Annotated in this window: 41 protein-coding genes and 1 riboswitch (1 of these 42 running past the window's edge); of the genes, 34 read left to right on the top strand and 7 right to left on the bottom strand. The window is 42.5% G+C overall.

Annotated elements, in window-relative coordinates; genetic code table 11:
- On the top strand, window positions 1–1,612 hold the 3' portion of the coding sequence (locus CA600_RS14525; protein WP_094870865.1) for an efflux RND transporter permease subunit. Its footprint begins 1,403 nt before the window's first position; only the last 1,612 of its 3,015 coding nucleotides appear in the window; its start codon lies beyond the left edge, outside the window; it ends in the stop codon at window positions 1,610–1,612.
- Window positions 1,613–2,114: 502 nt separating this feature from the next.
- Here the strand turns inward: CA600_RS14525 and gcvPB are convergent.
- The 3 genes from gcvPB to gcvT form a co-directional block, all read right to left on the bottom strand.
- The gene (gcvPB, locus tag CA600_RS14520) at window positions 2,115–3,575 is read right to left on the bottom strand and encodes an aminomethyl-transferring glycine dehydrogenase subunit GcvPB (protein ID WP_094870863.1); all 1,461 of its coding nucleotides are present in this window, start codon (window positions 3,573–3,575) and stop codon (window positions 2,115–2,117) included.
- The gene (gene gcvPA / locus CA600_RS14515; RefSeq protein WP_094870861.1) at window positions 3,572–4,924 is read right to left on the bottom strand and encodes an aminomethyl-transferring glycine dehydrogenase subunit GcvPA; all 1,353 of its coding nucleotides are present in this window, start codon (window positions 4,922–4,924) and stop codon (window positions 3,572–3,574) included. Before gcvPA ends, gcvPB begins: the two co-directional genes overlap by 4 nt.
- Before the next feature lie 106 nt (window positions 4,925–5,030).
- Window positions 5,031–6,143, bottom strand: a complete 1,113-nt coding sequence (gcvT, locus tag CA600_RS14510) for a glycine cleavage system aminomethyltransferase GcvT (protein ID WP_094870859.1) — start codon at window positions 6,141–6,143, stop codon at window positions 5,031–5,033.
- A 186-nt stretch (window positions 6,144–6,329) separates the two neighbouring features.
- Window positions 6,330–6,428, bottom strand: a riboswitch (glycine riboswitch).
- Between the two features lie 237 nt (window positions 6,429–6,665).
- Between gcvT and gcvH the strand changes: the two genes are divergently transcribed.
- On the top strand, window positions 6,666–7,058 hold the full coding sequence (gcvH, locus tag CA600_RS14505) for a glycine cleavage system protein GcvH (RefSeq protein ID WP_094870857.1): 393 nt from the start codon (window positions 6,666–6,668) through the stop codon (window positions 7,056–7,058).
- Window positions 7,059–7,458: 400 nt separating this feature from the next.
- On the opposite strand, the gene CA600_RS14500 is transcribed toward gcvH, so the two are convergent.
- Both CA600_RS14500 and CA600_RS14495 read right to left on the bottom strand, forming a co-directional pair.
- On the bottom strand, window positions 7,459–8,295 hold the full coding sequence (locus CA600_RS14500; protein ID WP_094870856.1) for a flagellar motor protein MotB: 837 nt from the start codon (window positions 8,293–8,295) through the stop codon (window positions 7,459–7,461).
- Window positions 8,292–9,074, bottom strand: a complete 783-nt coding sequence (locus tag CA600_RS14495; protein ID WP_094870854.1) for a flagellar motor protein — start codon at window positions 9,072–9,074, stop codon at window positions 8,292–8,294. Before CA600_RS14495 ends, CA600_RS14500 begins: the two co-directional genes overlap by 4 nt.
- Window positions 9,075–9,348: 274 nt before the next feature.
- Between CA600_RS14495 and uvrB the strand changes: the two genes are divergently transcribed.
- The 7 genes from uvrB (at window position 9,349) to galU (ending at window position 22,983) form a co-directional block, all read left to right on the top strand.
- Complete coding sequence (gene uvrB, locus CA600_RS14490; RefSeq protein WP_076286987.1) at window positions 9,349–11,340, top strand: excinuclease ABC subunit UvrB; 1,992 nt, start codon at window positions 9,349–9,351, stop codon at window positions 11,338–11,340.
- 460 nt (window positions 11,341–11,800) lie between these two features.
- Window positions 11,801–14,674 (top strand): excinuclease ABC subunit UvrA, encoded by a 2,874-nt coding sequence (gene uvrA / locus CA600_RS14485; protein WP_094870852.1) that lies wholly within the window; start codon window positions 11,801–11,803, stop codon window positions 14,672–14,674.
- Window positions 14,675–15,642: 968 nt separating this feature from the next.
- On the top strand, window positions 15,643–15,852 hold the full coding sequence (locus CA600_RS14480) for a hypothetical protein (RefSeq protein ID WP_042192275.1): 210 nt from the start codon (window positions 15,643–15,645) through the stop codon (window positions 15,850–15,852).
- 152 nt (window positions 15,853–16,004) lie between these two features.
- A complete protein-coding gene (locus CA600_RS14475) occupies window positions 16,005–17,114 on the top strand; it encodes a S1C family serine protease (RefSeq protein ID WP_256989854.1) in 1,110 nt (369 codons plus the stop codon).
- Between the two features lie 27 nt (window positions 17,115–17,141).
- Window positions 17,142–19,055 carry a stalk domain-containing protein gene (locus CA600_RS14470; protein WP_094870848.1) on the top strand — a complete coding sequence of 638 codons (1,914 nt, stop codon included), beginning with the start codon at window positions 17,142–17,144 and terminating at the stop codon, window positions 19,053–19,055.
- 206 nt (window positions 19,056–19,261) lie between these two features.
- Window positions 19,262–21,784: a DUF3656 domain-containing U32 family peptidase gene (locus CA600_RS14465; protein WP_094870846.1), complete on the top strand. Its 2,523-nt coding sequence runs from the start codon at window positions 19,262–19,264 to the stop codon at window positions 21,782–21,784.
- Window positions 21,785–22,095: 311 nt separating this feature from the next.
- Window positions 22,096–22,983: a UTP--glucose-1-phosphate uridylyltransferase GalU gene (gene galU, locus CA600_RS14460; RefSeq protein WP_042131276.1), complete on the top strand. Its 888-nt coding sequence runs from the start codon at window positions 22,096–22,098 to the stop codon at window positions 22,981–22,983.
- Window positions 22,984–23,055: 72 nt separating this feature from the next.
- Here the strand turns inward: galU and CA600_RS14455 are convergent, their stop codons facing one another.
- On the bottom strand, window positions 23,056–25,809 hold the full coding sequence (locus CA600_RS14455; RefSeq protein ID WP_094870844.1) for an O-antigen ligase family protein: 2,754 nt from the start codon (window positions 25,807–25,809) through the stop codon (window positions 23,056–23,058).
- 234 nt (window positions 25,810–26,043) lie between these two features.
- Here CA600_RS14455 and CA600_RS14450 point away from each other — a divergent pair, with 234 nt between their 5' ends.
- From CA600_RS14450 to CA600_RS14330, 25 genes are all read left to right on the top strand, one after another.
- Window positions 26,044–27,432, top strand: a complete 1,389-nt coding sequence (locus CA600_RS14450; protein ID WP_094870842.1) for an ABC transporter permease — start codon at window positions 26,044–26,046, stop codon at window positions 27,430–27,432.
- A 23-nt stretch (window positions 27,433–27,455) separates the two neighbouring features.
- Window positions 27,456–28,679 (top strand): ABC transporter ATP-binding protein, encoded by a 1,224-nt coding sequence (locus CA600_RS14445; protein WP_094870840.1) that lies wholly within the window; start codon window positions 27,456–27,458, stop codon window positions 28,677–28,679.
- The gene (locus CA600_RS14440; protein ID WP_179281622.1) at window positions 28,676–30,232 is read left to right on the top strand and encodes a methyltransferase domain-containing protein; all 1,557 of its coding nucleotides are present in this window, start codon (window positions 28,676–28,678) and stop codon (window positions 30,230–30,232) included. The genes CA600_RS14445 and CA600_RS14440 overlap by 4 nt, the downstream gene beginning before the upstream one ends.
- Window positions 30,233–30,263: 31 nt before the next feature.
- On the top strand, window positions 30,264–32,534 hold the full coding sequence (locus CA600_RS14435) for a glycosyltransferase family 2 protein (RefSeq protein WP_256989853.1): 2,271 nt from the start codon (window positions 30,264–30,266) through the stop codon (window positions 32,532–32,534).
- 48 nt (window positions 32,535–32,582) lie between these two features.
- Window positions 32,583–34,595, top strand: a complete 2,013-nt coding sequence (locus tag CA600_RS14430) for a glucosyltransferase domain-containing protein (protein ID WP_179281621.1) — start codon at window positions 32,583–32,585, stop codon at window positions 34,593–34,595.
- A gap of 65 nt (window positions 34,596–34,660) precedes the next feature.
- A complete protein-coding gene (locus tag CA600_RS14425; RefSeq protein ID WP_094870834.1) occupies window positions 34,661–35,074 on the top strand; it encodes a sugar 3,4-ketoisomerase in 414 nt (137 codons plus the stop codon).
- On the top strand, window positions 35,071–35,628 hold the full coding sequence (locus CA600_RS14420; protein WP_094870832.1) for an acyltransferase: 558 nt from the start codon (window positions 35,071–35,073) through the stop codon (window positions 35,626–35,628). Before CA600_RS14425 ends, CA600_RS14420 begins: the two co-directional genes overlap by 4 nt.
- A gap of 24 nt (window positions 35,629–35,652) precedes the next feature.
- Window positions 35,653–36,750: a DegT/DnrJ/EryC1/StrS family aminotransferase gene (locus CA600_RS14415; RefSeq protein ID WP_094870831.1), complete on the top strand. Its 1,098-nt coding sequence runs from the start codon at window positions 35,653–35,655 to the stop codon at window positions 36,748–36,750.
- Entirely contained in the window at window positions 36,731–37,666 is a 936-nt protein-coding gene (locus tag CA600_RS14410) for a glycosyltransferase family 2 protein (protein ID WP_094870829.1), read from the top strand. The genes CA600_RS14415 and CA600_RS14410 overlap by 20 nt, the downstream gene beginning before the upstream one ends.
- Window positions 37,617–38,021 carry a GtrA family protein gene (locus CA600_RS14405; protein WP_094870827.1) on the top strand — a complete coding sequence of 135 codons (405 nt, stop codon included), beginning with the start codon at window positions 37,617–37,619 and terminating at the stop codon, window positions 38,019–38,021. Before CA600_RS14410 ends, CA600_RS14405 begins: the two co-directional genes overlap by 50 nt.
- Window positions 38,022–38,035: 14 nt before the next feature.
- Window positions 38,036–38,779, top strand: a complete 744-nt coding sequence (locus CA600_RS14400; RefSeq protein WP_094870825.1) for a sugar phosphate nucleotidyltransferase — start codon at window positions 38,036–38,038, stop codon at window positions 38,777–38,779.
- 20 nt (window positions 38,780–38,799) lie between these two features.
- Window positions 38,800–39,351 (top strand): dTDP-4-dehydrorhamnose 3,5-epimerase, encoded by a 552-nt coding sequence (gene rfbC, locus CA600_RS14395; protein ID WP_094870823.1) that lies wholly within the window; start codon window positions 38,800–38,802, stop codon window positions 39,349–39,351.
- 38 nt (window positions 39,352–39,389) lie between these two features.
- Window positions 39,390–40,412: a dTDP-glucose 4,6-dehydratase gene (gene rfbB, locus CA600_RS14390; protein ID WP_094870821.1), complete on the top strand. Its 1,023-nt coding sequence runs from the start codon at window positions 39,390–39,392 to the stop codon at window positions 40,410–40,412.
- 8 nt (window positions 40,413–40,420) lie between these two features.
- On the top strand, window positions 40,421–41,284 hold the full coding sequence (gene rfbD / locus CA600_RS14385; protein ID WP_094870898.1) for a dTDP-4-dehydrorhamnose reductase: 864 nt from the start codon (window positions 40,421–40,423) through the stop codon (window positions 41,282–41,284).
- Between the two features lie 118 nt (window positions 41,285–41,402).
- Window positions 41,403–42,425, top strand: a complete 1,023-nt coding sequence (locus CA600_RS14380; RefSeq protein ID WP_094870818.1) for a glycosyltransferase family 2 protein — start codon at window positions 41,403–41,405, stop codon at window positions 42,423–42,425.
- 157 nt (window positions 42,426–42,582) lie between these two features.
- Window positions 42,583–43,482 (top strand): glycosyltransferase family 2 protein, encoded by a 900-nt coding sequence (locus tag CA600_RS14375; protein ID WP_373455885.1) that lies wholly within the window; start codon window positions 42,583–42,585, stop codon window positions 43,480–43,482.
- Window positions 43,479–44,885, top strand: a complete 1,407-nt coding sequence (locus CA600_RS14370) for an undecaprenyl-phosphate glucose phosphotransferase (protein WP_042192233.1) — start codon at window positions 43,479–43,481, stop codon at window positions 44,883–44,885. The genes CA600_RS14375 and CA600_RS14370 overlap by 4 nt, the downstream gene beginning before the upstream one ends.
- 122 nt (window positions 44,886–45,007) lie before the next feature.
- Window positions 45,008–45,874, top strand: coding sequence for a phosphatidylinositol-specific phospholipase C/glycerophosphodiester phosphodiesterase family protein (locus tag CA600_RS14365; protein WP_094870814.1), 867 nt, complete (start codon window positions 45,008–45,010; stop codon window positions 45,872–45,874).
- Window positions 45,875–46,102: 228 nt separating this feature from the next.
- Window positions 46,103–46,822 (top strand): heptaprenylglyceryl phosphate synthase, encoded by a 720-nt coding sequence (locus CA600_RS14360; RefSeq protein ID WP_179281620.1) that lies wholly within the window; start codon window positions 46,103–46,105, stop codon window positions 46,820–46,822.
- A 74-nt stretch (window positions 46,823–46,896) separates the two neighbouring features.
- Entirely contained in the window at window positions 46,897–49,233 is a 2,337-nt protein-coding gene (gene pcrA / locus CA600_RS14355; protein ID WP_094870812.1) for a DNA helicase PcrA, read from the top strand.
- A 78-nt stretch (window positions 49,234–49,311) separates the two neighbouring features.
- Window positions 49,312–51,324: an NAD-dependent DNA ligase LigA gene (gene ligA, locus CA600_RS14350; RefSeq protein ID WP_094870811.1), complete on the top strand. Its 2,013-nt coding sequence runs from the start codon at window positions 49,312–49,314 to the stop codon at window positions 51,322–51,324.
- A 161-nt stretch (window positions 51,325–51,485) separates the two neighbouring features.
- Window positions 51,486–52,193 (top strand): response regulator transcription factor, encoded by a 708-nt coding sequence (locus CA600_RS14345; RefSeq protein WP_094870809.1) that lies wholly within the window; start codon window positions 51,486–51,488, stop codon window positions 52,191–52,193.
- Window positions 52,194–52,212: 19 nt separating this feature from the next.
- Window positions 52,213–53,325, top strand: coding sequence for a sensor histidine kinase (locus CA600_RS14340; protein ID WP_256989852.1), 1,113 nt, complete (start codon window positions 52,213–52,215; stop codon window positions 53,323–53,325).
- A 163-nt stretch (window positions 53,326–53,488) separates the two neighbouring features.
- Window positions 53,489–54,088, top strand: a complete 600-nt coding sequence (locus CA600_RS14335; protein WP_094870807.1) for a hypothetical protein — start codon at window positions 53,489–53,491, stop codon at window positions 54,086–54,088.
- Window positions 54,089–54,147: 59 nt separating this feature from the next.
- Window positions 54,148–55,992, top strand: a complete 1,845-nt coding sequence (locus CA600_RS14330; protein ID WP_094870893.1) for a transglycosylase domain-containing protein — start codon at window positions 54,148–54,150, stop codon at window positions 55,990–55,992.
- A 12-nt stretch (window positions 55,993–56,004) separates the two neighbouring features.
- Here the strand turns inward: CA600_RS14330 and CA600_RS14325 are convergent, their stop codons facing one another.
- The gene (locus tag CA600_RS14325; RefSeq protein WP_094870805.1) at window positions 56,005–57,261 is read right to left on the bottom strand and encodes an MFS transporter; all 1,257 of its coding nucleotides are present in this window, start codon (window positions 57,259–57,261) and stop codon (window positions 56,005–56,007) included.
- Window positions 57,262–57,671: the final 410 nt, after the last annotated feature.

The following is a 57,671-nucleotide window of genomic DNA, read 5'->3' as shown; positions in this document are numbered from 1 at the left end:
TGTAGCCTTGACGGTGGTTCCATTGTTAAGCTCATGGCTGCTCAGAAGAACTTCTATGAAAGAACATGAGCCATCTAAATGGTTTACCCGATTCCTTGATTGGAATCTTCGCCGGAAATGGATCACTTTATCCCTAGGTCTTCTGCTTCTGATTGGCTCCATCGCAGCCTATATGACGATGCCAAAAGGTGCGCTTGATGCTTCAGATGCCAGCTATGTCTCTGTTCAGTTGAACTATCCGAAGGATGTTCCTGTTAAAGAGATTTTGGAAAAAGGAAAGCAGCTAGAGCAAGATCTGATGAAACGTCCAGAAGCAGAAACAGTGATCATGCAGTCTGGGAATAGTGCGGACGCAGCACAATGGGGGAGTGTCAGCTCAGAGACCTTAGTGGACTATACCGTTGTTATGAAAAAAGGTGCAGATGCGCAAGGCTTCATCGATTATGTTCGTGATGTAAAGGATTCCTATGCAGGAGCAACCCTGGTGGCCAATCAAATGAGTATGATGGGTTCAAGCTCCACTAGCGAGTATATTGATATCGTGGGTGATAATCTTACTGATATTACTGCTGTTGCAGCAGAAGTTACGGATAAGCTGAAGACTGTGGAGGGTATTCAGAAGGTCAGTAGCAATATGGAGGATACCAAACCTGTCTTTACATTTAAGGTAGATCCAGTACAGACGAATGCACAAGAAATTACCATGCAATTGTCGGCTATGCTGAATCCGATCCCTATGGGGCAAATCGAACTGGACGGTACGTTTGCAGGAGTAGTGTTAGATCCTATAGCTGAGCCAAAGACAGAGCAAGATTTAAAAGCAATGACGCTCATGACTGCTGAAGGTCCAAAGCCGTTGTCACAACTAGCAACCTATGAGGTTCGGAATGAACCAGCACTGTTGTTCCATAAAGATGGGAAGCCATATGCGAGAATCACAGCGGAAGTGGATCCGAAGAAGGTGTCTGAAATCGGAGCGGATATTAAAAAACAAACCGATAGTCTTACCCTTCCAAAGGGTGTGACTCTATTTGCAGGCGGAGCCTCGGTGGATCAGTCAGAGGATTTCGCTGACCTTGGTATGACAGCGCTGATCTCCATCGGGTTGGTGTATCTGATCATGGTCCTCACCTTCAAAACCCTTCGTGCTCCGCTGGCAATCATGTTCTCCTTGCCATTGGCTGCGATTGGGGCGATTGTTGGGCTGATCGTATCCGGCGTAACACCTGATTTCACTTCCCTGTTCGGGGCTCTGATGCTAATTGGTATCGTCGTCACGAATGCGATTGTGCTTATCGACCGTATTAAGCAGAATGAAATGCATATGGGTGTTCGCGAAGCCATTCTGGAAGCGGCAGGAACACGGATGCGTCCGATTCTGATGACGGCAATTGCTACCATTTGCGCCATGACTCCACTGCTGTTCGGCCATGCCGAGATGGGCAGCATCGTCTCGCAAAGCTTGGCGATTGTGGTCATCGGTGGCTTGACCGCGGCAACGCTGCTTACGCTGGTTGTGGTTCCAGCGATTTACGAGCTGTTCTACTTCCGTAAATCGGCTAAGGAGCGCAAGGGCGCGGTGAAAGTAGAAATTCCGACGCATGGTGCTTAATTTCAAAAAGTTATAGTGATAAACAACTGAAACAGGCCCTTCTCAGTCATTTTAAATGATGCAGGGAAGGGTCTTATTATTTAGAAAATGAGAATTTACTTGCGTATTTGAACAGTGCGAGAGATCTAAGTTTTGATTTTATAAATTATGATTTTTACAACGATATACAACGCATTTAGCATAATTAATATGAAAGGGATGATAGAGAATATTCTATGGGACGAAGACAAGGCGGATAACATAAATAATGCGAGGAGCAAATAGGGAAGGGACAATAAATATTTTCTGTGGAATACATTATGGACAAATTCAAATTTCACAAGGAATACATTCCTTTCTAAGGGGAAAACGCTACCCTCCAAATTAGAATATCATAGCTCCAGATTTTTGCGAAGGTGCAGGCCGAGTAGATCATAGTGTTGATTTTTATTCGCATACTAAAAAGCAGGCCGACGATAAACCGATTATCGTGGCCTGCTTTTTTAATATTGCTCACTATCTATTAACCGCAAGAACAATTCAATACCGGCTTACGCGCGGCTTGTGTCTCATCCAAACGGCTAATCTCTGTGGTATGCGGTGCGTTGATTACGATCTCCGGTGTCTCCTGCGCTTCTTTCACGATCTGGATCATTGTATCGATGAAGCCGTCGAGCGTTTCTTTACTTTCGGTTTCCGTAGGCTCGATCATCATACATTCCTCAACAGTCAGAGGGAAGTACACGGTTGGCGGATGGTAGCCGAAGTCGAGTAATCGTTTAGCAACGTCTAAGGTGCGCACACCATACTGCTTGAGGTTTTTGCCGGACATTACGAATTCATGCTTACATACGCCCGGATACGGAATTTCAAAATACGGCGCCAGACGGTGCATCATATAGTTCGCATTCAGCACGGCATTTTCGGATACCTCACGCAGTCCATCTGGGCCATAGGTACGGATATAGGCGTAGGCACGAACCAGAATACCAAAGTTGCCGTAAAAAGCTTTCACGCGTCCAATGGATTCAGGTCCGCCGAAGTCGAGTGAGAAGCTGTTATCTTCGTTTTTCACCACAGTTGGTTGTGGTAGGAACGGAATCAGGATGGATTTTACGCCAACAGGTCCGGCTCCAGGGCCACCGCCGCCGTGCGGGGTACTCATTGTCTTATGCAAGTTCAAATGCACAACGTCAAAGCCCATATCACCGGGGCGGGTAATGCCCATAATAGCATTGGAGTTCGCTCCATCGTAATAGAGCAAGCCGCCTGCTTCATGCACGATCTCAGCAATCTCGACGATTTGGGTCTCGAACAAGCCGAGTGTGCTTGGGTTAGTCAGCATCAGCGCGGCAGTATCGCTGCCGACTGCTGTCCGCAGCGCTTCAAGATCAACCATCCCTTTATCTGTGGATGGGATCGTGATCGTTTCAAGTCCTGCGGCTGAAGCACTAGCAGGATTGGTGCCGTGTGAGGAATCCGGCACGATAACCTTCGTGCGGGTCTCGCCGCGGCTTTCATGGTAGGCGCGGATCATCATGAGACCGGTCCATTCCCCATGAGCACCTGCGGCAGGTTGTAAAGATACAGCATCCATGCCGGTTAGTGCAGACAAGTCATTTTGCAGGGTATACATTAATTCCAGTGCGCCTTGAATGCTTTCTTCTGGCTGGTAAGGGTGGATCTTAGCTAGGCCTACGATGCGGGCAACATCTTCGTTAATCTTCGGATTGTATTTCATCGTACATGAACCGAGTGGATAGAAGCCGTTATCTACCCCAAAGTTGCGGCGTGACAAGGAAGTGTAGTGGCGAATGACATCCACTTCCGATACTTCTGGAAGCACGACGGGTTCGCTACGGAGTAAACCTGATGGAATCAGAGATTCTAAGCTTTCTTCCTGCGGCACATCGCACAGTGGCAAAGAATAGGCCGAACGGCCGGGACGGCTTAATTCAAAAATTAGACTTTGCTCCGGTTTCATAAACAGCCCTCCAGTGCGCTAGCGAATTGGTCGATTTCGTTTTTGCTTCTTTTTTCCGTAACGGCTACCAGCATATGTCCAGCAAGTTCAGGATAATCACGGCCCAGATCATAACCGCCTAAATAACCTTCCTTCAGCAGCTTCGAATTAATTGCGCTAACGCTGCTTCCCTCAGGAAGCTTCAAGACAAACTCGTTAAAGAAGGGGGAGGAGAAGGCATATTCAGCACCTGTTAGTTGGCTAAGTTTATCAGCGGCATAATGGCTTTTACGAATGTTTAGCTCGCCTACTTCACGCATACCTTCTTTGCCCATAACGGACAAGTAAACCGATGCGCAGAGAGCCAGCAGCGCCTGATTGGAGCAGATGTTCGAGGTAGCTTTTTCTCGGCGGATATGCTGCTCCCGTGCTTGCAGCGTCAGAACGAAGCCGCGTTTCCCGTTACGGTCAACCGTTTGGCCTACGATACGGCCCGGCATCTTACGCATCAAGTGCTCAGCTACCGCGAAGAATCCACAGGTTGGACCGCCGAGGGAAGCTGGAATACCAAGTGGCTGAGCGTCACCGACTACGATGTCGGCTCCGAGCTTGCCTGGTGTTTCTAGTACGCCAAGAGCGATCGGATTTGCACTGACGACGAACAACCCTTTAACAGCATGGATCAGCGGCTCAACAGAGCTAAGATCTTCGATGCTGCCAAAAAAGTTAGGCGATTGCATCAGTACTGCGGCTGTATCACCATCAATGGCTTCAGCAAGCTTCACCTGATCGGTAACGCCGTTTTTATAGTCAATCTCCACGACCTCAAGCCCCCAAGCATTAGCCGATGTGCGTAACACTTGGCGCGCTTCAGGATGAACGGTGCGGGAAACAATTAATTTTTTGCGTTTGGTAGCACCAGCTGCGAGGACTGCTGCTTCGGATAATGCGGTTGCGCCATCATACATGCTGGCATTGGCTACTTTCATACCGGTTAGTTCGCAAATGTAGGATTGGAATTCGAAGATCGCCTGCAGTTCGCCTTGGCTGATCTCCGGTTGATAAGGGGTGTAAGCAGTGTAGAATTCAGAACGGGAAATGACATGGTTGATCACCACAGGGATGTGATGGTCATATAATCCGGCGCCGAGGAAGCTGGCGTGCGAATCGAAATCAGCATTTCGGTCAGCGAGACCTTTCATGTGACGTAGCAGGGCGTACTCATCGAGTGGTTCAGACATCGGCATAGTGCCTTGATAACGGACGGCTTCAGGAATATCGGAGAACAGCTCATCTATGGACTGAATCCCGACGGTTTCCATCATCTCTACGCGGTCCTGTGCTGTCATGGGCAGATAACGGTGCTTCATTAAGGTTTCACTCCTTGGCTTTTTTAAAATATAAGAAAGTACAATTTTCACGCTATACTTTATCCTTCTATTTCTCGCTTAAAAGCTAACCGTCCCAATATGGACGCTAAAGGCGTTTATACTTGTAAAAAGGGGCTTTAATCACGACAGCCTTAAGCTGCTTGCCGCGTATCTCTACGAATACCTCTGTGCCTATTTCACTGTAAGCTGTATCAAGCAAAGCTAATCCCAGATTGCGTTTCAGCGTTGGTGATTGGGTTCCGGTTGTGACCTCTCCGATTTTAACGCCGTTCGCATAGACTGGGTAATGGGAGCGCGGAATGCCCCGGTCAATCATTTCTAAGCCGACCAGACGTCGGGGTAGACCGGCTTCTTTTTGCTGCACTAGCGCATCGCGACCGATAAAGTCCGCTTTGTCCAGCTTCACAAAGAACTGTACTCCAGCTTCAAGAGGGGTGATGTCAGCTGACAGCTCCTGACCGTACAGCGGCAATTTTGCTTCAAAACGCAGCGTATCACGGGCGCCCAGTCCAGCAGGTGTTAATCCGTGAGGAGTGCCAGCTGCGAGTAGGCCGTTCCATAACGTTGCTGCCCCATCCAGCGGAGCGTAGATCTCGAAGCCATCTTCGCCGGTGTAACCCGTACGGGAGATCAGTACTTCTACACCGCAGACGGTTGCGCGTTCGATGAAGTGGAAGGGCTTGAGTTCTGAGATCGGAGCATCAGTAACTTTCGCGAGTATGGTCTCTGCCAATGGGCCTTGCAAGGCAAGCAAAAGCGTCTCGTCAGAGACATTAGTGAGTGTGACTTCACCGAATTCAGAGGTCAGATGCTCTTGCAGCCACTGGAAGTCCTTATCGATGTTGGAGGCATTTACGACAAGCATATAACGGCCTTCACTTATTCGGTACACGAGCAAATCGTCGACCACACCGCCGTTTGGATAACAGAGCAGCGTATATTGTGCCGCACCATCGGTCAGGCGGCTGACATCGTTGGTCGTCATTTTTTGTAAAAAGGCTTCAGCACCGCTCCCGATCACCATGAATTCACCCATATGCGATACATCGAACAGTCCAGCCTGCTGGCGAACAGCTTCATGCTCCTTCACGATACCTGTAAACTGTACTGGCAGCTCCCAGCCGCCAAAATCAATGCACCTGGACTCCGTGTAAGCGGAATAGAGATCGTAAAAAGGTGTTCTTTTCAAAGCATCCATATCGTCACTCCCCTAGTCTGATTAGATACGAAAAAAAGGACAGGCAGAAGCAATCATGCATAAATGCACTAATCGCTTTCTGCTCTGTCCTTTGTACCTGAGAGTTACCCTGCCGTAACGAACCTGCAAGTTTCCCCGTTGGTGACCTGACGCACTCAGCCCCGCGTCTGATGCTCTCCAGAGGTACGTCCGACAAAGGTCCTTTTGCCTGAGAGATTCACCCCTGTTAGGGCTTACTCCTTCGGCGCCGTCTTCAAGTGAGACAGTCTCTCCCTATGCCATCATCCGCAACTGTATTTGTTTTATATTTCTCCGAGAAACGGTTATCGTCTATAAAAAAGACGACAACGTCGTTTCTTCTTGTATGTCTCCATTAAACGGGTATAGGAGGGCGCTGTCAACAAGAAAAAGTCAAAAAAACGACAAATTTATTTTACTGTTAGTAATATTGACATTCTGCTCTGGGATCACTTAGGCTATAACTAAATTTAGAATTCCAATTTGGAAATGAGGCGGCTTGAAATGAGTGAAGTTTTAGATCACCTTCTTTACAGCGAAGAGCATGAGTGGGCACAGCAAGTGGAAGGACGCGTAGTACGTATTGGGATTACGGATCATGCTCAGCATTTGTTAGGCGATATCGTATTTGTGGAATTTCCAGAAGTGGGCTCGGCCATTTCAGCCGGTGACAGCGTAGGCAGTATCGAATCCGTTAAGACTGTATCGGAATTATATTCACCCGTCTCGGGGACGGTTACCAAGATTAATGACGGTTTAGAGGCTAGTCCGGAGCTGATCAACGATAAGCCGTATGGCGAGGGTTGGATTTTTGAAATTGAAGTGGACGGAGAGTATGCTGATGCTGTAAAAGGTCTGCTGGATGCAGCCGGATATCGTGCATTGGTAGGAGAGTAATTGGGATTTTTCACAGTATATTAATTTTATCGCGAGTGATATTTGTAGCAGCAAGTTTCTGTTTTTGGGGACTTGCTGTTTGGTATTTTTATTTAGAGGTGGGTGGGGATTTTTGCGTCATACCCTGGGACGTCTCGGAATTATTTGATTTTATTTAAAAGCGAATCTGCTGTTGTGGAATTAGGGAAAACCTCCCTCATTTTAGACGAATATAGCGTGACACAAAGAGTTTTAGGGAATTTCTCCCTGAAAATTCCGGTGAAACCGCTATTTTTGACTAAATAGGGGATTAATCAGGGAGTATTTCCGTAATTAATAGTGGCAAGTCCATTTTAGTATGTTGATAGCAGATTCGCACCCGCACTAACTACTATATCTAGCTCTGAGTACAATCAATATTTTATTCACCCTCTTGAAGCTGCCGCAGCACAATGATCTCTACACGGCGGTTCTTCTGCTTACCTGCTATCGTGGTATTATCTGCGGTGGGCTGGGTGTCAGCATAACCTGCGTATTGAAAAGTATCCGGCTTCAGTCCTTCATGGTCTAGAAAAAAGCGAAGTACAGATAGCGCACGAGCACCAGACAGCTCCCAGTTGTCGTTAAATTGAGAAGCCGAGGATACGGGCGTATTATCGGTATGTCCTTCAATGCTAATCTTTGCGCCGATGTCTTTGAATAAACCAGATAACTGCTGAAGAGCAGGGAAGGCTGGTGATTTCAGGTCTGCCTTACCTATATCGAATAGAAAACGATCACTGAGTGTGATTTCTATACCCTGCGGTTTGTCAGCAACAAAAATTTGTTCTCCGAGATTATTTTCCTCCACATAGTGGGTGATCACACCCATTAATTCAGCAAGTTTAGTCTCTTGTTCTCGAAAAGCGAGCTCACGTGCCGAAGGTGTTTCATTCTCCGCTTGTTCACCAGATCCGTCATTCGGTCTTGCAGTTGCAGCTGCATCCTCATTTCCGTCTGTACTTTCCGGTTTGTTCTCAGTTGATTTTCCAGCATCTAAAATACCGTTCCCACCCTCAAGGACAGTGGTTCCAGACTTGAAGGTCTCGGATAACGAGCCTGTCACGATGTTATATTTGTCAGTATCCAGGCTGCTCATCGCATACAATATAACGAAAAAAATAAGTAAAAGTGTAATTAGATCTGCATAAGTAATCATCCAACGGTCACGGCTTTCCCGAGTCTCTACACGCCGCTTGCGCCGGTCTCTTTGTCTCATAAAAGGCCTCTAGTTTCCGCACGGTCATTCGTGTCCGAGTCTGAGATGAATGAGTTCATTTTTTTACGTACCAGCAGTGGATGATCCCCATTCTGTAGAGAAAGAATACCTACTAGCAGCATTTCCATGCTATGTAGCTCACTTTGACTGCGGGATTTGATTTTGGAGGCAATGGGTAAAAATATTAAATTAGCGATGGCTACACCGTACAACGTTGCAGTGAACGCTACTGCGATAGATGTGCCCAGATTTGACGGATCTGTAAGGTTGCCAAGTACACGGATGAGACCCATCACCGTCCCGATAATTCCCATCGTTGGTGCATATCCACCAGCAGCTTCAAAAATCTTAGCATAGTTCTCATGCTTCAATTCTTTAGCGTCCATTTCCAGTTCCAAAATCTGTCTTACCTGCTCAGGATCAGTGCCGTCGACAATAAGAAGCAGACCTTCACGTGTAAAAGAATCCGGATGTTCTTCAGCTTGTTTTTCTAACATTAAAACGCCGCCGCGACGGGCCACGGTTGCCATTGCAATGAGTTCTTCAGCTTTTTCCATATCACGATCAGGGTTGCTGCCGAAAGCCATGCGTAGTGCTGTTGGAATGGAGCGCAGCTTAGATGCCGGGAAGCTGATCATAACGGCGGCAAATGTACCCCCGAACACAATCAAAGCCGCATTAAGCTGCAGCAGTCCTGAGAGGCTTCCGCCTTCCCAGAGATAGCCGCCGATTAACGCAGCCAGTCCAGCCAATAGGCCAATTATTGAGGTAATATCCATGCTTCAAGCTCCTAACATTTCTATGTATTATGGTTTGCATCGATCTAGTCAACACTGTATAATGAACGGGAACACATATTCTTATCTTCCATATTTTTAATTATAAGAAAGTATAAGTTTCACGTTATACTTAAACCTTATAATTCTCGCACAAACGCTTAACGTCTTTTAGAGACGCCAAAGGCGTTTAGCTTGCTATCGTATGGAGAGAGAACATTCAGACAACAATTATAATATATTAATCTAGTTTAGACGATAGAGGGGAGACGGGCAAATGAGTGATATTGTCGTCAGTACGAAGACTTTTGAATTGGAGTCCGAGTATACACCCCAGGGCGATCAGCCTCATGCCATAGAGGAATTACTACAAGGCATCCGGCAGGGCAAGAAGCACCAGACGCTGCTGGGCGCGACGGGTACGGGGAAGACGTTTACCGTTGCACAAGTTATTTCCAAATTAAACCGCCCGACATTAGTTATTGCGCACAACAAGACTTTGGCTGCCCAACTGGCGAGTGAGTTTAAGGAGTTTTTTCCGCATAATTCGGTAGACTATTTCGTCAGCTACTACGACTATTACCAACCAGAGGCGTATATTCCCTCCTCCGATACTTATATCGAGAAAGACTCCAGTATTAATGAAGAGATTGATAAATTGCGCCACTCCGCAACGAGCTCCTTGTTCGAACGGCGTGACGTTATTATTGTGGCGAGTGTGTCTTGTATTTACGGCCTCGGTTCGCCGATGGAATATGGAAGCTTGCTTTTGTCATTGCGGGTTGGGATGGAGAAGCCTCGAAATGAGATTTTGAGCAGGCTAGTGGATATCCAGTACCAGCGTAATGATATCAATTTTGTACGCGGAACCTTCCGTGTACGTGGTGATGTGGTTGAGATTTTCCCGGCATCTCAGGGTGAGCATGCCATTCGGGTCGAATTGTTCGGTGATGAAATTGAGCGAATCACTGAGATTGATGTGCTGACGGGTGAACTGATCGGGGAACGCGATCATGTCGCTATTTTTCCGGCGTCTCACTTTGTTACCAAAGAAGAAACAATGCGTGTAGCACTGGTCAACATTGAAAAAGAGCTGGAAGACCGCTTAACGGTTCTTCGTGACGCAGGAAAGCTTCTTGAAGCTCAACGTCTGGAACAGCGGACACGTTATGATATTGAAATGATGAAGGAAGTGGGCTTCTGCTCAGGGATTGAGAACTATTCCGGACCACTCACCTTCCGTGAACCAGGGGCAACCCCATATACATTAATGGATTATTTTCCGGATGATATGCTGATCATTATTGATGAGTCCCATGTTACACTTCCGCAGATTCGGGCGATGTATAACGGTGACCGGGCGCGTAAGACGGTACTGGTAGAGCATGGTTTCCGTTTGCCGTCTGCGCTCGATAACCGTCCACTTCAGTTTGAGGAATTCGAAGAAAAGGTGAAGCAGATCGTATATGTTTCTGCGACACCGGGACCTTATGAAATGGAGCACTGTGACACCATGGTGCAGCAGATTATTCGGCCTACAGGTCTTTTAGATCCGATCATTGAGGTTCGTCCTACAGAGGGACAAATCGATGACTTGATTAGTGAGATTCGTGATCGGGTAGAACGAGACGAACGCGTCCTCGTCACAACGTTGACGAAGAAGATGTCGGAGGATCTGACAGATTACTTTAAGGAAATTGGGATTAAGGTTCGGTATATGCACTCTGATATCAAAACACTGGAACGGATGGCGATCTTGCGGGATCTTCGTCTGGGTACATTCCATGTTTTAGTAGGGATTAACCTGCTAAGAGAAGGTCTCGATCTACCGGAAGTATCGCTGGTCGCTATACTTGATGCCGATAAAGAGGGCTTCCTTCGTTCCGAGCGTTCGCTAATTCAGACGATTGGTCGTGCGGCCCGTAACTCCGAGGGCCGAGTCATTATGTACGGTGATCGGATCACGGATTCGATGGAGAAAGCGATGAGCGAAACATCGCGTCGCCGCGCCATCCAGATCGCCCATAATGAGAAACACGGCATTACCCCAACCACCATTAATAAAAAGGTGCGTGACATCATCGAGGCAACGAAGGTTGCTGAGACTAAAGCGGATTACCTCACGGGTGTTGGTGGCAAGATGAATAAGAAAGAGAAACAAAGCCTGATCCAGCGTCTGGAAGCCGAGATGAAGGACGCAGCGAAGAACTTGCAATTTGAGCGCGCGGCAGAGCTGCGTGATGCTTTGCTGGAGCTTCGGGCCGAGTAATAAACCTTAAATGCATCACCGATATTTAAAATATGTAAATGAACGGTGCTGTCCAGGCCGTTCTTTTTGAATAAATAGATGGACACGCATCCCGCAGGGACAGCTTAGCACTTACGTGTATTACGTAGGGAGAGTGCTCCGCAATGCTCTTAGCACTTACGCGTATCCCGCAGGGACAGCGCCCTGCAACGTTATAGCAGTTGCGGTAATCTTGCACTTCCCGCACTTAGCTAGTGTGCGCCTAACGTCCAAGCGGTCCCGTAGGGATAAGCGCTCCAAGCAGCACTGTCACTAAGTCCCGTCCTACCAACCTCCTTCGCCAATAAATGCGGGTGTCCAGAGGGTGCAACCCTTGGGGCCCTCCCTTGGAAGGGAGGGTTTGGGAGGGATCGAAAACGCTTTTGATAAAGCTTTGATATTTGATATTTGTTGATATTTGATTCATTAAGGAGAGGTTCCGTTGGCGAACGAAAATATTGTAATTAAAGGCGCGAGGGCGCACAATCTCAAAAACATCGATGTGACGATTCCACGTGACCGTTTCGTCGTGCTGACGGGACTGAGCGGCTCAGGTAAATCGTCGCTTGCATTTGATACGATTTATGCTGAAGGACAGCGGCGTTATGTTGAATCTTTGTCCGCTTATGCTCGTCAGTTCTTGGGGCAAATGGAGAAGCCGGATGTGGATTCGATAGACGGATTATCCCCGGCAATCTCTATTGATCAGAAGACAACAAGTCGCAACCCTCGTTCCACAGTAGGTACGGTAACTGAGATCTATGACTATTTACGGCTGCTTTTCGCACGGATCGGTCACCCTCATTGTCCAGAGCATGGAATTGAGATTACTTCCCAGACCGTTGAACAAATGGTAGACCGGATTATGCAGTATCCAGAGAAGACTCGTTTGCAAATCCTAGCGCCTATTATTTCAGGACGTAAAGGGGAACACAAAGGACTCTTCACAGACATTTCTAAGCAAGGGTTCGTACGTGTGCGTGTGGACGGTGAGCTAAGAGATCTGTCTGAGGATATTGAACTTGAGAAGAATAAAAAACACACTATAGAAGTTGTTGTAGACCGGATCGTCGTTAAAGACGATGTGGAGACCCGGCTGACGGATTCACTGGAGACGGCACTTAAACTTTCGGGCGGTAAAATCCTTGTGGATATCATCGGTCAGGAAGAGCTGCTGTTCAGCTCTAACTTCGCTTGTCCGATTTGTGGTTTTAGTATTGAAGAGTTGGCACCACGGATGTTCTCTTTCAACAGTCCATTCGGAGCCTGCACAGAGTGCGATGGACTTGGCATGAAGATGGTGGTCGATCCAGACCTGCTTATTCCTGATGCTGAGAAATCCATTGAAGAGGGCGCTTTTTTAGCTTGGACAGGAAGTACCTCCAATTACTATCCGCAATTTTTGAAATCCGTGTGTGAACACTTTAATATTCCACAGAACGTTCCAGTGAGCAGTTTAACACCTGATCATATGAACAAACTACTAAATGGTACAGGCAGTGAGAAGGTTCGCTTCAAATATGAGAATGATTTTGGACAAAAGAAAGATGCGATGGTTGCTTTTGAAGGGATTATTCCTAACCTTGAGCGGCGTTATCGTGAAACTGCTTCGGATGGCATTCGTGAATTTATCGAAGGATTCATGAGTGCAAAGCCTTGTCATGTATGTAAAGGCAAACGTCTGAAGAAAGAAATTTTGGCGGTGACGATCAACGAACAAAATATTTCGGACATTACCGATCTCTCGATTGGTGACTGTCAGCATTGGTTTGAAGAGATAAAATTGAGCGAAAAAGAAACAGCCATCGCCAATCTCATTTTAAAAGAGATTTGTAATCGGCTTGGATTCCTTGTAAATGTAGGCTTGGACTATTTGACGCTTAGCCGTGCAGCAGGCTCACTGTCTGGTGGGGAAGCACAGCGTATCCGGTTGGCCACTCAGATTGGTTCGAGCTTGATGGGTGTGTTGTACATTCTGGATGAGCCAAGTATTGGCCTGCATCAGCGGGATAATGATCGCCTCATCTCGACCCTTGCGCATATGCGTGACTTAGGGAATACGCTGATTGTTGTTGAGCATGATGAAGACACGATGATGGCAGCGGATTATATTATTGATATCGGACCGGGTGCGGGTATCCACGGTGGACAAGTTATGGCGCAAGGAACACCGGAAGAAATTATGAAGGATCCGAATTCCTTAACGGGTGATTATTTAAGTGGTCGTAAATTTATTCCGGTAACCGCTAAGCGTCGTGCTACTGATGATCGATGGATAGAAATCCGTGGGGCTAAGGAGAATAACCTGAAAAATGTGAATGTGAAGATTCCATTAGGTGTGTTTACAGCGGTGACAGGTGTTTCTGGTTCCGGTAAATCGTCGCTTATTAACGAGATTCTTTATAAGAGCTTGGCACGGCAACTGAATAAGGCTGTGAAGGTACGTCCGGGTCAGCACAAAGAAATTCGCGGCTTGGAAAATCTCGATAAAGTAATTGAAATCGACCAATCACCAATCGGGCGTACACCACGTTCTAACCCAGCAACCTATACGGGTGTATTTGACGACATTCGTGATCTGTTCTCGAAGACGAATGAGGCAAAGGTACGCGGTTTCCAAAAGGGACGCTTTAGCTTTAACGTAAAAGGCGGACGCTGTGAAGCTTGCCGCGGGGACGGAATTATCAAGATTGAGATGCACTTCTTGCCGGATGTCTATGTTCCTTGCGAAGTATGTAAGGGCAAGCGTTATAACCGGGAAACTCTGGAAGTGAAGTATAAAGGGAAAAACATCTCTGATGTGCTGGAGATGACGGTAGAGGATGCTACAGAATTCTTCGTGAATATCCCTCGTATCCATCGTAAAATGCAAACACTGATGGATGTTGGTCTTGGTTACATCAAGATTGGTCAGCCAGGTACCACATTATCCGGTGGTGAAGCGCAGCGCGTGAAATTGGCTTCCGAGCTATACCGCCGTAGTACCGGTAAGACCCTTTATATTTTGGATGAGCCGACAACAGGTCTGCATGTGGATGACATTGGTCGTTTACTAGAAGTGTTGCATCGCTTGGTGGATTCCGGAGAATCAGTTCTCGTCATTGAGCATAATTTGGACGTTATTAAAACCGCGGACTATCTCATCGATATGGGACCAGAGGGCGGCAGTGGCGGCGGAACTGTGCTGGCAACAGGAACACCAGAGAAGCTCATTACCGTTACGGAGTCTTACACAGGTAAGTATCTGAAGCCGGTTCTGATTCGTGATACAGAGCGTACCAAAGCCCTTATGCTTGAGACGGCAGAAACCGTCTAAGCTATAAATAGCTGGATAGTATAACTACTAAATGAAAAAGGTCACGGCAATTTGCCATGACCTTTTTGTTTGTTGTCCTTCCGAAATCATTATTTTGTGAAAAACAATTGATAGGTAAAATGCTAGTAGTCACCTGTAAATTAGAGCCATTATCCGTTCTGATGTGAGTGTTCTAGTAAACGTTATATGACTCCTATAAAAAGAAAACAAAATCATAGATGAGATAGGCATAAGTAGGGCATGTCCGTCGTAAGATTTAATGAGTAGTATGCTGTTGCTATTGGTATGCTTAATGGGTAATAGGATGCAATAGGCGAGTAATAGGAGAGCAATAGACGCAATGGTTCCTTGAAAAATTAATAACTAATTGTTATAGACTTAACTCTATCAAACGAATGTTTTATTAGATTAGGGAAAACCTCCCTAAAAATCTGAGTTTCTAGATCATAAAAGATGAAACCCGGTAAAAACTCCCTAATTATCAGGGAGTTACATTCTTTTAGCAGGATTTCTAATGATTTTTAAGGAGAAATTCCCTAAAAACCTCAAATTGATCTGATAATCGTACGATTTTAGGGAGGGTTTCCCTAATTCTTGAAAAACGTAGGATTTGAACGCAAGTGTGAAGTTCTATCTCTGAATTTTAAACTGAACTCCAAATTGATTCCTCAGTACTTTAAAAAGTACCTTCAAAAAAGTACCTTTAAAGCACTAACTGGTTTCCTCTTTGAACCTTCACGACGCATGCTATCTCTGGTTAGATTCACGTAATTTTTTGATCGAAAGCTAAACGTCAGTGACTAATATCATCATTTTTGCGGATTTTGCAGGGTTAAAATATATTTTTTGCGACAAATACATAATTTTTCTACAAAACCTATTGCATCGCCCAAATGGTAGCGATAACATAGAAGAGGATATGGGGAATACTGGATCTTGCTTGACAACATTTTTGAGGAGGTAAGGTAATGCTACTTGCAGAAGTTGCCGCGCAAGGACCGTCTAAATTTCATACCTTTGATGTTTTTATGATTTTATTCACGATCCTAATTTTGGTTGGAGTCGTTCGGTTACTGAGAGCTCCCCAGAAGAACAAGTTCGCCATTGCTTTCGGAGCGGTTAGTTTGTTGGTTTTTATAATCTCTGACTATGCCATGGTGATGCATTGGTTAAGTTAACGAAAGAATTTAATTGAACAGCTTTGCACCAAAAGACTCCTTTAACGCCGTGGGCGCATTGAAGGTGTCTTTTTTCAAATTATATAATGTAAAATTTATCCATGTGCAGAGAGAGGGTCTGGTGAAGGTTGATGAGGATTGGGGAGAAGCTGGTGAAGAAAGGATTGGGCCTGCTGTTATGTGGTGTGTTGCTGTCAGGAGTATGGAGTGAGTCGGTTTATGCGTTTGGTAGTACGACTAAGAAGGTTAGCACGGCGACGACAACCCAGAAAAACAAAATCAAAAATTCTACAGCAGCTGAAGACCCTGTCCCAGGGATTATTAGAAGTATCACCCCCTCCGTAGTGGGCATTATCGGCAAAGACGATAGTGGCGGGAATAGCGGACCGGATGATCGGTACAATCTGACGCATGGCTCTGGCATTATTGTGAAGTCGAACGGATGGATCGTAACCAATGCACATGTCATCAAGGATCTGCAGAATGCCTTGGTAGTGACGTCAGACTCCAAAACCTACAGCATTAAAGAAACATATCTCGATGAAGTTAGTGATTTGGCCCTGATCAAAATCAATGCAACCTCCCTTAAACCTGCAAAGTTTATTCCATCGACCAGCAAAACCGTTGTTGGTGAGAAGGTAGTGGCCATCGGAACACCGATTAACTTTTCTCTAAGGAATTCAGCGACGGTAGGGGTTATAAGTGGCCTTAACCGTGAAGTAGCTGCGGCTTATCGCCTGATCCAAAGTGATACAGCAATTAATCCCGGAAATAGCGGAGGCCCGCTAGTGAATATGAAGGGCGAAGTGCTGGGAATAAACAGCCTGAAATACTCAGCGGTGGGTGTGGAGAATATGGGCTTCTCTATACCGGCGGATACCGTGCAGTATATTATGAACCAGCTTTTTAAGTACGGTGAAGTAAAACACCCGAGTCTTGGACTGGAGTTAGAGCCGAGTTGGTCCTCGATTGTGGGCTTGCCAACGCTTGATCCACTTACCGTAACAAAAGTGATATCTGCTGAAGCACGCAAGGCGGGTGTTGCCGAAGACGATGTCTTGTACAGCATTGACGGCCACCGTGTGGTCTCACTAGTTGATATTAATGAATTGTTCAAAAGCTATTCTCCGGGTAAGACGGTACGATTGGTTATGCAAAGTGATGGGGATATTGTCGTCCGTAAGGTCGTGCTCACTCAGGGTGATCCCCTGTTAAGTGAAGACAGTTCTGGAACAGATGGGGACGAGCATACGGAAGAGTGATCAGGAAACTTGAGAGGGGGACGGTAAATGGGCTTTAAAGTTTTAACACAAGGATTGTGTGCGATGCTGGCTTTATTATTGCTATTTTTTATATTACCGATACAAACCGCACGGGCAGCAGAAACAGAGAAGCTACAGCTGAGTCTTAAAGTTGGCAGTACTTCAGCTACGGTGAATGGTAAGAAGGTGACTATCGAGCGGCCTTATATGGAGAACGGAACGGTTATGGTACCGCTCGGGGTTTTTAAAAAGACATTTGGCAGCAAGGTTTCCTTAGAAGGAAATGATATAGTGAAAGTAACGTACGGCTCTCATACAGGGTTAATGATGATTGGTAGTATTAGTGCCTGGAAGGATGAGACTAAAGTTAAACTCACCTCCGCTCCTCAGATGGTTTCAGGTGTGTTGATGGTGCCGCTGCGTTTTGTGGCCAGCATCCTGGGTGCAACTCTTTCCCAAGGTAACGGTGGAGAACTCGTCATTACCTTAGTTCCTGCAGATAATGAAGGCGATGTGCCAGTGGATACTGGTATTGATAGCGATGTGGGGAAGACGCAAATTGGGAACAGCTATTTTCGATGGACACTAAATTATCCGTCTGGATTGATTGCTGGAAATAGCGGTGGTGATGAGAGTGTGGCTACTTTCTCCAGTACGGACAATCTTTATTATTTGGAGATTCATGCAAGTGATCAGGCAGTTGCTGTTGATGCAGACGGGTTATTAGAACAACTAGTCCGGGAAGTCGAGTTAGGCGGTGAGCTGATATTAGATCAGGAGTCGTTTCCGAAAGCCTCTGTACCCTATGCACGATTGGTCAGTAAAGATTCCAGCGGAGCACTCTGGGAAAGCAGGCTGATCTATGTTGAAGGTAGACTTTACGAGATGTATTTGACCGATGAAAAAGCCACTCATTATAAAGACTTAGCCAAATATGCAGGATTGCTGGGCTCTTTTCGACCCTCTTTTGACACTAAGGATAACAAAATCCGTGATCTCTCTACCGTAAAGAATGGCTTAAGTGAAGCCTATAATGAGGACTATGGCATCTCACTACAGGTTCCTGCTGCTTGGACTAAGGATGACCAGCATTTCTATTATGAAAGCAAACAAGGAAGTCATTTGAGTGTGGCGATTACATCGGCGCCTGCTGGTTCTACACTAGAGAGCTGGGCTGAAGAGTTGAAGACAAAAAAGCAAGAGAACTTTGTATCGGACGCTTATGTTTTTAAGGACAGCATGAAGTCTGAAATCTCCGGCGTACCTGCGCAAATAAGTGAGACACAGCTGAGTTTTGGCAACGGTTGGACGACAGAATATCAGGCACTCGTGCTCAAGAACGGGTATCGGTATTATTTTGAATATGTGACACCTGCTGGACAAGAAGAAGATAAGGCCAAGTTTAAAGCCATTATATCCTCGATTGATATTGATTTTGATCACATGAAGGAGAACTTCGGCCGAATCGCTAGTGATGATTATAAGATAATCAAGAATAAAACGATAACCAAAGTATCCAAAAGATACGGCTATGCCATCGACATTCCACGTTTATGGACACCCAATCAAGATGTATTCGAGACACAACTGGTAGAGTATCGGTTCATCGGAGGACGTTTCCAGATCAACTCGAAACCTGAGGACTCATTCGATTATGCTGTAAATATGCTCAAAGATTCTTATCAGAATAAAAATAATGATCCTAAAGGTCCTCACATTGAAAGTATAGTGGAGTCTACCTTTGCTGGTGTTCCTGCTACGACCCTTACTGTGCATCAAATCAAAAATGGTGTTCCTCTCCGCAGTAAGCAAGTTGTTTTTGGCAAAAATGAGGTGGTCTACACGATTACTGTTACGCTGAATGATGCCAATGCTACTGCAGAACAGCAAGCTTTGTTGGATAAAACGCTCCAGTCGTTTCGGTTTACGGGGAATGAGTAGTTTAGGGATGTTTGGAGTTCTTTACTAACTAATAGTAGAGTGTAATTCAATTAGACGAGAACGTCCCTGTAGCCAAAATGGCGTGGGGCGTTCTTTTCTTTATATAAATGTTGGTAAACACATGGCGCTGAGATGTGATATTTGATACAATTATCAAGTTAATCAACTAGAAATGACCCGCCACATGGCGGTTTGGGAGGATATAAATGAAAGAGCAACAAATACGCAGAGAAGACGTGGAGCTATTGGCACCTGCAGGTGACTGGGACTGCATGCGTGCGGCGGTAGCGAACGGAGCGGATGCTATCTTTTTTGGCGTAGAGAAGTTTAATGCACGGGCGAGAGCGAACAACTTTCGCATGGACGAGCTGACGGAAATTATGGCGTTTTTGCATAGTTATGGTGTGAAGGGTTTCCTGACCTTTAATATACTGGTTTTTGAAAATGAATTGACGGATGCTAAAGAACTGATTGACGCTTGTGTAGATGCTGGTGTGGACGCAGTGATTGTCCAGGATTTAGGTTTGGTCAAAATGATTCGTGAAATCTCACCAGACTTCCCGATTCATGGATCGACACAGATGACGATTACTTCCCCGGAGGCGGTCGAGTTCACTAAGCCTTTCAGCTTGGAACGTGTGGTACTCGGTCGTGAGAACAATCTGAAACAAATTAAGACGATTGGGGAGCAAGCCCGTCTGCCGATGGAAGTATTTGTGCACGGTGCCTTGTGTGTGTCTTATTCAGGTCAATGTTTGACTTCCGAAATGTGGGGCGGACGTTCCGCGAACCGGGGAGAATGTGCTCAGGCTTGCCGTCTGCCTTATGATCTGATGGTGGATGGCGAAGTTAAACCAATGGGTGATGTGACTTATTTGCTCTCCCCTAAGGATTTGGCAGCTATTGATCTTATGCCTGAGCTGATCGAGGCGGGCGTAACTTCTTTTAAAATCGAAGGGCGTCTCAAGACCCCAGAATATGTTGCGAATGTAGTTAGTAAGTACCGTAAGGCAATTGATCGGTATTTTGATGGCGATATGTCCAAACCATCGAAGGAAGAAGTTCGTGAACTGCAACAAAGCTTCTCCCGCGGTTTCACGCATGGTTTCCTAGATGGAACGAACAATAAAAAGCTCGTAGACGGCACTTTCCCGAAAAGCCGGGGTGTATATCTCGGAACAGTTGAACAAATTCTTCGTGACGGCGTAGTCTGCCGTATTCATGCACCGCTTAAGCGCGGAGACGGAATCGTGTTTGATGCAGGGGATCCGACGAAAAAAGAAGAAGGTGGACGTGTTTACGATCTTCGTCGTAAAGGTGTGAAGCTCGAAGGTGAAGCAGGAGAAGGCTGGATCATCGACATCGTAGCGGGTCGTAATGATGTAGACCTGCGCCGTCTAAATGTTGGTGACCGCATTTGGAAGACGAATGACCCTGCGCTAGACAAGGCGCTACGTCAGACGTATGAGACTGAGAAGCCGTACCGGGTATTCCCGGTACATGTGCGAGTGCAAGGCTGCGTCGGCGAGAAGCTGACCACTTGGTGGACGGACGTTCAGAAGAACGTTACCGTCCGTGTGGACTCGGAGCTCGCGCTGGAAACCGCGCAAAAGCGTCCGATGGATACCGCGCTGCTGGAAGAACAATTCGGCCGCCTGGGCGGGACCGTGTTCCAGCTTGATGCGCTAGAGTCGCATCTGCAAGGCGACGTGATCGTCCCTATGCGCGAGCTGAACAGCATCCGCCGCCAAGCGGTGGAGCTGCTTGCGGGCGAGCGCCCGAAACCGCCCGTGTACGTGAAACGGGCGATCGAGGTCTACGGCGACGCTACCCGCAGGGGCGTCGCTCCGCAGCGCGCTGGTGAAGCGGAGCTCACCGCGCTGTGCCGCAGCCTGCCGCAGGTGCAGGCTGCGCTCGAGGCCGGCGTGAGAAATATCTACGCCGACTTCGAGTTTATCAAGCAGTTCCCGGCAGCGGTAGATGCGGTACGGGCTGCAGGGGCCAGCATCGCGCTGGCCACGCCGCGCATTCATATGCCGGGCGAGAACGGCTACCACGCCAATATCCTGCGCTTGCAGCCTGATGCCGTGTTAGTACGCAACACAGGCGCGCTGTATTATTACCTGCGCCGCCGCCAAGAGCAGCCTGATGCCGTGCATCCACGCCTGATCGGCGATTTCTCACTGAATATCGCCAATCATAAGGCAGTAGACCTGTTCCTGGAGGCAGGCTGTGACATGGTAACACCATCCTATGACTTGAACATTCAACAGATGGTTGACCTGCTTGAGCACAGCGATACTTCTCGTATGGAGATCGTAATCCATCAGCATTTGCCGATGTTCCATACAGAGCACTGTGTATACTGTACCTTCATGAGTGAAGGCACAGACTTTACGAACTGTGGCCGTCCGTGTGAAGAGCATCGCGCTTCCCTGCAAGACCGTATTGGAATGTCACATCCAGTTCGTGTGGATGAAGGCTGCCGTAATACCGTTTATAACGCAGTTGAGCAATCTGGTGCGGAGTATTTGAACAATTTCCGTGATCTAGGCGTATCCTCGTACCGCGTGGAGTTCCTGGAAGAGACACCAGAGCAAGTTGCTGAAGTAATTAGTCTCTATAGCCGCGCCCTACGTGGTGAGATCTCTGGTACGCAGGTATGGAAGAGCTTGAAGGCTACCAACCAGCTGGGGGTTACACGGGGGCAATTGGTTAACGCGAAGTAATAAGGGTTAAAGGAATAGGGCTAGGTGACTACCAGAGGATGCTGGAGTTGCTTGGCCCTTTTTTATTGATACGATCTCGTCCTCCTAATGATTTGCATATACTAGATAATATAGTGAGTGTTAGAAAAGTGTTTGAACTTACGATGAACGCTTTATAATTCCTTCTCCCCGGGTCTGATTGGAATTGATATACAAAAATAACAAACTCTCTGACATTAGTCCGCTATAACTGCTATAATTGAAGGAAGTATGTAATTTTACTATACAGAGTATTTTAGATGGAAGAGTAACCGACAGAAGGAGTTAATGTGATGAAGATCCGTAAAGCCATTATCCCCGCTGCAGGTCTTGGTACCCGTTTTTTGCCTGCAACCAAAGCAATGCCTAAAGAAATGTTACCAATAGTAGATAAACCGACGATCCAATATATTGTCGAAGAAGCAGTTGCTTCCGGAATCGAGGATATTATTATCGTGACGGGTAAAGGTAAACGTGCGATTGAAGACCACTTTGATAATTCTTTTGAACTGGAATTTAACTTAGCTGAGAAGCAGAAGTGGGAACTTCTTGAATCCGTTCGTAAATCCTCTGAGATGGCTGATATCCATTACATTCGCCAAAAAGAACCAAGAGGTCTCGGTCACGCGATTTGGTGTGCACGTAAATTCATTGGAAATGAGCCATTTGCTGTTCTGCTAGGTGATGATATTGTTGAGTCGGAGAAACCCTGTCTCAAACAGATGATGGAAGTATATGAGCAGTACAAATCCTCTATTGTAGGTGTCCAACCTGTGCCTTGGGAAGAAGTTTCCCGCTATGGATTGGTGGATGGAACTGAGTTGGCTGAGCGGGTCTATAAGGCCAATCGCCTTGTAGAGAAGCCGAAGAGAGAAGATGCTCCTTCTAATCTAGCGATTCTAGGAAGATATATCCTGACTCCACGCATCTTTGATATGCTTGGTGAGCAGCAGGTAGGTGTAGGTGGAGAAATCCAGCTGACGGATGCCATTTCCCGCTTAAGTGAAGTGGAGCGGATTATAGCTTATGACTTTGAAGGCAAACGCCATGATGTTGGTGAGAAGATGGGCTTCATTCAGACCACTATTCATTATGCACTTCAGCATGAAGAGCTTAAAGATGACTTACTTCGCTATATGAAAGAGCTTGTAGATAGCGAAGTTGCTAAGGCTGGATTATAGGTAGGACTTATATTATCGAAAAAAGTGCGCCACTGTTGTTACAGTGGCGCACTTTTATGATTTCTTTCTTTTTTAAAATTGTGAATTTGCGATGGCTTCGATCTGTGCTGCTTCCGCAGGATCAGCTGCGATCAGCTTATCATAAATTGTTTGATCTTCATTGTTTGATTTCTTCAATGTAGCAAGATACCAGCGAGCAATTTCACGATTGGTTGCATCTGTAAAATCTTGGCTTAAGGCCGGTTTCAAGATGGAGACTGCATTTTGTAGCTGTCCAGACATATAATGCATTTTTCCTACCTTCAGTTTCACATCTGGAGCAAGAGTCTTGGAAAGTTCATTATCCGCAAGTACCTGATTGTAGGCCAATAGCCCAACGGCAAAGCCAGCTTTCATATTTTCTAATCTATCTTCATTATCTTGTTGTGCGTAAGCCGCTTGTCCTAAATCAAAAGAACGGCTGATGAGTGAACTGTACCAATCAATATTCCATGGAGTTTCACTATTCATAATATCCGTGTAATTAGGATCCGAATTAAGCTTCAGAGTTGTCTTGGCTGCATCCTCTTGTCCGGATAAAAGTTGCATTTTGCCAACGTTTAAAGCGATAGTTGGCGTTACTGAGAAAGGACGCCCTTGCAGTTGTTCTGGTGGAAGGGTCTTCAGATGTTCTATTCCAGCAAGAACATGATTATATGCTTCTTGAGCTTCATTGAAATACGCTTGTTTCTTTGTCTCATCCTTTTGATTAAGTGCTTGTTGACCTAATGCAAGGGAACGGCTGATGAGAGTATCATACCAACTAATATCCCAGTTGAACTTATCAGCATTATCACGGTAAACACCGTATGCAAGATCATTTTGACCTTTTAGGTCATAATAGGTTACTAATTGAGTTAAAATATTTTTGTTGTATGGCTCGTCCTCTAGTGCTCGTGTCAGTACACTATAAGCCTCATTTAGAAATTGTTCATCCTGATTCTGCTTGAAGACCTGTAGATCTAACGAGGATAGGTACAAGACTGATTCTGGATGACCTGGACGTGTTTTTAAAGCCTCAGTTAATGGTTTCTTAATTTCCTCGTAAGAATTACTAACCCCGATTAGATTTTTACCCTTTAGGGCTGCATTACTGGAACCAATATAGCTAATCGAGAGGAATATCAAGAATACAGTTCCTACTGTGAGAACAGCGGAATATCCAAGCCGCAAACCAGTTTTATTCCAACTTTTACGTAGCTTTTTACTATCCATGACAACTGCCATTCCCGCCAGTCCAAGGAAGACGAGTATTCCCATAAAGGCATAACTCATATTGAAGTCTAGTAGACTGTGCACAAGAATAGATAGAGCAATAATTAGATAAAAGAAGCCATTCTCAAAATCATTTTTATCCCGTTTCATATACCCACGGATATATTTATAGAAAATATACAAAATGAATCCCATAAATACGATGAAACCAAGGATCCCAACTTCTATTAAATATTGTAAAAAGAAGTTATGCACCTGTCGGCTAGTGTAAGGGTTGTTTTGATAGTGCTCATATAATGAGGACCATCCACCACCACCAGCACCAAGAATCGGATAATCCTTAACTACCTTCATCGCATCTTTATAAAAAGTAATCCGCTCAAGAACACTATGTTGCTGGAAGTTGATGTTCTCAAGACGAGTTGCCATATTGCTAGGTAAGATATTTTTTGCGCTTGTACCTATTAGAAGGAAAGCTACAATTCCGACGAGTGCAACAGAACCAAGTGGAATCCATAGACCTGTCAGTTTACGCGACGACCAATTGCTAAGCTTCTTCTCTAGCCAAGGAGCAACAAACCTCTGAATGACCCAAGATACTAAAGCTACAGCCAGTGAAGCTCCAAGCAGATATCCCCAACCTTTCAAGGCGCCGGAAGAAGTGAAATTAGTATTTAATTCTAATCCTAGGTTAGTCACTGGAGTCGTAATGAGTAACGAAGCAATACCAGCGACACCAAGATGAACAATCCAGAGAATTTGCTGTGCAGGTTTCAGGAATAGCAGCAGCAATATAAATACGACAGGTAGCAATACAAGACCACCACGAGATAATGTTAATAAAACTGATACAATGATGGGAACTAACATAAAGCTATGTGTGACCGTTCCATACCATTTTTTAGAGCGAATAAGAGCAAATATAGCTACAAATAGAAAGGCCATCAAGAACGCTGCGTAGGTATTTGCATATTGAAAGATCGAAGTCAGACGAAGTCCGTTAGAGTCCTTCATTACTGCATCTAAGTAGATATTATTTCTTACGGTGTTTGAGAACCAACCCACTAGAGCTCCCGCTAGTTTGTTACTCCCCAACCAATTTAGTAGTCCAAACCCTACTATGAAATAAGCAATTGCTAGAATAGCATTTTGAATGACAACATTTACTTGCTTTTGCTTCAAGAGATAAAAGGCTATAATGAAGACTGCAACATACATGCTCTGAATAAACAACATATTCATCGCCATATAATGCGAAACTGCGACAAACAATGATAGAGCATAAGTCAGAGGCAGTAATATTGAAGCTGAAGCTACTAAGTCCCTCTGTTCATCTAGTTTGAATTTTTTGTAGTATAAGCCAACGCAGACTAGCAGCAAAAGTCCACTTACTAGTGCTGACACATATATAGGCTTCTCGAAGTCTAACTGCTGTCCGTTAAATAATCCCACTTGAAATGGGGCCCAACATAAAAATAAAATAAAAGTAACAACCAAGGCCCATATCGGACTTGCTGTCTTTTCAACATTTCTCGACTGAGCGGCGTTTTTACCGTATACTGGTTTCGACACGTTATAATCTCCTTTTCCTGTAGGTACGACAATATTTTAGCATAATCATAACTTCTATTACTACTAATACGAAATGAATAAGTGAGATGAGATAAAATATTGTTTTTTTACCATTTATGAATTTTTATACCATCTACCTTAATTTAGTTAGATAGAACGGTGTGTCTTCAAATATAGTTAGCTTTAAAATTAGAAAAAAATCAAAATTTTCCTGATAATTGAAGGGGTATACGAATGAAATTCAGAAAAATAATACTTGCAGTAATGGGGCTTATCTTAGTGGTCTTATTCTTTAATATGTTTACTGCATATCAAAAAAATGAAACCAAATTAACTCTTGAGGTTCAACTGAATTCTAACCAGCCTGATGATTACCAACTATTTTATATTCTGAATAAGGATCAGGAATGGACAGAAGAACAATCACTTCATCAAAACTATGAGCAAAAAGGAGACTGGGTAAATCTCAAGTATGATTTACCTAAGAATATATACTCCCTTAGATTAGATATGGGGAATCAAAAGGCTATAGTTAAGATTAAAGATGTTACGTTAAAAGGTAACTCAAGTGTAAACATCTCACTTAATGAACTAATAACTCAAGAGCATGGAGTGAAAATAACAAGCCAGAAAGAAAAACAGATAGAAAAACAGATAGAAAAACAGATAGAACTACAAGTACTTGATTCAGATCCGTTTGTGGTTTTAGATATTAAAGCACATCGGGATGCCGCAATAGAGGGAAATAGTTTTCTGAATATTGCATTGGTCTCATTAAGTAGTGTGGTTGCAACTTTAATTAGTCTGTATGTTATTAACTCCATTAAAGAAATTTATAAATTTATGAAAGAGATATTTATGGGGAGAAAGCTGATTTTCAGCTTAGCTAAAAATGATTTTAAAACTAAATATGCGTCATCCTATTTGGGGATAGTCTGGGGGTTCATTCAACCACTACTAACCATTGTAACTTACTGGTTTGTATTTCAGGTAGGGTTACGAAGTGGTAGTGTATCGGATGTTCCATTTATTTTGTGGTTTATAGTTGCCATAATCCCATGGTTTTTCTTCTCAGAGGCTCTATCTAGTGCTACAAATGTGTACACAGAGTATAGTTATCTTGTCAAGAAGGTTGTATTTAAGATTGAACTTCTTCCTATAGTAAAGATTATATCTGCTTTATTCGTACATTTATTTTTCATTTTATTTATATTTGTTATGTATACAGGATATGGATATTACCCTGATTCATACAGTTTTCAGATGTTATATTATTTAATTTGTACAATCATGCTTGTCTTTTCGGTATCGCTAGTCACATCTGCAATTGTGTTGTTTTTTAAAGATTTAAATCAAATTATAATAATAATTTTGCAAATAGGTTTCTGGTTCACACCTATTGGATGGTCATACACTATGCTACCGAATTTTTGGAGTAATGTTTTTAAATTAAATCCAATGTTTTATATTGTAGAGGGCTATAGAGATACTTTTATTTATGGGGTTTCCTTTATAGAACATCCCTACTATACTCTTTATTTTTGGATGTTCTGCTTAACTGCACTTGTAGTTGGAATTAAGAGCTTGAAAAAGTTAAAGCCTCATTTTGCAGATGTAATATAAAGTTGTAAAGGTGGAGTGAAGTTTTGAATGAGATAATCGAAATTCAAGATGTTGTAAAATCTTATAAATTATACGATAAACCCATAGACCGCCTGAAAGAGGCACTATCCATATCTCATAAAACTTATCACAAAGAATTCAAAGCTCTTAACGGTATCTCGTTTAATGTTGAGAAGGGAGATGCTCTCGGGATTCTAGGTAAAAATGGATCAGGTAAATCAACACTGTTGAAGTTAATAACTGGAGTCTTATCTCCTTCAAGTGGGTCTATACAAGTAAAGGGGAAGATATCTGCAATTTTGGAGTTAGGAGCTGGATTTAATCCGGAGTACAGTGGTAAAGAGAATGTGTACTTAAATGGTCTGATGATGGGCTTCAGTCGTGAAGAAATTGACATCAAAATGAATGATATAATTGAATTTGCTGATATTGGTGAATTTATTGAGCAACCTGTAAAAATTTACTCTAGCGGTATGTTTGCGAGGTTGGCTTTTGCTGTTTCTATTAATGTAGAGCCTGATATACTAATTGTTGATGAAGCCCTTGCTGTTGGAGATGTACGTTTTCAAACGAAATGTATTGATAAAATGAAAGAGTTGAAGAGTAAGGGGACAACAATATTGTTTGTATCCCATGCAACTGAGCAAGTGAAGAGATTCTGTAATAAAGCAGTATGGCTTAAGGATGGTATAGTGCAAGCATCAGGCGAATCATCTGAAATTGCTGATCTATATGAAGATTTCATGAAATATAATACTGAACATAGTACGGAAACCGTGATTAACAATGAAAATGAGCCAATCCCAGTCGTGCAACAAGATGATTTTATTAGACCAACCAATCCCGATGTATTAGCGTCGATTACAAAAGTAGAACTAAACAAGAATAACTTTAAGACTTTTGATGAGCTAATAGTGGAAGTTGAATATGAAGTCTATGAAGATGTCATAGAAGACTTATTATTGGGTGTAGCGATTTATACCCCGGATCGAGAATATATATTCGGGCCAAATACACACTTGGAAAAAATTGATATTCCGAATAAATTAGGTAGACATAGAGTTAAATATATTATATCTAGTTTACCGTTACTTGGTGGGACTTTCTGTATAGATGTAGGGATATTCAACAATGAAGGAATAGTATGTCTACACTATAAAGAGAATATTGTGGACTTTATTATAACAAATAAATATATCTCTGAAGGGCTAATATATATGAACCATAGATGGGAAGTGTCAAAATGAAAAACACTCTCTTTGATCAGTATCAAAGATATAATAATATTCGGAAAATTATTAATGAAATGCGATGTGGAGATGAAAGTTTCCGTATTCTTGAAGTTGGTGCTAATGAACATCGTAACTTAGAAAATTTCTTGCCTATAGATAAGATAACCTATTTAGATATTCAACTACCGGAAGAACTACAACATGATCCGAATTATATTCTCGGCGATGCAACAAATATGGAATTCCCAGATGATGAGTATGATGTAATTGTTGCATTGGATGTATTTGAACATATCCCGTTGGAAAAGCGAAATCAATTCATTGATGAATTATATCGTGTGAGTTCACAAGTGTGTATTATTACTGCGCCTTTTCATTCAGAACAATCTATAGATGCGGAATCAAGAGTGAATTCAGTCTATAAGAGTTTATTTAAAAAGAATTTTATATGGTTAGAAGAACATATGGACAATGGACTTCCTAATAAGGACTCTCTTAAAGAATATCTCGAATTAAAAAATATAAAATATATGATGATTGGACATGGAAGAATAAGTATTTGGGAAAAGTTGATGGGGATTCACTTTTTTGCCGCGAAGAACCCTGAATTGGCTGTCTATCGCCAAGAAATTGATAGATTTTATAACTCCCATATATTTGATCATGATTATACAGAAGATTCCTATAGAAAAGTTGTTATTTTAGAAAAAGGAAGAAATCTAAACTTATCATTTAAGACATCTTCAGAAATTCCTTCAGAAACATTGCAAACGTTAGAAATGATGGAACACACATTTTATAATCTTTGCTCAATGATAGGTGGAGATAAAGAAGGGGATTTATGTGTAGATAAAGTTCAGATCTTTATAGATTCTGGAGCTGGTTTTACAGAGTCAGATAGTGAGAATTTTCAATTTAACGATAAAGAATTAATGAAGTTTATTACAGTCGATCTTCGTGATTTTGAAGTGATTAAAAGTATTAGAATAGATCCTTCAGATTACTGTGGCTTTTACAAAATTGATAATCTCAGACTTATTGGGGCTAATAATGATACTGAGATAAAATATCAAGTGTCAGGTAATTTTGATATTAAAAAATCTAATGTTTATTTGTTTGAAAAAGATGATCCAAATATAATATTGAATTTTGAATCTGAAGTGGATATAGTGCGCATTGAATTCTATATATCGAAATTATCTATAACTGAGATTGTGAATCAATATGTGAGTATGTCAGTTAGTAAAGAAAATGAAATTACGTCTATAAATAGTGAATATAAGCAGCAATTAGAGATGAAAGAAGCGAATGAACAAGTATTGAAAAAAGAAAACGAAAATTATCAAAGAATGAATGAAACTCTCGTTGATGATTTAGCGGATAAAGGTAGGTTAAATGAAAAATTAAATGATGAAATTGAGCATCTAAGAGCAGCAAATATCTTATATGAAACAGAAAAACAAAAGTTGATTCAGGAACTGGAAATAAAAGAACATGAGTTAAGTAGTATTTATAAATCCAAAGCTTGGAAATTAGTTATTAAGGCAAGAAAAGTATTAGGGAAATAACAATAACAGAAGCGAATTTAGGAGGATTGTATTGAAGATTACAGACATAATTAGTCGAATTTTGACAGCAATTGCGGGTGTATTTGGTTTTAGAACAAACTTGAAACCCCTTCCCATATCTGATTTGAAAAAAGTAAATGGAACATGGATTTCATTAGGTACAGATCCAGCATTTATTTTGGACGGGAAGTTTTATTGCGGCTGGAACATCATATCTTGGAATTCAGTGAGCAGCGATAGTATTCCAGTTAAACTATATTGGGATGATGGTGCGGGGTTTTCGGAAGAAAAAACTATGAATTTGGCTTCCATTTCTGCAGGTGATAGTAAGTATAAAAGTGTTTTCCACATCCCCATTGGCGTTAAAAAATTGAGACTAGATCCAGGCGATAGGGAATTTGAGTTTAAAATGGAAAAGGTAATGATTAAAAAAACAATGAAACACTATCTGATTTTAAAATCAATTCTGAATATTTTAAAACAACGTGGACTTAACATAAAAACAATCAAAATATTATTGCACAAAGCTTTAACTGTTTATAAAGCCCAAGGGTTAGCGGGTTTGAAACAAAAAATTAAAATTGTACAAGAAAATAAACTAGATACTAGTAATAGTTATCAAGTGTGGCTTACTCGAAATGCTATTACATCAAGTGCTTATCAAGAGGCTAATGAAAGCATGAAGGGTTTTAATTATAATCCATTAATATCAGTCATTCTTCCAGTCTATAATGTGGATGAAGTATGGCTAAGAAAATGTATTGACTCAGTAATAGGTCAGATTTATACAAACTGGGAATTGTGTATTTCAGATGATGCCTCACCTAAAATGCATATTAAAAATGTGTTAAAAGAATATGAAGAGCAAGATGCAAGGATAAAAGTTGTATTTAGGAAGACAAATGGTCATATCTCAGAAAATTCCAACTCAGCTCTTCAAGTAGCAACTGGAGAATTTATCGCATTGTTAGATCATGATGATGAATTAGCTTCAACGGCATTATTTGAGGTGGTGAAACTATTAAATACATATCCCGACGCTGATATGATTTATACAGATGAAGATAAAATAGGAGTTAATGGCGAGAGACATTCTCCATATTTTAAACCGGATTGGTCACCTGACCTGATTCTTTCTCATATGTATACGTGTCATTTAGGTATTTATCGGAAGGAAATCGTAGATCAGTTAGGTGGATTTAGAAAAGGTTATGAGGGCAGTCAAGATTACGATTTAGTATTAAGGTTTACAGAATTAACTGAGCGCATACATCACTTGCCAAAAATCCTCTATCATTGGAGATCGATACCTGAATCTACAGCTTCTGGATCTGGCGCTAAGAATTATACACACTTCGCTGGAGTAAGAGCATTAGAAGATACGCTTAAAAGAAGAGGGATAGATGGTAAAGTTCAAGAAATTGATGGTTATCCTAACATGTATCGAGTACATTACAATTTAAGAGATGAACCTCTTGTTTCAATTATTATCCCTACTAAGGATGGAAGTGGGATTCTAGATCTTTGCTTAGAATCTATTGTTAGTAAAACGAATTATAGTAACTATGAAATAATAATTGTAGATAATGGAAGTAAAGAAGATGGAACGTTTTCCTTATTTCGGAAGTGGGAAGAACGTTTAAATGAGAAGCTTAGCATAATTCCTTTGGACATCCCATTTAATTACTCGAAGATTAATAATGTTGCTGTCCAAGCATCTAAAGGTTCTTTTATATTGCTACTTAATAATGATATTGAAATTATAAGTCCGAATTGGCTAGAGGAAATGGTGGGTTACACTCTTAGACCTAATACTGGAGCGGTTGGAGCCAAGCTATATTACCCAGATCGCACTATACAGCATTCAGGTGTAATTATGGGGCTTGGTGGAGTCGCTGGACACGCTTTTAGAACCTGTAACGAATTCGATCCAGGATATTTTGGTAAGTTGTTAACAAATCGTAATTGTTCAGTGGTAACAGCTGCGTGTTTAATGGTAAGAAAAGAAGTATTTAATGAAGTTGGGGGACTGGAAGAAGATCTTTCCGTAGCGTTCAACGATGTGGATTTTTGTCTTAAATTAATTGATAAAGGATATTATAATGTTTGCTTAAATAATGTGAGCTTATTTCATCATGAATCAAAAACTAGAGGTGCTGAAGATACAACTGAGAAAAAGGCGAGGTTTATGCAAGAAATTGAATACATGCTAGAAAAATGGCCTGAGTTTATTAAGGCAGATCCATATTATAATATAAATCTTTCGTTAGAGAGTGATAAGTCCTATTCATTAAAAGTCTAGAGATATATGATATTTTTGGTATTAAGTTGGTACAAAGGAGATAGAGTAATGAGGTCTTTAAAAAGAGGTTCATTAGAAATGAGTGAAGAATTTCAAACATTTTTTTCTTATTTAAAAAGTAATAAGTTACTTTGTATTTTTATATTTTTTGTTGCTCTATTTGCTTACGGATTTCCATTAACACACTATACACTTTCTATTGATGAAGAGAACGCCTTATTTCGGGTTGGAGATGCTATTACTGTTTGGAGTATGCAGGGGCGTTTTGGAATATCAATACTAAAGACTTTATTTTTTAGTGGGCAAACTAATTCTATTACAAGTACTTTTTTATCTGTATCGGCACTCAGCTTTACTAGTCTGATATGGGCTTATGCATTTAGTAGTTTGAATACTAGTAAAAACAAAACAAAGTTTGATTTTGGTGGATTAATAGTAGCTTTATTATTCTTAAGCTTTCCGGCCCATTCAGAAAATATAGGGTTTTCTATAATGAGTTTTGAACTGGGAGTTGGTTGGATATTTGTTTCAATGGCTACGTTACTCATTGCTAAATGGGCAATTTTTAAAAAAGATAAATATTATATGATGATGGGTCTACTATTATTAATTTTATCAATTTCTATATACCAAGCTTTTTTGCCAGTTTTTATATGTGGAGTAATTTTAATTACATTGATAAATTTAGTATCTTTGCATAAAGAAAATATCAATGCTGTTTTCAAAGATTATCTATTAATAATCTTGAAATATTTAACTGTTACAGTGGTTAGTCTTATAATTTATAAGATTATTGATACAGTGATTTCATTATATATTCCCAAGACTGATTATGTTGAAGGTTTTTTTCTTTGGGGGAAAGAGACTCCGAGTATTATAATAAGAAACTTGCTCGGCAACATTAAAGGAATTGTTATGGGAGATGTCATTCATGGTGGTAATATTATATTACCAAGTATGATTGTTAGTATCTTGCTTTTGTTATTCTTTTTCTGTAAAGCTTTGATACGTTCTGAAGTAAGAAGAACCGATTGGATAATTGTTTTATTATTCCTTGTGTTTATCATCTCACCATTTTTGATGTCTATTTTGTTAGGATCTCCAATGCCAATTAGGGCAAGTTTTGCTATAGTGTTATTTATCTCAGCAAGTTGGTACTTACTTTATATAATAATAGATAGAAAAATTTATAAGATTGTAATTATATCCTTTACGATAATTACCGTTTTCTATCAATCTCAGTCAATGGCTCAACTGTTTTATAGCGATTATAATAGATATCAAGAAGATGTGAAAATAGCCAATCAAATTGGATATAGAATAATGGATCTTGACTTGGGAGAAACACCGCCATACCCAGTTGTTTATCTGGGTATGCATGTGCAACCAATAAGGGCAAATGTTATTAAACAAGAGGTATTAGGGTTTTCTTTTTTTGAATGGGATGGAGGAAATTACAATAGAATTGGTAATTTTATGAAATCTGTAGGATATGATTATTTGGATCCAACGGAAGAACAAAGAGAAAAGGCCTTGAAAATCGCGGATTCTATGCCTATCTGGCCACATAAAGGCTCCGTGGCGTTAAAAAATGATCTTATAATTGTCAATCTCTCAGAAAATCCTGACAAGTATAAGCTGAATTTACATTATGATGACTCGAAAATCCAAAAAGAAATGATTTCCGATTTGAATATTACTGAAAAAGTAGAATATTATAATGATCTAGAAATAGAGAAGGCTGATAGTAGTGAACTTATTTTAAAGGCAGGTAAATTAGATCCCTATGTTTCCATATCGCTTGGTCATAAACTTGAGAAGGATTCTTATAGTTACATTTCTTTCGAGATAAATTCTAGTGTTGATGGAGATATGCAATTATTCTTACTTCAGGAGAATGATAATTACAGCGAAAAGTACAGTGGGATTATTGAATTGAAGAAAGGGATAAATAGGATTTATTGTGATAGGAATCAATTGATGAATAATCTTATATCAATTCGGATAGATCCACCTGCTCAGTCAACTTTTGAAGTGAAGAAAATTAGTTTTTTTAAATGATTAGTAGCAACAACATGAATTAATTAATAATTACAAGAATTGAAATATGAGAGGGTATGATAAGTATGGAAAGTGAAGCCCTAGAAAGCTCTATCATTGAAAGTACCATGCTAGGTGATGAAAGAGGGCATTTAACTGTCATTGAGGCAGAGAATACAATTCCTTTTGATATTAAGAGGGTGTTTTATATTTATGGAACTTTATCCAATATACGCCGAGGATATCACGCTCATTATAAAACTAGACAAGCTTTAATAAGCGTATCAGGAAGCTGTAAAGTTTATTTGGATAATACGAAAAGAAAAACGGATATATTATTAGATTCTCCTACCAAAGTTCTCGTTCTTGAACCAAATGATTGGCATGAAATGTATGATTTTTCATCTGATTGTGTATTACTCGTTCTCGCTTCCCACTTATATGATTCAGCAGATTATATCCGTGACTATGACAAATTTGTAGAGGTGTATGGGGGATGAAACATTTTTTTACACATTCGCAGGCTATTGTCGAATCAGAGCAAATTGGTGAGGACACTCGAATTTGGGCATTTGCACATATCTTACCGAATGCGGTGATTGGCTCGAACTGTAATATTAACGATCATACCTTCATCGAAAATGATGTAATCTTGGGCGATAATGTTACTGTTAAATCAGGAGTGTATATTTGGGATGGTGTTAGAATAGAAAATAATGTTTTTATTGGTCCGAATGTTACTTTTACTAATGATTTGAGACCTCGTTCCAAACAGTACCCAACTGAATTTTTGAAGACTGTGCTTGAGGAATGGGTTTCAATAGGTGCAAACGCAACAATTATAGCAGGGAATACAATTGGTAAGTACGCTATGATTGGAGCAGGATCTTTAGTGACTAAAAACATTCCAAACAATACGTTATGGTATGGTAATCCAGCAAAATTCAAAGGATATATTTGTAATTGTGGAGAGAAACTCAGTAATGAATTGTTGTGTTCTGCTTGTAATAAACAATACTTACTGGAAGATGAAGTTATAGTTGAGCAACATTAAATTTATGAAATAGGTGAACAAAACATGATCCCTTTCCTCGATCTGAAGAAAATCAATCTACGTCATGAAGAAGCGATATTAAATAGTGTTCGTAAAGTTCTACACTCAGGATGGTATATAATGGGTGATGAAGTTAAATTTTTTGAATCGGAATTTGCTGATTATTGTGGCACCAAATTTGCTCTGGGAGTAGCTAATGGATTAGATGCTCTGGAATTAATAATTAGAGCTTATGATATCGGTCCTGGAGACGAAATTATTGTGCCTTCGAATACCTATATTGCGTCTATATTATCCATATCCGCTAATGGTGCAATACCAGTGTTAGTCGAACCTAACTTACTAACATATAACCTAGACCCTGAAAAAATTGAAGAAAGTATTACTCCTAATACAAAGGCAATTCTAGTTGTTCACCTCTATGGTCAAGCGTGTAATATGACGCCAATTAAGAGTATTGCAGAAAAATACAACCTGAAGATAATCGAAGATTGTGCGCAGGCTCACGGTGCTGTTTATGCTGATAGAAAGGTGGGAAACTTGGGAGATGCTGCAGCATTCAGTTTTTATCCTGGTAAAAATCTTGGGGCCTTAGGAGATGCAGGTGCCATCACTACTAATGATGAGAACCTATATACAAATCTTCATGCTTTAAGAAACTATGGATCACATAAAAAATATGAAAATATTTTTAAAGGTTATAATAGCAGATTAGATGAATTTCAAGCACCAATTTTGAGTGAGAAATTAAAATTTCTAGATCAAGATAACAGTCAAAGAAGAACTATCGCATCATATTACTTGAATAATATCAATAATGAAAATCTTGTATTGCCATTTGTTGAGGAGAAATCGGAATCACATGTTTGGCATGTATTTGTAGTTAGAACGTCCTATAGAACTGATTTTATTAACTATATGACCCAAAAGGGTATTCAAACTATGATTCACTACCCTATTCCGCCTCATAAACAGGAAGCATATAAAGAATGGAATGAACTATCTTTCCCTATCTCTGAAAAAATCCATTCGGAAATTGTTAGCCTCCCAATAAGTCCGGTAATGGATTTAGAAGATGTGAAGAAAGTTGTGGAGGTTGTGAATGATTTCAGAACGTATTAAATTATCTATTGTCGTCCCTATATACTTTAATGAGTTAAACATTCCACATACTATCCCACGATTGCAGAAATTAGAGACTATTATACCCAATTGTGATTTTGAATTTGTTTTTGTCGATGATGGTTCAAAAGACAACTCATTTTCTTTATTGATGGAAGCTAAAGAACAAGATTCCCGGATTAAAGTTATTAAGTTAAGTCGTAACTTTGGCTCGATGTCGGCTATACAGGCGGGCTTAAGATATACTACTGGTGATTGTGTCGGTATTATAGCTGCTGATTTACAAGACCCTCCTGAAATGTTTAAAGAGATGGTAGAACATTGGAGAACAGGTATAAAAGTTGTACTTGGAACAAGAGCAGATAGAGAAGAGTCCTTCTCTCAGAAGATGTTTTCAAATACCTATTATTTTTTATTGGAAAAATTCGCATTAAAGGGATATCCGAAAGGCGGATTTGATTTCTTATTAATTGATAGACAGGTTGTACAAGAAGTGTTGGAGATTCAAGAGAAGAATACGAGTGTTATGAGTCTCATTTATTGGCTTGGACATGATCAAGTACAAATTCCTTATGTGAGGCAAGAAAGAAAACTGGGCAAATCTAGGTGGACACTTGCTAAGAAAGTAAAGCTTTTTATTGATTCATTTGTAAGTTTTTCATACACACCTATTCGTTTCATGTCATTCATTGGATTTGTTACAGCTTTTCTGAGTTTTCTATATGGAGTTTTTGTTATAATTAGTACTGTCTTTGGTATCATTGAGTTACAAGGATGGACTACAATTATAGCTCTTATTACTTTTTTATTAGGGATTATAATGATTATGTTAGGAATTATAGGTGAATATCTTTGGAGGATATTAGATGAAAGTAGAGAAAGACCATCCTACGTTGTTGACCAAACTTTTGAGTAAACAATTTTTGAAATTTGTCATTAGCGGAGGAATAAATACATTAGCAACATATCTGGTCTATTTACTCCTTCTTGGATTCCTTAGTTATTCTATGTCTTATACAATTTCTTATATTTCTGGAATATTTCTTTCCTATTATTTGAATACAGTTTTTGTATTTAAAGAAAAGGTTTTATTTAGAAAGTTTCTTAAGTTTCCGATCGTATATCTGGTACAGTATTTAATTAATTTGTTTATGTTGTATGTTTTAGTTGAGCATTTAAATCTATCGAAACAAATCGTACCCTTAATAGTTATTGTAGTGACAATTCCGATTACCTACACACTTTCTAAACTTATTATTAAAAGTAAATGAATGGAGGCAATATAATGAAAGGCATAATTCTAGCAGGTGGTACAGGTTCACGCTTATATCCATTAACAAAGGTAACAAACAAACATCTTCTCCCTGTAGGCAAGTACCCCATGATTTTTCATTCTGTATATAAATTAAAGCAAGCTGATGTAACAGATATTCTCATCGTTACGGGTAAAGAACATATGGGCGATGTGGTTAACCTATTAGGTAGCGGACGTGAAATGGGAGTTTGCTTTACTTACAAAGTACAAGATGAAGCAGGGGGAATTGCTCAGGCTTTGGACTTGGCAGAGCAATTCATCGGGGATGATCAAATGATCGTTATCCTTGGTGATAATGTATTTGCCGATGATATTGCTCCTTATGCACGTAATTTCCGTGAGCAAAAGAAAGGCGCAAAGATCCTAATTCAGGAAGTTCATGATCCTAAGCGTTTTGGAGTGCCAGAATTGGATGGTAATCGGATTCTATCTATTGAAGAGAAGCCTAGTGAGCCCAAGTCTGGTTATGCAGTAACAGGGATTTATATGTTCGATAGTGAAGTGTTTAATATTATCAAAACGATTACACCTTCTGCACGTGGAGAATTAGAGATTACTGATGTTAATAATGCATATATTAAACGTGGAGAATTGACTTTTGATGTTCTTCAAGGTTGGTGGACGGATGCAGGTACACATGCCTCATTAGCTAAAGCACATAACTTGGCTCAAGACCTTCTATTTGGTGAAGAATTCGGAAAACTGAAACTTTAGATGTGAAGGAGTTTTGCAATATGAAAGTTACCCCCATACAACTACAAGGTGCGAGCATTTTAGAACCTGTGGTTCACGGTGACAAACGTGGATTTTTCATGGAAAGCTACAAAGAAGAGATTATGCATAAGCTCGGAGTAAACTATAATTTCATTCAAGACAACCAATCCCTTTCTGCAGAGGTTGGTGTCCTACGAGGACTTCACTACCAACTGAATCCTAAAGCCCAAACGAAATTAATCCGTGTCTTAACCGGTGCTATTTACGATGTAATCGTTGATATCCGTCGTAATTCCCCTACATTTGGTCAATGGATCGGCGTAATTCTTAGCGAATATAACAACCGCCAACTTCTTGTACCGAAGGGCTTCGCACATGGTTTCTGTACGTTGGTCCCTAATACCCAAGTGTTATACAAGGTGGACGAATATTATTCCCCTGAGAATGATCGCGGCATATTATGGAATGATCCAGCGCTAGGTATTGATTGGCCGACTTCTAGTCCGATATTATCGGATAAAGATCAACGTCATCCATTACTGAAAGACGCCGAACTGAATTTCGAAATATAAACATTATCTTATCTCAATGAAATAAAGGTGGGCTATAAATGAAACTGCTAGTTACCGGCGGAGCCGGCTTCATCGGCAGCAACTTTGTATTATACATGCTGCATCAACATCCTGATTATCAAATCGTTAACGTAGATGCGTTGACGTATGCAGGGAACCTGGAAAATTTGAAGTCAATTGAAAATCATCCGAACCACAAGTTCGTAAAGGCAGACATTACCGATGTAGCGGCGATGGACGCGCTGATAAGCCAAGGTGTTGATGTAGTGGTGAATTTCGCGGCTGAATCGCATGTGGATCGGAGTATTTTGGAGCCGGAAGTGTTTGTGAAGACGAATGTACTTGGAACACAAGTGCTTTTGGATGCGGCGAAAAAATACAGTGTCACCAAGTTCGTTCAGGTTTCTACGGATGAGGTATACGGATCACTGGGAGCGACTGGATTATTTACCGAAGAAACTCCTTTGGCTCCTAACAGTCCTTATTCCGCAAGTAAAGCAGGTGGGGACTTGCTTGTACGGGCATATCACGAGACGTTTGGACTGCCCGTGAACATTACCCGCTGTTCAAACAACTATGGCCCATACCAATTCCCTGAGAAGCTTATCCCACTAATGATCTCCCGCGCACTAGCTGATCAAGCGTTGCCTGTTTATGGCGATGGGATGAATATCCGCGACTGGTTGTATGTTGAGGATCATTGCAGCGCGATTGATTTAGTCATTCATGACGGTGTGAATGGCGAAGTTTACAACATTGGTGGTAATAACGAGCGTACGAATGTGCATATTGTAAACACGGTATTGCAGGAACTAGGCAAACCTGATTCATTGATTACTTATGTTCAAGACCGTCCGGGTCATGATCGCCGGTATGGTATAGATCCTACCAAGATTATGAACGAACTGGGATGGAAGCCGAAACATACGTTTGAAACAGGTATTAAAGAAACCATCCAATGGTATCTCAATAACCGCGAGTGGTGGACTCGTATTCAATCAGGGGAATATCAAAAGTACGCTGAATTACAGTATGGCGATCGTTTGGGAGAATCTCTATAATGGCTCAACTGAAGGTACTTGTTACAGGTGCGGCCGGACAATTGGGTCAGGATGTTGTTTTACTACTCCAGCATCAAGGTCACCATGTAATGGGCTGCGACCGTCAGGAGATGGATATCACCGATCTGGATCAGTGTATCCAGGTTATTGGTGAGTTTGGACCGGATGCTGTCATTCACTGTGCTGCGCATACGGCAGTAGATGCGGCAGAAAGTGACATCGATGCAGCTTATTTAATCAATGCAACGGGCAGTCGAAACGTAGCGCTAGCTTCTGAAAAAGCTGGAGCTAAGCTGGTGTACATTAGTACGGATTATGTATTTGATGGTTTGGGAGTACAATCTTACCATGAGTATGATAATACAGACCCTAAGAGTATATATGGTAAATCGAAACGTGCGGGTGAAGTGTTAGTTCAATCCCTTTCCTCTAAGTATTTTATCGTACGCACATCATGGGTGTACGGTAAATATGGTAATAACTTTGTCAAAACAATGCTAAAGCTTGGTCAAGAAAAGCCAATGCTTCAAGTCGTAGATGACCAAAAAGGTTCGCCTACCTATACAGTCGATTTAGCTCGTTTCTTGCTTGAGCTTGTCCAAACTGAGAAGTATGGTGTATACCATGCGTCAAATAGTGACTCATGTACTTGGTTTGAATTTACACAGGCGATCTTTGCAGAGGCTGAGGATATATTGGGTTTGAAATTCACCGCTAAGCTTGAACCATGCGCTACGGAACAGTTCCCGAGACCTGCACCACGTCCTCGGAATTCGGTGATGGAGCATCTATCGCTACGTACGAACGGTTTTCAGGATATTCGACCTTGGCGTGAGGGCCTGAGAGATTTCCTCTTAGAGCTAAAAGAATAAGATAGTAGCAATTGAAACTCCCAAATCGTTCATAACGATGCGGGAGTTTTTTGTATTCTTTCGCTATAATAGGAAGGGAGTAGGTAGTTAACAAGAAATCACAAAGTCGAGGATACCCATGAACAACAAATCAGTTAGTGTACATATCGTCACCTATAATAGTGCTGACGACATCATAGATTGTATAGAGGCAGTTATGGCACAGGATTATTTGGTCAAAAAAATTGTCGTAGTGGACAACGCTTCAACTGATGGTTCGGCGGATAAGGTCAGAACGTTCTATCACCAGTTTAAATCGGACTCACCGGCTGCATTCTTGGTGGGGCATGAAGCTATGAACTCCGCAAGGGAGATAAAGCAATATCCAACAATTGACCTTCTGGAGAATGAGCTTAACACAGGCTTCGCCCCAGCCCACAACCAGGCGATAGCCGCAACGGAGACAGATTACGTGCTCGTCCTTAACCCTGACCTAACGCTGGCTCCAGACTATATCTCCAGACTTATCACACAGATGGAGAATAATCCACAGATCGGCAGCGCCACAGGAAAGCTTCTTCTAAAGGGCTATCATGGACTGGTAGACAGCACGGGTCTCCGTATGAACAGAGCACGGCGTGCGTTTGATCGCGGTGCGGGTGAGCCAGCAGCACAATGGACACAGTCTGGATCTGTAATTGGTGTATCTGGAGCGGCTGCGGTGTATTCTCGTCGGATGATCAACGACATTAGTGTCGATGGTGAATTTTTTGATGCGGACTTCTTTGCATATAAGGAGGACGTAGACGTCGCCTGGCGCGCTCAGCTCTTTGGCTGGCAAGCTTGCTATGATGCTGAGGCGATCGGGTATCATGAACGTGGCTGGAAAACGTCTGGCCGCAGCACCAAAGCGATGTTCATCCGACGAATATCTTACATTAACCGCTACAAAATGATCTATAAGAATGAACCTGCTCGAACGATGCTGAAGACAATCTTCATTTCTCTTCCCTATGAGCTTGCCGCGCACGGCTATATGCTTCTAAGAGAGCCGCAGTTAATCACAGCATGGAAATCCTTTTTCACTCAGCTCCCTGCATTAAAAAAGAAGCGGAAGTATATACAAACCACCATAAAAGAGAGAAAGAAAAACAAAATCTAAATCGAATCTGGAAAAACCTCCCTGAAACGTCACCTCCTCTCAGGGAGGTTTTATGTTATAATTATTGTCGGTAGATTACTATATTTGTCAGGAGCGTTACGCAGTGAATGTAGATGTAAGTATACTTATTGTTAATTACAACACATGTCGCCTGACGATGGATTGTCTCAGGTCGGTATATGACTCAGCAACGAACTATTCCTATGAGATTTTTTTGATAGACAATAATTCCCATGATGATTCAGTAGAGAAGATTAGTAGAGAGTTTCCAGGTGTAATGTTGATCGCAAATAACGACAATGTCGGCTTTGCCCGTGCAAATAATCAAGGTATGGAGGCTTCATCCGGAAGGTATGTGCTTCTGCTCAACTCAGATACAGTAGTGCGTAAGGATACGCTGGAGACAATGATCTCCTTTATGGACAGTCGGCCCGATGTTGGGGCGTCAGGATGTAAGATTATTTTACCGGATGGTTCGCTAGATAAAGCCTGTAAGCGGGGATTTCCGACACCGTCAGCTTCCTTCTATTATGCTTTTGGATTTAGTAAGCTATTTCCGGATCGTCCGAGGTTTAATGGTTACCAGTTAGGATATTTGGACCCTGATCTTGATTACCCGATAGATTGTCTGGTTGGTGCGTTTATGCTGCTGCGGCGGGAGACGATTAACCAGGTGGGTGGATTGGATGAAGAGTTCTTTATGTACGGTGAGGATTTAGATTGGTGTTATCGTATTAAAGAGGCTGGCTGGGGGATTTATTATTATCCGAAGACCTCTATTGTACATCTTAAAGGTGGCAGTGCCAGACGCAGACCGTTTAAGATCGTCTATGAATTCCACCGGGCAATGATTTTATTTCATCGTAAGCATTATAGTAAGAAGTACAACAGTATGATAAATGGAACAATATATGCTGGAGTTGGCGTGAAGTTCGCACTTTCTCTTTTGCGGAATGCCTTAATCTCTCCTAAAAGAGTTCCATCACCTGCACAGAGTCTTAACTCCGCTAATGAAACAGGTGCACGTAACGAAAAGAATACTGAGGTGAATTTATGATTCGGCGTAATCAGAAATTTTTGACACAGCTCTATATGGTGGCTGACTTTCTTGTTATCCAGCTGTCCTTCCTTATAGCCTGGTGGCTAAAGTTTAGAAGTGGTTGGATGGAGTATGAAAACCCGTTGCCTGTAGAGTCGTACGCTTACTGGAGTATGATTTATGGCGGAATTGCAGTGTTAATCGGTATACTGCTGTCGCTGTATTTGCCGAAGCGTAAGAAACGGTTTGTCGATGAATTCATTAAGATTTTCCAAGTGCATATTATGGGCATTTTCATTCTGCTTGGTCTGATGTTTTTCGTGAAAGAAATAAATATCTCCCGAACATATCTAGCTCTTTACATGGGATTGAACATTCTTTCTATTATGCTGTACCGTTATGTACTGAAGAAAATGCTTAAATCTTTTCGCGAAAAGGGCTTCAACCGACAGTTTGTACTCATTATAGGCGCAGGAACGCTAGGCAAAAGATTCTACAATAATCTAGAACAGTACCCTGAGCTTGGGTACGAAGCGATTGGTTTCCTAGATGACTATCATACTTGGGATGGAATTGAAGAACAACGATATAAACCAATTCTTGGAACAGTTGACCAGTTGTCTGGAATGCTAGAGATGCTGCCTGTGGATGAGGTTATCCTTGCGCTGCCACTTGATGCGCATTCGAAGTACCCTTCAATTATTGCGGCCTGTGAAAAAGCAGGTGTACGCACACTGATTATCCCTGATTTTTTCGACTACTTACCAGCCCGCCCTTACTTTGATAACTTTGCAGGCATGCCAATGATTAATGTTCGTGATATTCCACTAGATATGACGGGGAATAAGATGGCAAAACGATTGTTTGATATTGTGTTCTCTTTGTTCGCAATTATTATGATCTCTCCAGTGATGCTTATCGTGGCTCTTGGTGTCCGGCTGACCTCTCCGGGACCGATTATATTCCGGCAGGAACGTGTAGGTCTGAACCGTCGTAATTTTATGATGTATAAGTTCCGCTCCATGAAGATGCAGCAGGATGGTGAAGAGGATACAGGCTGGAGTACGCGTGAAGATCCTCGCAGAACTCGGTTTGGTACTTTTATCCGTAAGACAAGTCTAGATGAGCTTCCGCAATTTTTTAATGTGTTGCTGGGACATATGAGTGTGGTGGGACCTCGACCAGAACGCCCATATTATGTGGAACAGTTCCGTGATGAAATTCCGAAGTATATGGTTAAGCACCATGTACGCCCTGGAATTACAGGTTGGGCACAGAGTAATGGACTCCGCGGTGACACTTCCATCGAGGAGCGGATCAAGCACGATATTTTCTACATTGAGAACTGGTCTTTACTGTTTGACATTCGAATTATTTTCAAAACGATTCGCAACGGCTTTGTCAACAAAAATGCTTATTGATTCCTGCACTTATTCAGATTTTCTAAAACTTTAATTGGATCCCCGTTTCTACCTATGGTAGAGCGGGGTATTGTTTTTCTATTGGTTTTATAATCTAAACTTCGCAAAGGAAACTCTCAACTATGGATAAGAAAAAGATTGTTGCTACCGTAATTGTAATTGGAGCTCTTATCATGTTACTTGTAATCGCTTTTAGTAATGAAGACGAACAGCCTGCAAGTGGTTTTGAGGCTCACAAGGTCGTAGCACATGCCATGGGTGGCATTAACGGTCATACATACACCAATGCCTTTGAAGCATTTGTTGCTAATTATGCACAGGGAACTCGTGTATTTGAAGTAGACTTGTTATTATCGGCTGATGATCAGCTAGTAGGCAGGCATGAGTGGTCAGGCAATATGAGTAAGCTTTTAGGTCAGTTGGATGTACTTCCTGCTAATAAACAAGGGGTAGTGCTAGATTATAAGGAATTCATGGACAGTCCAATCTTAAATATATACTCCCCGATCGATGTTGAGAAGTTGCTTGATCTGATGCAGCATTATCCAGATGCTTATATCGTGACCGATACGAAAGAAATCAAACCTGAACTTATAAATAAACAATTTACATTGTTGGTAGAAGCGGCGCAGCGCCGGGATCCAGCCATATTAGATCGAATCATTCCACAAATATACAATCAGACGATGCTGGATGAGATCAATAAGGTATATTCTTTTCCGGAAGTGCTCTACACCCTGTACCAATCCAAGGATACGGATGAACAGGTTATTGAGTTTGTAAATAAAACAGGTGTGGATATTACCATGCCAGTTAGCCGAGCCACCAAGAGCTTTGTTAAAAAGCTGAAGAAGGCTGGTGCTCGAGTATATGTTCATACAGTAAATGAAGAAAATGAAATTAGGGAGCTGGCCCGTATGGGCGTGGATGGTTTTTACACTGATTTTGTACCCGAAAAGGATTTGATTAACATCTCAGGTGTACGTTGAAATCGTAGACTACTTATTGCCATTAATATATCCCCACAAATTGCTGCTTTCCTTAGCGTGTATTCAGGTACTTTGCGGGGTTTCCCAAAATTTATATGCGAAAAAATGTTCGCATTTTTGTTCGCTTTAAATTGACACACCTGCTGTGCTGGCATAGACTAGATTTATATCTTTTGCGGCGGCAGGAGTGTCTTTGTCTTGCCCAAATGACTATTAAGGATGATTCTCATGAAATCAGTGCAGCAAATGATCAAACCTTGGCGGCATGTGTTTAAGCTTGACCCTGACCGGATGATTTTGGATGAGGATTTGGAGGCCGTTTGCTTATCTGGCACGGATGCCATACTGATAGGGGGCTCTACAGGAGTAACCTATGAGAACACAGTGGATCTCTTATCCAGAGTAAGACGGTTTGAGTTGCCCTGTGCACTCGAGGTGTCCGAACTTGAAGCTGCTGTGCCCGGATTTGATCTTTATATGATTCCAATGGTGCTTAATACGCCTGATCCAGCTTGGATTGTAGGCCATCATCGCCGAGCGATTGAACGCTATGGATTTATGATTCCATGGGATTCGTTACTAACGGAAGGCTATATTGTGCTGAATAGCGAATCTTCAGTTGCACGGATTACAGGGGCTGAGACGGCCATTGATGCTGAAGAAGCGGCAGCATATGCCCAGGTTGCGGACAGGCTGATGTCACTGCCGATTGTTTATCTTGAATACAGCGGTAGGTTCGGGGATATGGAGACCGTGCGGACGGTACGTGAAATGGTGGAGCAGGCTCAGCTTTTTTATGGAGGGGGCATTACTTGTGAGGAAGAGGCCGAGCAAGCAGCAGCTCTATGTGATACAGTAGTGGTCGGCAATATTATTTATAGTGATGTACAGAAGGCACTGCTAACAGTTGCGGCTGTGAAGAAGACAGTACAAGAGCAATTTGAGTAGTGGTTAGTCCAAGGACTACTTATGATTTGTGATTTTATATTGTGATTTTATATTTAGAAAGGAGCATGTTACACATGCAACTTATTAGCATACAAGATGCAGTGAGTCGACTGAATCCTCCACAAAGACAGGCTGTCGAAACTACTGAAGGACCCCTTTTGATTATGGCTGGTGCGGGCAGTGGGAAGACGAGAGTGTTGACTCACAGAATCGCCTGGCTGATTGCCAATCGAAAGGCGCCGCCTTGGGCGATTTTGGCGATTACGTTTACGAATAAAGCCGCGCGGGAAATGCAGGAACGGGTATCTAAGCTCGTTGGACCTGAGGGAAGAGATATCTGGGTATCCACCTTTCACTCTATGTGTGTGCGGATTTTGCGGAAGGATATCGAGCGGATTGGCTTTACCTCCAACTTCTCCATCTTGGACTCTACAGATCAGCTATCGGTAATCCGTAACTGTATGAAGGAACTGAACATTGATACGAAAAAATTCGAGCCAAAAGCTGTACAAGCTGTAATCAGCGCATCCAAAAATGAACTGATCACTCCAGCGCAGTATGAGCAGAAGGTTGGCGATTATTTTGAAGGCCTTATTGCTAAGGTTTATAAGATGTACCAAAGACGTTTGAGAAGCAATAACTCGCTGGACTTTGATGATTTGATTATGAAGACTATCGAATTATTTAAAGAAGTTCCCGAGGTTCTTGATTTCTACCAAAAGAAATTCAAATACATCCATGTAGATGAGTATCAGGATACGAATAGAGCGCAGTACATGTTATGCCGCATGCTAGCTGATAGCCACCACCGGATTTGTGTAGTAGGGGATAGTGATCAGTCGATTTATCGCTGGCGCGGAGCGGATATTACGAACATTCTTAATTTTGAAGAGGATTATCCAGAAGCGAAGACCATTCTTTTAGAACAAAACTATCGTTCGACCGCTAATATCCTGAATGCAGCGAATGGTGTGATCGCGCTCAATAGTGGACGGAAGCCGAAGAAGCTGTGGACCGACTCTGAAGAAGGCGCCAAGATTAAAGTGTACAGAGCAGATTCTGAGCATGACGAAGGGTACTTTGTAACCGGAGAAATTAGTAAGAATGTAAAACAAGGCCAAGCTTATCAGAATCACGCGATATTGTATCGTACGAATGCCCAGTCACGGGTAATCGAGGAAATTCTGATTAAATCAGATATTCCGTATCAAATTGTTGGCGGGATTAAGTTCTATGATCGTAAAGAAATCAAGGATCTACTGGCGTATCTACGCCTGTTGTCTAACCCTGATGATGATATCAGCCTGACGCGTATTATTAATGTACCTAAGCGAGGATTAGGGGATACAACGGTTGGCAAGCTGGCAGCTGCGGCTGGTGAACGTGGTGTTTCTATCTTCCGCGTACTGCAAACTGTTGATGATTTGGGCTTTGCCGGACGGACGCGGAATATGCTAGTAGAGTTCTACGATATGATTGAAGCTCTGCACCGTATGGTGGAGTTCTTGTCTGTAACTGAACTGACGGAAAAAATCTTGGAGATGTCGCAGTACCGTTTGGAGCTGCAAAATGAAAACACACTCGAATCTCGCTCCCGGCTAGAGAATATCGATGAGTTCTTGTCCGTGACGATGGAGTTTGAAAAGAATAACGAGGACAAGTCACTGGTCTCCTTCCTCACGGATCTGGCCCTTATCGCAGATATTGATAGTGTCAACGATGATGAAGAGGATCGTAGTGATGCTGTTGTGCTAATGACAATGCACAGTGCCAAAGGTCTGGAATTCCCGACCGTTTTTATCGTCGGTATGGAAGAAGGCGTATTCCCGCATAGCCGTGCTTTCCAGGACAATGATGAGCTCGAAGAGGAACGTCGGCTTGCTTATGTAGGGATCACACGCGCCGAGAAACAACTGTTTCTCTCCTGTGCACGGATGCGTACACTCTTTGGGCGGACGACGGCGAACCAGCCGTCCCGCTTCCTGGAGGAGATTCCAGAAGAGCTGAAGGAAGATACCGTTAAGACGAAGGACCGCTTCCAGCGCGGAGGCGCGGACGTAGGCGGTGCTTACGGCGGACGCGGCTTTAGCGGCGGTAGCCGTGGGAACTTTGGCGGCCGGGGCGGAGCGGCCGAAGCTACGTCGGCAGGCGGAAGCACGGCGTCAGCAACGACAAGCAAGAGCAGCGTGACCGTAACCTCCGGAGGCGCTCAGCGCGCCACTGGAGCAGGGGCTGCAGCAGCTGGCGAATACAAAGCGGGTGATAAGGTTTCGCATGGCAAATGGGGCACTGGCACCGTTGTAGCTGTGAAGGGCACCGGGAATGATACGGAGCTACAAATTGCTTTTCCGGCACCAGTGGGTGTAAAACGACTGCTTGCAGGGTTTGCACCGATTACCAGGGTGGAATAATAGTAACAAACGATTAACGAACGGATATTTAGACCACGCTAACCATTAGGAAACTTATTGACGGAGGGATGTACCTGCATGGATGCTATGCATGTGATGGAAGAGCTTGTTGCAGAATTGAATCACTATAATTACCACTACTATACGCTGGATACACCGCTAGTCAGCGATAAGGAATACGATGTTTTATACGACAAGCTTGTAGCACTGGAGGCTGAGAGTGGCTTCGTGTTACCAGATTCTCCTACACAACGTGTAGGAGGAGATCTTCTTAAGGGCTTCACGCCGCATCGGCATCTGGCTCCGCTTTGGAGTCTGGATAAAGCACAGAATATCGAACAGCTGCGGAGCTGGAATACGCGGGTACTTCGCTTAGTGAATGAGTACAATCTTAAGAACCCAGGCAACCCTCTGCCTGATCCTTGTTATGCAGTAGAACTGAAGTTCGATGGCTTGACGCTAAATCTAACCTATCGGAATGGTGTTCTCGAACAGGCATCAACCCGTGGGAATGGTGTAGTGGGTGAAGGAATCCTTGCACAGGTGAAGACCATTAAGTCTGTTCCATTAACGATTCCTTTTAAAGAAGGGGTCATTGAGGTTCAGGGTGAAGGAATTATGAATCTGTCTGTGCTGGCTGATTATAATACACGGGCTGCAGAGCCGCTGAAGAATGCACGTAATGCAGCAGCGGGTGCACTGCGTAATCTTAATCCAAAGACGACTGCAGAGCGTCGGTTGAATGCTTATTTCTATAATGTAGGTTTTGCAGAGGGTGTAGATTTCGCAGATCATCAGGAGATGATGGATTTTCTGCGGAATAACAAATTCAAAGTAAATCCTTATCTGACTTACTGCAATGATTTCGATGATGTGACCGAACAGCTTGCTGGAATCGAGGAGAGTCGTTCAAGTCTTGATTACCTGATCGATGGGGCCGTAATTAAGGTGACGGATTTCCGTATCCGTGAGGTTCTTGGTTATACGGATAAGTTTCCACGCTGGGCGGTGGCTTATAAATTTGAAGCGGAAGAAACAACGACCGTGCTAGAGTCTGTTAGCTGGAATGTTGGACGTACAGGTAAAGTGACTCCGCTGGCTCGTGTTGAGGCTGTAGAGCTTGCTGGAGTTACCGTACAGAATTGCACCTTGAATAATGTGGGCGATATTGAGCGCAAAAACTTGAAATTCGCCTTAGGCTCACGAGTGTTTATTCGGCGCTCTAATGATGTTATCCCGGAAATCCTCGGCAAAGTAACAGAAGAGAATGACGGTGAAGAGATCATTTTTCCTGAAAATTGTCCGGCTTGTGGATATCCGCTGGAAATGCGCGGCGCGCATCTTTTCTGTAACAATAAGCTGAATTGTAGGCCGCAAATAGTTAGCCGGATTACTCATTTCGCTTCGCGTGATGCTATGGATATTGAGACGTTCAGTGAGAAGACGGCAGGCCAGCTCTACGACGAGCTTAATGTACATGACTCTGCCGATCTGTATGAATTGTCCTTTGAGCAGCTTGTACAGCTAAATCGTTTTGGAGAGAAAAAAGCACAGAATTTGCTGCAAGCGTTAGAAGATAGCAAGGGGCGTGATCTCGCTTCGTTCCTCTTTGCGTTAGGTATTCCTAACACAGGAAAAGCAACAACCAGGATGCTGGCTGATCATTTCCGCGATTTGGATGCTGTGATGCAGGCTAAAGCAGAGGAACTCGCTGAGTTACCGGACATTGGCGGGATTGTCGCCGAGAGCATTGTTAACTTTTTCGCAGATCCTATCGTTGTGGCGAACGTTTCGCGTTTACGCGCGCTTGGGGTTGAAGCGAAAGCTCCTGAGGCACCACGTCCTGTTAGTACGAATTCCTTCTTTAGCGGAAAAACGGTAGTGTTGACCGGTTCGTTACAAAAGCTTACCCGAGACGAAGCCGCTGAACGCTTAGAAGCACTTGGAGCGAAGGTATCCGGTAGTGTATCCAAGAAGACGGATTTAGTTATTGCCGGCGAGAAGGCAGGTAGTAAACTGGCCAAGGCGCAGCAGCTGGGCATTCAAGTCATTGAGGATGAGGATGAGCTGATTCGATTGCTGGAGATGTAAGCATAGTTATACTAGAACCTCAAAAGGTTCCAGTTCCATTTCGTTTAAGTACGAGAGGAGCTGGAACCCTTTTTTGCGTATTCTTCTTATTGTCATTCGATTGATCTGCTAATATATAAGCTATAGATACTTATTACTCTATTTGAAAGGATACCCCTTCCGTGAAGAGAGAGACGATATTGTTAGTAGATGATGAGAGGGAAATTGTAGAGCTGTTATCGATTTATCTCAGCAATGAGGGCTACCGGCTGCTTAAAGCCTATGATGGGTTGGAAGCGCTGGCGTGTCTGCAGAAGGAAGAAGTGGATTTAATTATTCTTGATGTCATGATGCCTAAGATGGATGGACTAGCGGCATGTATGAAGATCCGTGAAGCGCGGAAGATGCCGATTATCATCCTTTCAGCCAAAAATACCGATATGGACAAAATCTCAGGACTGAGCATAGGAGCGGACGACTACGTGGGCAAGCCTTTTAATCCTTTAGAGATTGTGGCCCGCGTCAAGTCACAGCTGCGTCGTTACCACGCATTTAATAAGGATAATAGTAGCTTGGGGAGTGAAAGTAAACTGAGCTTTGAAGATTTAACCATAGATACGTCTAAGCATGAGGTACATGTAGATCTACAGAAGATTAAGCTGACTCCGCGGGAATTTTCTATTCTAGAGCTTTTGGCAAGGCACCAAGGTCAAGTACTCAGCTTAGAACAGATTTACGATAAAGTGTGGAATGAACCATTTTTAGATGGAGGCAATACAGTTATGGTACATATTCGTAATCTCCGCGACAAAATTGAAATCGATTCAAAGCGCCCGCGTTACATACAAACCGTCTGGGGAGTTGGCTATAAATTAGATGGACCTTCCTGAAAGGATTAGGTGAGGCTTCTTGAATTCGAAATATATAACAACGATCCGGTGGAAGTTTATATTTGCATTTTTACTTAGTGTACTTTCCGGTGGTTTGTTACTTATGGCTGGCTACCAGCTCGTTAATTTTATGATCTATCTGAATCCAGCTCCAGAGTCGGCTCCCTATTCACGTATCTTACGCTGGATCATTAATCATATTGGCTCTGTGCCACTACTGACCGCAGCCGGGATTATCAGCTTTTTACTGTTCTTTTTTATCTATACTCGTAAAGTAGTACTGTATCTGGAGGAGATCACCAAAGGAATTCGGGAAATCACGAGCTCAGGGATGACCCACCGTATTGAGATCAGAACATCGGACGAGCTGGGTGTGCTGGCTGAGAATATTAATGAAATGGCTGAGCGTTTGCAGCACTCCGTGGAGGAGGAACGTAAAGCTGTGAATGCGAAAAATGATTTGATCACTGGCGTCTCACATGATTTACGAACCCCACTCACCTCGGTCCTCGGCTTTCTGGAATATATCGAGCAAGATCGATGTCAGGAAGAAGTAGAAATACGATATTACGTGAGCATAGCCTACAACAAATCCCTTGTACTGCGTAAACTGATCGACGATCTTTTTGAATATACACGCGTAAATAGTGGGGAATACCCTCTGGCTATGGAGCGATTAGATTTAAAAGCATTTATACGGCAGTTAGCGGAGGAGTCGGTTCCTGAACTAACAAAGGCTGAAATGACCTACGAGATCGATGACCAAGCTGATGAGCTGTGGATAGAGGCTTCCCCTAAAGAATTAGTTCGTGCTTATGAGAATTTGATTACGAATGCAATCCGTTACGGGAGAAGCGGCAAGAAACTGGAGATTGGTTTCAGTAAAAAGGGAAATGAAGCGATTGTCCGCATTAGCAACTTTGGAGAGAGGATTGCAGAGAGCGATATTCCGTTTATTTTTGAACGATTTTATCGGGCAGAGAAGTCCCGTTCACAGCATACAGGCGGTTCAGGCTTAGGCCTTGCCATTTCAAAAAGTATCATCGAACGCCACAATGGCGTTATTTATGTAGAAAGCTCCCCACTTCGCACGGATTTCATCACCTGTTTCCCCTTCTTCATAGAATCTTAAGAAAACTCTAGGCAGGTTCTTAAGATTTGGAAGCTATCCTTGAAATATAAGAAAGTATAAGCTTCAAGCTATACTTTATCCTTATATTTTTCGAAGAAATGCTTATCGTCCTTAAAAAGGACGCCGAAGGCGTTTCTTCTTATGAGCACAAGGAGGGATTACTATGCACAAACTTCGGACGGTTCGCATCCATTATCTTTATGTTTTTATAGGGAGTGCTCTTTTGAGTGCTGCCTTTCTTTTTGCTGTCCAGCGGGTTGTTGCTTTGCTGTATGCACATTATTCGGGGCAATCAGGCGTCTTTTTTGTTCGTCTTATCCATTGGACCATTAATCATATTGGAACAATCCCCAGCGCCATAATTCTATTTGTTCTATTCTTCAGCGGGTTGTTTATTCTCCGTTCACAGAAAATTGCCGATGATTTGCACACGATATTGCTTGGAACCTCAGAGCTGGCAGACCAGGGAAGAACACAAGAAATCAAGGTCCTCTCCGGAGGAGAATTAGGCCAGATTGCCGCTAACCTGAATCGTACGCAAAGAATTGAAGTCCCAAATGGAGGCGCAGTAACAGGGACGGCGGGGGATACACCAGCAGTAGCTTTATTGATAAGAACTCGGGCAATTCTCCGTGCTCTCCGTGAGGTAGAGGAGGCTGACAATTCGGATGATGGGATGGAAGCCCAAGCACTTCTTGAAGCAGCGAATGTTGAAGCCCGTAGTATGGAGCGGTTCTTAGAGAACCTGATTATAGAGTCATGAATGCCGTTACCGAAAAAAAACAAAGTGTAGCCCGTTCAGGCAAGGATGGCAGATGGATCATGCGTACCCGGATACTCCGTCTGGGGTATTTATTATTTGATGGGAGTATCATTGGAGTAATAATAGCGCTCGTGGGTTTGCTTTACGTATTTCAATACGGCGGGCAAGTGGTTAAGCAGCAAGAGGATAAACTTCAGCTGCCGGAATCGAGCATCATTAAGGCCTCGGATGGGACGACATTACGAAGGATCCCTTTACCGGGCTCGGGGTATAGACATTCAGCGGAGCTGGAGGAGATGCCTGCATTATTGATCAATACGTTTTTAGCGGTGGAGGACCGGCGCTTTTATAGCCACCAGGGGTTAGATTATAAAGGGATTTCTCGCGCTTTTCTAAATAATCTTGTGGATATGGATCTCTCCGAGGGCGGGAGTAGTATTACTCAGCAGCTAGCTCGCAATCTTTATTTGAACAGGAACAAGAATGTCATACGTAAGCTAAATGAAGCATCCATTGCTCTTGCATTAGAGAGACAGTTAACAAAACGAGAGATCCTAGGGCTTTACCTCAATCAGATTTATATGGGGCGTGGGCAATATGGAGTAAAGGCAGCTGCGGAGCGTTACTTCGGCGTATCCGATTTAAAAAAACTAGAAATATGGCAAATCGCCACCCTGGCGGGAATTCCTAAAGGACCGTCTATTTATAATCCGGTAGATAATTGGACATTATCCAAAACAAGAAGGGATCTCGTTCTACAGATTATGTTAGATCAAGGACTGATCACTAATGAACAAATGATTAAGGCTAGAGATATACAGTATCATCCTCCCGCTGCAAACAAAGAAGAAATCATTGGCGTACATTATGTGGATGCTACGCTTAAGGAAGCGGCTCAGATCACTGGGAAGTCTGTGGAGGAGCTTCGGACGGGTGGCTACATTATTGTTACAGGATTGAACATTAAAGCACAGCAGGCGCTTGAACAGGTCTTTCTTAAGCACTCATCTTTCCCGCCCGACGGAAAAGATCAGCAGGTAGAAGCAGCTATGACGATCATGGATCATCGTACAGGTGAAGTGGTAGCATTGATTGGTGGACGTGAACATAACGAGGGGAGCTTGAATAGAGCTACAATTGATGCGCGGCAACCTGGGTCCAGCTTCAAGCCGATCATTGACTATGGACCCGCACTAGAGAGCGGGAAGTATAGCCCGGATAGCATACTGTCTGATTGCAAATACGCTTATGGAAGCTATGTACCTGAGAATTTGAATGGAGTGTACCAAGGTAAGATTACCATGAACACAGCGCTACAAAAATCCATAAATGCGCCAGCCGTCTGGCTTTTGAAGCAGGTTGGAATCTCATCTGCGCGGCAATTCGCAGCCAAATTAGGAATTGTACTGACGGAGGAGGATAACCATTTATCAATAGCTTTGGGAGGGCTTCATAACGGAGTATCTCCACTTAAAATGACACAAGCCTACGGTGTCTTTGCTAATGGAGGTAAACTGAATGAGGCTCATATGGTACGCACGATAATGGATTCAAAAGGGAAGGTCGTGTATTCACATCTCTCCGAATCACGGCAGGTAATCTCGCAGCGAACCGCAGAGGCAATGACGATGATGCTCCGTAATGTTGTCAATGAAGGAACAGGCAAAAAAGCGCAAATGAACAGACCTGTAGCAGGGAAAACCGGAACAACCCAATTGGATTTGCCTGGCGTAAGCAAGAAAGCTAATCGGGATTTGTGGTTTGTTGGTTATACTTCGGAATGGACAGCTGCAGTGTGGATGGGGTTTGATCGTACAAATAGGGATAATTATATGACAGAGGGCAGCGGGAAGGCTGCCGCTCTATTTTCTGCAGTCATGAGTAAGGCGTTAAGTGGTTACTGATTTTACTGATGTTTATTGAGCGGCCCATTCTTCTAGTTTCTCGTCTCTAGGAAGCAGGAGAGCAAGGAAACCAAGAAGAGGGAGGAATCCACAAGCAATAAACACTTTTGAAATTCCAATGGTGTCAATCAGATTGCCGAGTACCAAAGAGCCAATTCCTCCGAGCCCAAAAGCAAGACCAGTGATTAACCCTGAAACTGTTCCGATATTGCCTGGATAAAGCATCTGAGCGTAGATTACAGTAACGGAGAAGCTGGACAAAAGGATGAAACCACCAATCAGCAGGAGAATAGCTGCCCACATTTGGTTCACAAAGGGTAGAGCCAGCGCAAAGGGCACTGTTCCGACCATAGAAAGAAGGATGAGATTACGCCGTCCGAAGCGGTCAGCCAGTGGGCCTCCAAAGAATGTACCGACAGCTCCAGCTGCCAGATACATAAAAATATAGATTTGGGCCTTATCAAGCGTCATTTGATATTTGTCCATTAAATAGAAAGCGTAGTAACTGCCGATAGAAGCGCCGTACCAAGATCTTACAAAGACTAGGAACACAAGGATGATAGTTGCCGTGCGAATACTTTTGCGGCGGGCAGGATCGATTGCGCGTGCGGTTGATTTCTTATGAAACGTATATCCCGCATCCAGCATCTCCCGATACCAGCGAGCGACATAGGTCTGGACGGCAATTCCGGCAGCCGCAACGATAGTGAAGCCAAGAGCCCCGATCTGCCCAAAGGGAATGAAAATCCATTTTGTAAGCATTGGACCTAGAGATTGCCCGGCATTGCCGCCGACTTGAAAAATAGATTGCGAAAGACCTTTCCGCTGACCGGCAGCCATATGAGCCACACGCATGCCTTCCGGATGAAAGGTAGCAGATCCGAAGCCGATTAACATGACGGAAAACAATACAAGGATATAGTTGTTGGCATAAGCCAATAAAAGTACGCCTAAAAATGTGCTGCACATGCCCAGTGGTAACAAAATAGGACGAGGTTTGCGATCAGCGGCATATCCGATGACTGGCTGGATCACTGAGGACGTCATGTTTAAGGCGAAGGAGATCCACCCAATTTGAGCAAAGGAGAGCATCAGGTTATCTTTAAGAATAGGGAAGATTGCAGGGATAACTGCCTGAATAGAATCGTTAAATAAATGAACAAAGCTGACAGCCAGCAAAATCTTATAAATTGTTGCTTGCTGCAGATTACGCTGCTCCTTGTCCTTAGTGTTTGTTTGGCTCGTAGCAGTAGATGGATTGTTTTTCATTTAGACTCCTTTCGTACGTATCATTAGAAGTTAATATATGGGATTACGATAGATTCTATTTAGCCACAGATTATGAATTATTGGAATCAATTTGTGTTGGTTTGTGTTAGTTTGAAAGTATTTATTCGTAGATTATTTTTATTTCAAAAAAAGCTTGCAAACATAAGAACGGCATGGTATATTATCTCTTGTGCTTATGACGCATCGAACAAATGAAACACAAACGATGAAAAAATAAGTTGACAAGAAATGCGACAACATGATATACTAAAATTCCTGTGCAAGAGACATTGAATGTCGAAATGCTAGGAGCAAGTTCTTTGAAAACTGAACAAATGGAACGCGTTAATTTTTAAAAAGATTCATTTAATGAATCGTCAGTTTCAAAATGAGCATATCGCTCTTTTCAA

Source organism: Paenibacillus sp. VTT E-133280, from assembly GCF_002264385.1.
Taxonomy (GTDB): Bacteria; Bacillota; Bacilli; order Paenibacillales; family Paenibacillaceae; genus Paenibacillus_AQ; species Paenibacillus_AQ nitricinens.
Note: the sequence above shows the minus strand (reverse complement) of the source record. Positions and strands in the feature narration are given on the sequence as shown.

What these genes read in the sequence shown, in the direction of transcription:
- gcvPB (WP_094870863.1), bottom strand. Translation starts at nt 3,575, where the DNA reads ATGAAACCGGAGCAAAGTCTAATTTTTGAATTAAGCCGTCCCGGCCGT.
- gcvPA (WP_094870861.1), bottom strand. Translation starts at nt 4,924, where the DNA reads ATGAAGCACCGTTATCTGCCCATGACAGCACAGGACCGCGTAGAGATG.
- gcvT (WP_094870859.1), bottom strand. Translation starts at nt 6,143, where the DNA reads ATGGATGCTTTGAAAAGAACACCTTTTTACGATCTCTATTCCGCTTAC.
- gcvH (WP_094870857.1), top strand. Translation starts at nt 6,666, where the DNA reads ATGAGTGAAGTTTTAGATCACCTTCTTTACAGCGAAGAGCATGAGTGG.
- CA600_RS14500 (WP_094870856.1), bottom strand. Translation starts at nt 8,295, where the DNA reads ATGAGACAAAGAGACCGGCGCAAGCGGCGTGTAGAGACTCGGGAAAGC.
- CA600_RS14495 (WP_094870854.1), bottom strand. Translation starts at nt 9,074, where the DNA reads ATGGATATTACCTCAATAATTGGCCTATTGGCTGGACTGGCTGCGTTA.
- uvrB (WP_076286987.1), top strand. Translation starts at nt 9,349, where the DNA reads ATGAGTGATATTGTCGTCAGTACGAAGACTTTTGAATTGGAGTCCGAG.
- CA600_RS14480 (WP_042192275.1), top strand. Translation starts at nt 15,643, where the DNA reads ATGCTACTTGCAGAAGTTGCCGCGCAAGGACCGTCTAAATTTCATACC.
- CA600_RS14470 (WP_094870848.1), top strand. Translation starts at nt 17,142, where the DNA reads ATGGGCTTTAAAGTTTTAACACAAGGATTGTGTGCGATGCTGGCTTTA.
- CA600_RS14465 (WP_094870846.1), top strand. Translation starts at nt 19,262, where the DNA reads ATGAAAGAGCAACAAATACGCAGAGAAGACGTGGAGCTATTGGCACCT.
- galU (WP_042131276.1), top strand. Translation starts at nt 22,096, where the DNA reads ATGAAGATCCGTAAAGCCATTATCCCCGCTGCAGGTCTTGGTACCCGT.
- CA600_RS14450 (WP_094870842.1), top strand. Translation starts at nt 26,044, where the DNA reads ATGAAATTCAGAAAAATAATACTTGCAGTAATGGGGCTTATCTTAGTG.
- CA600_RS14440 (WP_179281622.1), top strand. Translation starts at nt 28,676, where the DNA reads ATGAAAAACACTCTCTTTGATCAGTATCAAAGATATAATAATATTCGG.
- CA600_RS14430 (WP_179281621.1), top strand. Translation starts at nt 32,583, where the DNA reads ATGAGGTCTTTAAAAAGAGGTTCATTAGAAATGAGTGAAGAATTTCAA.
- CA600_RS14425 (WP_094870834.1), top strand. Translation starts at nt 34,661, where the DNA reads ATGGAAAGTGAAGCCCTAGAAAGCTCTATCATTGAAAGTACCATGCTA.
- CA600_RS14420 (WP_094870832.1), top strand. Translation starts at nt 35,071, where the DNA reads ATGAAACATTTTTTTACACATTCGCAGGCTATTGTCGAATCAGAGCAA.
- CA600_RS14415 (WP_094870831.1), top strand. Translation starts at nt 35,653, where the DNA reads ATGATCCCTTTCCTCGATCTGAAGAAAATCAATCTACGTCATGAAGAA.
- CA600_RS14410 (WP_094870829.1), top strand. Translation starts at nt 36,731, where the DNA reads ATGATTTCAGAACGTATTAAATTATCTATTGTCGTCCCTATATACTTT.
- CA600_RS14405 (WP_094870827.1), top strand. Translation starts at nt 37,617, where the DNA reads ATGAAAGTAGAGAAAGACCATCCTACGTTGTTGACCAAACTTTTGAGT.
- CA600_RS14400 (WP_094870825.1), top strand. Translation starts at nt 38,036, where the DNA reads ATGAAAGGCATAATTCTAGCAGGTGGTACAGGTTCACGCTTATATCCA.
- rfbC (WP_094870823.1), top strand. Translation starts at nt 38,800, where the DNA reads ATGAAAGTTACCCCCATACAACTACAAGGTGCGAGCATTTTAGAACCT.
- rfbB (WP_094870821.1), top strand. Translation starts at nt 39,390, where the DNA reads ATGAAACTGCTAGTTACCGGCGGAGCCGGCTTCATCGGCAGCAACTTT.
- CA600_RS14380 (WP_094870818.1), top strand. Translation starts at nt 41,403, where the DNA reads ATGAACAACAAATCAGTTAGTGTACATATCGTCACCTATAATAGTGCT.
- CA600_RS14375 (WP_373455885.1), top strand. Translation starts at nt 42,583, where the DNA reads ATGGATTGTCTCAGGTCGGTATATGACTCAGCAACGAACTATTCCTAT.
- CA600_RS14370 (WP_042192233.1), top strand. Translation starts at nt 43,479, where the DNA reads ATGATTCGGCGTAATCAGAAATTTTTGACACAGCTCTATATGGTGGCT.
- CA600_RS14365 (WP_094870814.1), top strand. Translation starts at nt 45,008, where the DNA reads ATGGATAAGAAAAAGATTGTTGCTACCGTAATTGTAATTGGAGCTCTT.
- CA600_RS14360 (WP_179281620.1), top strand. Translation starts at nt 46,103, where the DNA reads ATGAAATCAGTGCAGCAAATGATCAAACCTTGGCGGCATGTGTTTAAG.
- pcrA (WP_094870812.1), top strand. Translation starts at nt 46,897, where the DNA reads ATGCAACTTATTAGCATACAAGATGCAGTGAGTCGACTGAATCCTCCA.
- ligA (WP_094870811.1), top strand. Translation starts at nt 49,312, where the DNA reads ATGGATGCTATGCATGTGATGGAAGAGCTTGTTGCAGAATTGAATCAC.
- CA600_RS14335 (WP_094870807.1), top strand. Translation starts at nt 53,489, where the DNA reads ATGCACAAACTTCGGACGGTTCGCATCCATTATCTTTATGTTTTTATA.
- CA600_RS14330 (WP_094870893.1), top strand. Translation starts at nt 54,148, where the DNA reads ATGCGTACCCGGATACTCCGTCTGGGGTATTTATTATTTGATGGGAGT.
- CA600_RS14325 (WP_094870805.1), bottom strand. Translation starts at nt 57,261, where the DNA reads ATGAAAAACAATCCATCTACTGCTACGAGCCAAACAAACACTAAGGAC.